This window comes from Bradyrhizobium uaiense (assembly GCF_010811875.1).
Taxonomy (GTDB): domain Bacteria; phylum Pseudomonadota; class Alphaproteobacteria; order Rhizobiales; family Xanthobacteraceae; genus Bradyrhizobium; species Bradyrhizobium uaiense.
Map to the genome: position 1 here is coordinate 1 of NZ_VKHP01000030.1, position 51,531 is coordinate 51,531.

At 64.5% G+C, this 51,531-nt stretch carries 46 protein-coding genes; 20 read left to right on the forward strand and 26 right to left on the reverse strand.

Translation table 11 applies throughout. The features are described from left to right. The 3 genes from FNJ47_RS10265 to FNJ47_RS10275 all read right to left on the reverse strand — a co-directional run. Positions 1 to 556 (reverse strand): fumarylacetoacetate hydrolase family protein (locus FNJ47_RS10265; protein ID WP_163152963.1); only part of this gene is annotated, 556 nt, incomplete at its 3' end. A 12-nt stretch (positions 557 to 568) separates the two neighbouring features. After that, entirely contained in the window at positions 569 to 1,933 is a 1,365-nt protein-coding gene (locus FNJ47_RS10270) for an LLM class flavin-dependent oxidoreductase (RefSeq protein ID WP_163152964.1), read from the reverse strand. A gap of 27 nt (positions 1,934 to 1,960) precedes the next feature. Next, positions 1,961 to 3,013, reverse strand: a complete 1,053-nt coding sequence (locus FNJ47_RS10275; protein ID WP_163152965.1) for an Ldh family oxidoreductase — start codon at positions 3,011 to 3,013, stop codon at positions 1,961 to 1,963. A gap of 402 nt (positions 3,014 to 3,415) precedes the next feature. Here FNJ47_RS10275 and FNJ47_RS10280 point away from each other — a divergent pair, with 402 nt between their 5' ends. Then, positions 3,416 to 7,531, forward strand: coding sequence for a GAF domain-containing protein (locus FNJ47_RS10280; RefSeq protein WP_163152966.1), 4,116 nt, complete (start codon positions 3,416 to 3,418; stop codon positions 7,529 to 7,531). On the opposite strand, the gene FNJ47_RS10285 is transcribed toward FNJ47_RS10280, so the two are convergent. Together FNJ47_RS10285 and FNJ47_RS10290 are read right to left on the reverse strand one after the other, a co-directional pair. Further along, positions 7,505 to 7,846 carry a hypothetical protein gene (locus tag FNJ47_RS10285; protein WP_163152967.1) on the reverse strand — a complete coding sequence of 114 codons (342 nt, stop codon included), beginning with the start codon at positions 7,844 to 7,846 and terminating at the stop codon, positions 7,505 to 7,507. The genes FNJ47_RS10280 and FNJ47_RS10285 overlap by 27 nt on opposite strands. 56 nt (positions 7,847 to 7,902) lie before the next feature. Continuing rightward, positions 7,903 to 8,373 (reverse strand): cupin domain-containing protein, encoded by a 471-nt coding sequence (locus FNJ47_RS10290; RefSeq protein ID WP_235999785.1) that lies wholly within the window; start codon positions 8,371 to 8,373, stop codon positions 7,903 to 7,905. A gap of 218 nt (positions 8,374 to 8,591) precedes the next feature. Here FNJ47_RS10290 and FNJ47_RS10295 point away from each other — a divergent pair, with 218 nt between their 5' ends. Further along, positions 8,592 to 9,191 (forward strand): 3-keto-disaccharide hydrolase, encoded by a 600-nt coding sequence (locus tag FNJ47_RS10295; protein WP_163152968.1) that lies wholly within the window; start codon positions 8,592 to 8,594, stop codon positions 9,189 to 9,191. Positions 9,192 to 9,252: 61 nt separating this feature from the next. On the opposite strand, the gene FNJ47_RS10300 is transcribed toward FNJ47_RS10295, so the two are convergent. From FNJ47_RS10300 to FNJ47_RS10330, 7 genes are all read right to left on the reverse strand, one after another. After that, entirely contained in the window at positions 9,253 to 10,755 is a 1,503-nt protein-coding gene (locus FNJ47_RS10300; RefSeq protein ID WP_347341650.1) for a hypothetical protein, read from the reverse strand. A 94-nt stretch (positions 10,756 to 10,849) separates the two neighbouring features. Then, positions 10,850 to 11,956 carry a glycoside hydrolase family 5 protein gene (locus FNJ47_RS10305; protein ID WP_163152969.1) on the reverse strand — a complete coding sequence of 369 codons (1,107 nt, stop codon included), beginning with the start codon at positions 11,954 to 11,956 and terminating at the stop codon, positions 10,850 to 10,852. 62 nt (positions 11,957 to 12,018) lie between these two features. Next, positions 12,019 to 14,337, reverse strand: a complete 2,319-nt coding sequence (locus FNJ47_RS10310) for an exopolysaccharide transport family protein (RefSeq protein ID WP_163152970.1) — start codon at positions 14,335 to 14,337, stop codon at positions 12,019 to 12,021. A 153-nt stretch (positions 14,338 to 14,490) separates the two neighbouring features. Next, entirely contained in the window at positions 14,491 to 15,243 is a 753-nt protein-coding gene (locus tag FNJ47_RS10315) for a polysaccharide deacetylase family protein (RefSeq protein WP_163152971.1), read from the reverse strand. Beyond that, the gene (locus FNJ47_RS10320) at positions 15,240 to 16,058 is read right to left on the reverse strand and encodes a class I SAM-dependent methyltransferase (RefSeq protein ID WP_163152972.1); all 819 of its coding nucleotides are present in this window, start codon (positions 16,056 to 16,058) and stop codon (positions 15,240 to 15,242) included. Before FNJ47_RS10320 ends, FNJ47_RS10315 begins: the two co-directional genes overlap by 4 nt. Positions 16,059 to 16,062: 4 nt before the next feature. Continuing rightward, complete coding sequence (locus tag FNJ47_RS10325) at positions 16,063 to 17,511, reverse strand: lipopolysaccharide biosynthesis protein (RefSeq protein ID WP_163152973.1); 1,449 nt, start codon at positions 17,509 to 17,511, stop codon at positions 16,063 to 16,065. Further along, the gene (locus FNJ47_RS10330; RefSeq protein ID WP_163152974.1) at positions 17,505 to 18,431 is read right to left on the reverse strand and encodes a DUF6492 family protein; all 927 of its coding nucleotides are present in this window, start codon (positions 18,429 to 18,431) and stop codon (positions 17,505 to 17,507) included. Before FNJ47_RS10330 ends, FNJ47_RS10325 begins: the two co-directional genes overlap by 7 nt. 419 nt (positions 18,432 to 18,850) lie before the next feature. Here FNJ47_RS10330 and FNJ47_RS10335 point away from each other — a divergent pair, with 419 nt between their 5' ends. Then, complete coding sequence (locus FNJ47_RS10335; protein ID WP_163152975.1) at positions 18,851 to 19,819, forward strand: glycoside hydrolase family 26 protein; 969 nt, start codon at positions 18,851 to 18,853, stop codon at positions 19,817 to 19,819. Positions 19,820 to 19,897: 78 nt separating this feature from the next. On the opposite strand, the gene FNJ47_RS10340 is transcribed toward FNJ47_RS10335, so the two are convergent. Continuing rightward, complete coding sequence (locus FNJ47_RS10340) at positions 19,898 to 20,986, reverse strand: radical SAM protein (RefSeq protein ID WP_163152976.1); 1,089 nt, start codon at positions 20,984 to 20,986, stop codon at positions 19,898 to 19,900. Positions 20,987 to 21,387: 401 nt separating this feature from the next. Here FNJ47_RS10340 and FNJ47_RS10345 point away from each other — a divergent pair, with 401 nt between their 5' ends. Continuing rightward, positions 21,388 to 22,383 (forward strand): glycosyltransferase family 2 protein, encoded by a 996-nt coding sequence (locus FNJ47_RS10345; protein ID WP_235999791.1) that lies wholly within the window; start codon positions 21,388 to 21,390, stop codon positions 22,381 to 22,383. Continuing rightward, positions 22,380 to 23,693, forward strand: a complete 1,314-nt coding sequence (locus FNJ47_RS10350) for an O-antigen ligase family protein (RefSeq protein ID WP_163152977.1) — start codon at positions 22,380 to 22,382, stop codon at positions 23,691 to 23,693. The genes FNJ47_RS10345 and FNJ47_RS10350 overlap by 4 nt, the downstream gene beginning before the upstream one ends. Here FNJ47_RS10350 and FNJ47_RS10355 read toward each other — a convergent pair. Further along, positions 23,690 to 24,781, reverse strand: a complete 1,092-nt coding sequence (locus FNJ47_RS10355) for a glycosyltransferase (protein WP_163152978.1) — start codon at positions 24,779 to 24,781, stop codon at positions 23,690 to 23,692. The genes FNJ47_RS10350 and FNJ47_RS10355 overlap by 4 nt on opposite strands. Before the next feature lie 206 nt (positions 24,782 to 24,987). Between FNJ47_RS10355 and FNJ47_RS10360 the strand changes: the two genes are divergently transcribed. Both FNJ47_RS10360 and FNJ47_RS10365 read left to right on the forward strand, forming a co-directional pair. Then, the gene (locus FNJ47_RS10360; RefSeq protein WP_163152979.1) at positions 24,988 to 25,935 is read left to right on the forward strand and encodes a cupin-like domain-containing protein; all 948 of its coding nucleotides are present in this window, start codon (positions 24,988 to 24,990) and stop codon (positions 25,933 to 25,935) included. Positions 25,936 to 25,962: 27 nt separating this feature from the next. Further along, positions 25,963 to 27,153: a GNAT family N-acetyltransferase gene (locus tag FNJ47_RS10365; RefSeq protein ID WP_163152980.1), complete on the forward strand. Its 1,191-nt coding sequence runs from the start codon at positions 25,963 to 25,965 to the stop codon at positions 27,151 to 27,153. A gap of 23 nt (positions 27,154 to 27,176) precedes the next feature. On the opposite strand, the gene FNJ47_RS10370 is transcribed toward FNJ47_RS10365, so the two are convergent. The 4 genes from FNJ47_RS10370 to FNJ47_RS10385 all read right to left on the reverse strand — a co-directional run bounded on the left by FNJ47_RS10370 (position 27,177) and on the right by FNJ47_RS10385 (position 31,438). Further along, positions 27,177 to 28,124 (reverse strand): DUF5996 family protein, encoded by a 948-nt coding sequence (locus tag FNJ47_RS10370; RefSeq protein ID WP_163152981.1) that lies wholly within the window; start codon positions 28,122 to 28,124, stop codon positions 27,177 to 27,179. Between the two features lie 61 nt (positions 28,125 to 28,185). Next, entirely contained in the window at positions 28,186 to 29,802 is a 1,617-nt protein-coding gene (locus FNJ47_RS10375) for a B12-binding domain-containing radical SAM protein (RefSeq protein WP_163152982.1), read from the reverse strand. A gap of 246 nt (positions 29,803 to 30,048) precedes the next feature. After that, positions 30,049 to 30,648 (reverse strand): NAD(P)H:quinone oxidoreductase, encoded by a 600-nt coding sequence (wrbA, locus tag FNJ47_RS10380; protein WP_163152983.1) that lies wholly within the window; start codon positions 30,646 to 30,648, stop codon positions 30,049 to 30,051. Between the two features lie 91 nt (positions 30,649 to 30,739). Then, positions 30,740 to 31,438, reverse strand: a complete 699-nt coding sequence (locus FNJ47_RS10385; RefSeq protein ID WP_163152984.1) for a pirin family protein — start codon at positions 31,436 to 31,438, stop codon at positions 30,740 to 30,742. 127 nt (positions 31,439 to 31,565) lie between these two features. Between FNJ47_RS10385 and FNJ47_RS10390 the strand changes: the two genes are divergently transcribed. Together FNJ47_RS10390 and FNJ47_RS10395 are read left to right on the forward strand one after the other, a co-directional pair. Continuing rightward, complete coding sequence (locus tag FNJ47_RS10390) at positions 31,566 to 32,480, forward strand: LysR family transcriptional regulator (protein WP_163152985.1); 915 nt, start codon at positions 31,566 to 31,568, stop codon at positions 32,478 to 32,480. Positions 32,481 to 32,759: 279 nt separating this feature from the next. Further along, a complete protein-coding gene (locus FNJ47_RS10395) occupies positions 32,760 to 33,119 on the forward strand; it encodes a hypothetical protein (protein ID WP_163152986.1) in 360 nt (119 codons plus the stop codon). On the opposite strand, the gene FNJ47_RS10400 is transcribed toward FNJ47_RS10395, so the two are convergent. The 4 genes from FNJ47_RS10400 to FNJ47_RS10415 are packed head-to-tail and all read right to left on the reverse strand — an operon-like array spanning position 33,120 to position 36,114. Next, positions 33,120 to 33,593, reverse strand: a complete 474-nt coding sequence (locus tag FNJ47_RS10400) for a YbaK/EbsC family protein (protein ID WP_163152987.1) — start codon at positions 33,591 to 33,593, stop codon at positions 33,120 to 33,122. A 17-nt stretch (positions 33,594 to 33,610) separates the two neighbouring features. Then, entirely contained in the window at positions 33,611 to 34,354 is a 744-nt protein-coding gene (locus FNJ47_RS10405) for a haloacid dehalogenase type II (protein WP_163152988.1), read from the reverse strand. Next, entirely contained in the window at positions 34,351 to 35,193 is an 843-nt protein-coding gene (locus FNJ47_RS10410) for a dienelactone hydrolase family protein (RefSeq protein ID WP_163152989.1), read from the reverse strand. The genes FNJ47_RS10405 and FNJ47_RS10410 overlap by 4 nt, the downstream gene beginning before the upstream one ends. Positions 35,194 to 35,229: 36 nt before the next feature. After that, positions 35,230 to 36,114: an amidohydrolase family protein gene (locus FNJ47_RS10415; RefSeq protein WP_163152990.1), complete on the reverse strand. Its 885-nt coding sequence runs from the start codon at positions 36,112 to 36,114 to the stop codon at positions 35,230 to 35,232. A gap of 469 nt (positions 36,115 to 36,583) precedes the next feature. Between FNJ47_RS10415 and ykgO the strand changes: the two genes are divergently transcribed. Both ykgO and FNJ47_RS10425 read left to right on the forward strand, forming a co-directional pair. After that, positions 36,584 to 36,709, forward strand: a complete 126-nt coding sequence (gene ykgO, locus FNJ47_RS10420) for a type B 50S ribosomal protein L36 (protein WP_002718645.1) — start codon at positions 36,584 to 36,586, stop codon at positions 36,707 to 36,709. A gap of 96 nt (positions 36,710 to 36,805) precedes the next feature. Beyond that, on the forward strand, positions 36,806 to 37,477 hold the full coding sequence (locus FNJ47_RS10425) for a tetratricopeptide repeat protein (protein WP_163152991.1): 672 nt from the start codon (positions 36,806 to 36,808) through the stop codon (positions 37,475 to 37,477). A gap of 93 nt (positions 37,478 to 37,570) precedes the next feature. Here the strand turns inward: FNJ47_RS10425 and FNJ47_RS49825 are convergent, their stop codons facing one another. Next, entirely contained in the window at positions 37,571 to 37,747 is a 177-nt protein-coding gene (locus FNJ47_RS49825; protein ID WP_165445635.1) for a hypothetical protein, read from the reverse strand. 366 nt (positions 37,748 to 38,113) lie between these two features. Between FNJ47_RS49825 and FNJ47_RS10430 the strand changes: the two genes are divergently transcribed. Further along, positions 38,114 to 39,097, forward strand: coding sequence for an alpha/beta fold hydrolase (locus tag FNJ47_RS10430; protein WP_163152992.1), 984 nt, complete (start codon positions 38,114 to 38,116; stop codon positions 39,095 to 39,097). Between the two features lie 82 nt (positions 39,098 to 39,179). Beyond that, positions 39,180 to 40,916, forward strand: coding sequence for a ubiquinone-dependent pyruvate dehydrogenase (gene poxB, locus FNJ47_RS10435; RefSeq protein WP_163152993.1), 1,737 nt, complete (start codon positions 39,180 to 39,182; stop codon positions 40,914 to 40,916). A 77-nt stretch (positions 40,917 to 40,993) separates the two neighbouring features. On the opposite strand, the gene cycA is transcribed toward poxB, so the two are convergent. After that, on the reverse strand, positions 40,994 to 41,386 hold the full coding sequence (gene cycA / locus FNJ47_RS10440; protein WP_163152994.1) for a cytochrome c-550 CycA: 393 nt from the start codon (positions 41,384 to 41,386) through the stop codon (positions 40,994 to 40,996). Between the two features lie 235 nt (positions 41,387 to 41,621). Between cycA and FNJ47_RS10445 the strand changes: the two genes are divergently transcribed. Together FNJ47_RS10445 and FNJ47_RS10450 are read left to right on the forward strand one after the other, a co-directional pair. Further along, entirely contained in the window at positions 41,622 to 43,115 is a 1,494-nt protein-coding gene (locus FNJ47_RS10445; protein ID WP_163152995.1) for an FAD-linked oxidase C-terminal domain-containing protein, read from the forward strand. 51 nt (positions 43,116 to 43,166) lie between these two features. Then, complete coding sequence (locus FNJ47_RS10450) at positions 43,167 to 43,961, forward strand: dienelactone hydrolase family protein (protein ID WP_235999794.1); 795 nt, start codon at positions 43,167 to 43,169, stop codon at positions 43,959 to 43,961. A 104-nt stretch (positions 43,962 to 44,065) separates the two neighbouring features. Here the strand turns inward: FNJ47_RS10450 and FNJ47_RS10455 are convergent, their stop codons facing one another. Continuing rightward, positions 44,066 to 44,479: a hypothetical protein gene (locus FNJ47_RS10455; protein ID WP_163152996.1), complete on the reverse strand. Its 414-nt coding sequence runs from the start codon at positions 44,477 to 44,479 to the stop codon at positions 44,066 to 44,068. A gap of 211 nt (positions 44,480 to 44,690) precedes the next feature. Between FNJ47_RS10455 and FNJ47_RS10460 the strand changes: the two genes are divergently transcribed. After that, the gene (locus tag FNJ47_RS10460; RefSeq protein ID WP_235999798.1) at positions 44,691 to 45,860 is read left to right on the forward strand and encodes an acyltransferase family protein; all 1,170 of its coding nucleotides are present in this window, start codon (positions 44,691 to 44,693) and stop codon (positions 45,858 to 45,860) included. Between the two features lie 130 nt (positions 45,861 to 45,990). Next, positions 45,991 to 47,145: an acyltransferase family protein gene (locus tag FNJ47_RS10465; RefSeq protein WP_163152998.1), complete on the forward strand. Its 1,155-nt coding sequence runs from the start codon at positions 45,991 to 45,993 to the stop codon at positions 47,143 to 47,145. A gap of 54 nt (positions 47,146 to 47,199) precedes the next feature. Here the strand turns inward: FNJ47_RS10465 and FNJ47_RS10470 are convergent, their stop codons facing one another. Then, positions 47,200 to 47,685: a putative quinol monooxygenase gene (locus tag FNJ47_RS10470; protein ID WP_235999799.1), complete on the reverse strand. Its 486-nt coding sequence runs from the start codon at positions 47,683 to 47,685 to the stop codon at positions 47,200 to 47,202. Positions 47,686 to 47,883: 198 nt separating this feature from the next. Here FNJ47_RS10470 and FNJ47_RS10475 point away from each other — a divergent pair, with 198 nt between their 5' ends. The 3 genes from FNJ47_RS10475 to glcF are packed head-to-tail and all read left to right on the forward strand — an operon-like array spanning position 47,884 to position 51,157. Continuing rightward, positions 47,884 to 48,573: an ArsR/SmtB family transcription factor gene (locus FNJ47_RS10475; RefSeq protein ID WP_163152999.1), complete on the forward strand. Its 690-nt coding sequence runs from the start codon at positions 47,884 to 47,886 to the stop codon at positions 48,571 to 48,573. Positions 48,574 to 48,605: 32 nt separating this feature from the next. Further along, positions 48,606 to 49,844, forward strand: coding sequence for an FAD-binding protein (locus FNJ47_RS10480; RefSeq protein WP_163153000.1), 1,239 nt, complete (start codon positions 48,606 to 48,608; stop codon positions 49,842 to 49,844). Further along, a complete protein-coding gene (gene glcF, locus FNJ47_RS10485) occupies positions 49,841 to 51,157 on the forward strand; it encodes a glycolate oxidase subunit GlcF (protein ID WP_163153001.1) in 1,317 nt (438 codons plus the stop codon). The genes FNJ47_RS10480 and glcF overlap by 4 nt, the downstream gene beginning before the upstream one ends. Positions 51,158 to 51,531 lie beyond the last annotated feature (374 nt).

The following is a 51,531-nucleotide window of genomic DNA, read 5'->3' on the forward strand; positions in this document are numbered from 1 at the left end:
GGTCGAGATCGACATCGGTCTCGATCCACGGGCCCATCGGCTTGAACGTGTCGGCGTTCTTGGATCGCCACAGCCCGCGGTCGGCCTTCTGCCAGCTGCGCTCGGAGACGTCGTTGCCGATGGTGTATCCGAACACGCAGTCCATCGCATTGGCTTCGGTGAGGTGCTTGGCGGTCTTGCCGATCACGACGACGAGCTCGCCCTCGTAATGGATCTTCTCGGTCGCGCTCGCGGGGATCACCACGTTTTCGTCATGGGCGATCAGCGCGTTCTGCGCGCGGTAGCCGATCTCGGGTCGATCGGGGACGTTCGGCACCGTACCGGCCTTGTCGGCGGCTTCCTTGAGGTGCTTCAGATAATTCAGTCCAACGCAGTAGAAGGTGCGCGGGATCAGCGGCAGCTCGATCTTGACGTCCTTCAACGCATGGGTCTTCGCGGTTTTGCTCCATTCCGAAAACGGATCGCCGTTGACGGTGATGACGGTGTCGCCCTCGACGAGGCCCCAAGAAGGAGTGCTCGCAGTATTGCCCGCGGCGGTGAACTTCAGCCAGCGCATGATATTGTCCCTCTATTCCGCAGCCTGCGCCCGGGTCTTCCAGGCGCCGGCAGCCGGGCGCTTGAGCCCGAGATTCTCGCGCAGCGTCGTGCCGGCATAGTCCTTGTGGAACAGGCCGCGCTTCTGCAGCTCGGGTACCACGTGATCGACGAAGTCGGCGTAGGAGCCCGGCACGTAGCTCGCTGCGATGACGAAGCCGTCGCAGCCGCGATTGACAAACATTTCCTCCAGCCGATCGGCGATCTCCTTCGGGCCGCCGACCATCGCGTCCTGCACCTGGCCGCGGCCGGAGAAGGTGATGAAGTCGCGGGTCGAGGGATTGGTCTTGCCGGAGGTGCGCAGCACGCCGTCGCGGATGCCGAGCATGCCTTGCATGCCCTGCAATTCCTCTGTCGTCAGCGGCTCGTCGATCCCCTTGGCACCGAAGTCGAAGTTGAGGCCTTCGGCGAGCAGCGACAGCGCGTCGATCTCGAGCGGCAGCTTCTGGATCACGGCCATCCTGTCTTCGGCCTCCGCCTTGGTTGCACCGGTCACCGGCGTGATCAGATTACAGAGGAACATCTGGTCGGGATCGCGCCCGGCCTTGACGGCCTCGCCCCGGATCGCGTCATAGCCCTGCTTGGCGTTGGCGAGGTTGCGCGCTGCGGTGAAGATCACCTCGCCCCAGCGCCCGGCAAAGCGCTGGCCGCGGCCGGAGGCGCCGGCCTGGATCACGACGGGATGGCCCTGCGCCGAGCGCGGCACCGTGAACGGGCCGCGCGAGGTGAAGAACGCGCCCTTGTGGTCGAGCCGCTTCACCTTGGTCGGATCGGCGAAGCGGCCACTTGTCTTGTCGATCACCAGCGAGCCGTCTTCCCAGGCGTCCCAGTGGCCGAGCACCACCTCCATGAACTCGTCGGCGCGGTCATAGCGGTGATCGTGCTCGAGATGCTGCTCGCGGCCCATATTGAGGGCTTCCCCGTCATTGACCGACGTCACCACGTTCCACGCCGCACGGCCGTTCGTCATCAGGTCGAGCGTGGCGAAGCGGCGGGCGACGTCGAACGGCTCGAAATAGGTGGTGGACGCGGTCGAGGCGAGGCCGAGCTTGGTGGTGACCATGCCCATCGTGGTCAGCACCACGATCGGGTCCATCTTCACGCAGCGGATGCCGTATTCGACGGTGTGGGCGTGATCGTTGCCGTAGCGATCGGGCATTGCGAGGCGATCGTCGAAGAACGCCATGTGGAACTTGCCGCGCTCCAGGATGCGCGCGATTTCCTGGTAGTAGTCCGCCGACATCGAATCGTCGCGCGACTCCGGGTGGCGCCAGGAGCTCGGCAGATTGGTGCAGTTCTGCGCCTGCAGGAAGCCAACCAGCGCCATTTGCCGTGTCATGTCGTTCTCCTGTATCCGGGCGATGTATCAGCGAAGGCCGAAGTCGTCGGTCAGCTTGTAGTCGGCGGCGAGCGCCTTGAGCTTGTCCCAGGTCGCATCCTCGATCTCGATGCCGTCCTTGCGCCGCTGCTGCTCGCGCAGATATTCGATCTCGCCCGGATAGAACACGCCGCGGCTGCCTTCGGAGGGCGGTGTCGATTTCAGATAGCGGGCGAAGTCGGCGACTTCCTTCTTGAAGTCCTGCAATGGACGGAACGCGGCGACGTTGAACACCGCCATGAAGCAGCCGTCGTTGTGGCGGCCGGTCGGCTCGACGCCGAAACCGAGGCCGGTCAGGAGGCCGCACAGCACCTCGACCATCGCGGCAAGGCCCGAGCCCTTGTAGCCCTCGCTGCCGCCGAGCGGCAGCAGCGCGCCGCCCTTGCGGTAATCCTTCGGATCAGTGGTGTCGCGGCCCTCGGCATCGATGATCCAGCCCTTCGGGATGCTCTCGCCGCGCGCCACCGCGAGCTGGATCTTGCCGGCCGCGACCGCCGAGGTCGCCATGTCGAGATAGAATGGCGCCTCGAGATCGGAGGGCACCGCGATCGAGAGCGGGTTGGTGCCGAGCCGAGCCTCGCGGCCCCCGAACGGCGCGACATGTTTCGGCGAGCGGCCGGAATCGGCGGCGGCAATTCCCATCATGCCTTCGCGCATCGCCATCAGCGGGTAATGCGCGAGACGCCCGACATGGCTCTGCCGGAACACGGTGCAGGCCGCGACATTGGCGGTCTTCGCCTTGTTGATGGTCATCTCCATCGCCTTGGCGTTGACGTGGAAGCCGAAGCCCCAATGACCGTCGATCACGGTCGTGGTCGGCGTCTCCTGCACGACGGTCCATTTCGCGCCGGGCACGATATGGCCGGCCTTGATGCGGTCGACATAGGTCGGGATCGCGATCACACCGTGGGAGTCGTGGCCGGCGAGGTTGGCGTTGACGCAGCCGGAGGCGACCGCGCTGGCCTCCTCCTCCGACGCGCCGGCGCCCTTCAGCAGCGCCGCGCCGATGCGCGTGAGACGGTCGGCCTGGACGATCGGCATGGGATTTTCCTCGCGGTCCGCCCGCATGATGCGCGGGTCTTGCTTGCTGTTGTCTGCGGCATGGTCTCAAAGCGCCGAGGTGCGAGCAAGCGCAGAAAATCCGGTCCGCCATACCGCCAGCAGGGTGCTGGCGCCGATGTTTTCACCGAGTGGAACGGGCGAGGTCGCGATGCGGAATTTGGCCGCTCCGCCGACGCAGGCAGGGCCGCAATCCGGGCTTTATGGCCTTACGGCTCAGGCTGGCACACCGGCGTCCGTAATATCCCGGAAAAGGGCCTTCCGCGTTCGTCAGCCGTTTACTTTGTCGTGCAACTTGCCGGATACGCTAACCACCACTTAGGCCTATCGCGGGCAATGTTCCGCTCCAGTTTGAAGGGGGTGGCCCCGGGGCCTTCAGGAATCGTGCAGTCGAGCATCGGGCGTACATTCGCGGCGTTGAATGCCACCAACGAAGCGATCCTGTACGCAAAATCACCAGAAGAACTTTACGGAAAGGTCTGCGAAGCCGCGTTCTCGGGCGGGAGCTTCCTGGCCGCGACCGTGTTCTTGCTGGAGCCGGATACCGGTCTGCTGACCTTCGCAGCCGGCTGCGGCGACGATGTCGCGCGTCTGCGCAGCATTACCATTTCCGCGATCGCCCACGCTCCGGAAGGCGAAGGCGTTGCCGGGCAGGCGTTCCGCGACCAGCGGGTCTGCGTCAGCAACGACTATGTCAACGACTCCCGTTCGGCGGCCTGGCGCAGCGGCGCCGCGGCGGCCGGTGTCGGCGCGGCGGCGGCGGTGCCATTGGTCTGCGCCGGGCGAAGCGTCGGCGTCTTCATGGTGACGCGGCGCGAGAGCCACTCGCTCAGCGAGGAGATCGTTTCCCTGCTGGAGCGCATGGCCGCGAACGTCTCCTTCGCGCTCGATAATTTCGACCATGAGGCGTCGCGCAAGAGCGGCGAGCGGGCGATGCGCCGGCTCAACCGCATGTTCGGCGCCATCAGCGCAACCAATGAGGCCATCCTTCGCGCCAAGACCGAGCACGATCTCTATCAGCGGGTCTGCGACGCCGCGGTGTTCAGCGGAAAGTCCTTCGCCACCGTGGTGCTGCTGGCCGAGCCTGACACGCACTGGCTCGAGCCCGTCGCCGGCACCGGCGAGGCGATCGACCTGATCACCCAGACGCGCTTCTCGACCGATCCGGACAACGTCTATGGCAAGGGTATTTGCGGCGAGGCGTTCCGGACCCAGCGGCCGTGCGTCGAGCACGACATCCCGATATCGATAAGGGAAGCGAATACGCCAATCCGCGGCAGCGGCCTGATGGCCTGCGTGGCGCTGCCGCTCACCCGGTTCGGCAAGAGCATCGGCGTGCTGATCTTCTTCACGAGCAATTCCTGGGCGCGCGATGAAGAGATCATCGCGCTGCTGGCGGGGATCGCCGAAAACGTCTCGGTTGCGCTCGACAATTTCGGCCGTGCCACCGAGAAGGCCAGGGCGGACGCCGAGCGCGAGCGGTTGTCGCGGATGTTCGCGGCGCTGAGCGCGACCAACGAGGCGATCATGCGCGCCAGGTCGCGGCTCGAAATGTTCGAGCTGGTCTGCGCCGCGGCGGCGCATGGCGGCGGGTTCAATTCCACCAGCATTCTGATCGCCAAGCCCGGCGACGATTTCCTGGAGATGATGGCGGTCGCGGGTCCGACCGCCGAGAATGCGCGCCGCCTCAACGTCTCGCGCAGCGACGCGCGGCCCGAAGGGCGCGGCGTCTGCGGCAGGGCGTTCCGCTCCCGGCGCGCCTGCATCAACAATGATTTTCTGGGCGACGCCGCCAACAACCCGTTCCGCGAAATCATCGACCGCGAGGATGCGCGATCGGGCGCAGCCTTTCCCTTGACCGTCGACGACGAGCCGGTCGGCGTGATGCTGTTCATCTCCGCCAAACGCAACACCTTCACGGCCGAATTCGCCGAGCTCCTCCAGCGGCTCGCCGACAACGTCGCCTATGCGCTCGGCAGCTTCGATCGCGCCGATGAGAAGGCGCGGACCGAGGAGCAGAAGGAACGGCTGCGGCGAATGTTCGCGGCGCTGAGCGCGACCAACGAGGCGATCATGCGGGCGAAATCCCGCAGCGAGCTGTTCAATCTGGTCTGCGACGCCGCAGCGGTCGGCGGACAGTTCATCTCGGCCACGATCAGGCTGGTCCGCCCGGGCGAAGCCTTCCTCGACAATGTGGCGGCCTCGGGTCCCGACCGGGTGCGGGCCCGCGAAGTCCAGCTGTCGGCCGACGCGACGCGCCCGGAAGGCCAGACCCTGACCGGCGTTGCGATCCGCACCCGCAGGCCCTGCATCAGCAACGACTATCTCAGCGACTTCGGCCCCGAATCGCATGTCTACCCGGTCGTTCGCGACAGCGGCAGCAAGTCCGGCGCGGCGCTGCCGCTGCTCAAGAACGGCGAGGCGATCGGCGCGCTGGTGTTTCTATCCAGCGAATTCGGCACATTCAGCCCGGAGATGATGGCGCTGTTGCAGCGGCTCGCCGAGAACGTCTCGTTCGCGCTCGCCAATTTCGACCGCGCCGACGAGAAGGCGCGCGCCGATGAGCAGAAGGAGCGGCTGTCGCGGATGTTCGCGGCGTTGAGCGCGACCAACGAGGCGATCATGCGGGCGAAGTCCCGCTCCGAGCTCTATCAACTGGTCTGCGAAGCGGCGGCAACCGGGGGAAAATTCACCTCGGCCACCATCGCGCTGGCGCAGCCGGGAAGCGACTATCTCCGGATTGTCGCAATCGCGGGCCCGGCGGCAGAAGGCGCGAGCCAGGTGACGCTCTCGATCAGCGAGGCGCACCCCGAGGGGCGCGGCGCCTGCGGCAGGGCGTTCCGGTCGGGCAAGGCCTGCATCATCAACGACTATTTTGCCGATACCGAGACCGCAGCTTTTCATGAACGGGCGCGGCTCGATGGGACGCAGTCCGGTGCCTCGTTCCCGCTGACCGTCAACGGCTGGGTGGTCGGCGTCATGATCTTCGTCGCGATCGAGAAGGACACGTTCACACCGGAATTCGCCGAACTGTTGCAGCGGCTCGCCGACAATCTGGCGTTCGCGCTCGAGAGTTTCGATCGCGCCGACGAGAAGCACAAGGCCGACGAGCGCATCGAATACCTTGCCTCGCATGACAGCCTGACCAATCTGCCGAACCGCGAGACGTTCAACGAGATGCTGCGTCACGCGATCTCGGCGGCGGATCGCCATCGCCGGCAGCTTGCGGTGCTGTTCATCGACCTTGATCGTTTCAAGATCATCAACGACTCGCTCGGTCACGACGCCGGCGACATGCTGCTGGTGGCGATCGCCAAGCGGCTGCGTGAATCCTTGCGCGCGAGCGACGTGGTGGCGCGGCTCGGCGGCGATGAGTTCGTGGTCATCCTCGAGGAGACCTGCGAACGGGACGACGTCGAGCGGATTGCCGGCGATCTCCTGGTCTCGCTCAGCCATCCGCTGCAGATCAGTGGGCACGAGTGCCACACCACGGCCTCGATCGGGATCGCGATGTATCCGGCCGACGGCTCCGACGTGCAGACGCTCACCAAGAACGCCGACATGGCAATGTATCTCGCCAAGGAGGACGGCAAGAACGGCTTCCGCTTCTTCTCCAACGAGGTCAGGGCGCAGTCGATCGAGCGCCTGACGATGGAGAGCGCGCTGCGCCGCGCGCTGGAGCGCGACCAGTTCACGCTCGAGTATCAGCCCAAGGTCGACATGGCGAGCGGGCAGATCAGCGGCGTCGAGGCGCTGTTGCGCTGGACCCATCCCGAGCTTGGCAAGGTATCGCCGGGGCAGTTCATTCCGCTCGCCGAGGAAGTCGGCCTGATCGTGCCGATCGGCCGCTGGGTGCTGAAGGAAGCCTGCGCGCAGAACATGGCGTGGCAGCACCGCGGCCTCAAGGCGGTGACCATGGCGGTCAACCTCTCGCCGCGGCAGTTCGGCGATCCGAATTTGCTCAACGATATCGATGAGGCGCTGGCGGCGAGCGGCATGCCGCCGGCACTGTTGCAGCTCGAGGTCACCGAGAGCATGGTGATGCGCAACGTGACGCGCGCGGTCCGCGTGCTCGATGCGATCCAGAACCGGGGCATTCGGCTGGCGATCGACGATTTCGGCACCGGCTATTCGTCGATGTCGCTGATGAAGCAGTTTCCGATCGACACGATCAAGATCGATCGCTCCTTTGTGCGCGACCTGCCCGGTGATTCCGAGGACGTTGCGATCGCGCAGGCGATCATCAGCATGGGCAAGGCGCTCGGCATGACCATCGTCGCCGAAGGCGTCGAGACCTCCGAGCAGCAGGAGTTCCTGCGCGCGCATGCCTGCGACGAGATGCAGGGATTCCTGTTCAGCCGGCCGCTGCCGCCGCGCGATCTCGCCGAGTTGTTGAAGACGTCGCCGGCGCTGACCTCGCCTCCGTTGCAGCCGTCGCTGGACGACGAGGTGATCGGCGAGGCCGTGCCGGATCTAGGGCGGAAACGCGCTGTCGTCTGACGGCTGCACGGGCAAGTCGCGGACGTCGGAATCGGTCGACGCGACCTTGCGCGAGAAATCATACGGCCATGGCACGATGTCCTGGCCGGCGAGCGTCCGGCGCAACACGCTGGCTCCCTCGGCGAAGCTGGCGCCGTCGGGCAGCCTGAGCTGGTAGCTCAACCCGGATGGCAGCGACTCCGCGGCATCGCGCATCTCGAATGCCGGTCCCCACCACCACGCCGGCGCCGGCGGCCGTTCCGGCTCGGGAATGGCGCGCCAGCGCGCGAACTCGTCGGCGATGCGGGCAAACTGCAATCTGGCGGCGGGATGCATCGAAGGCCCTTCCTTGGGCCGTGATGATAGCATCGCCCCGACTGTGCGCAACGCGGCTACTTCTGTTCCGCCTCCGTTGCGGTGGCCGGGCCTTCGCCCATGATCAGCAATACGGCGTCCTCGTCCTTGGCGCCGTCCCAATGCACCTGCTTGCCGAAATGGGTGACGAAGCTGCCCGCCGGCATCGCCACCGTGCCGTGATCGGGATCGAATTTCGGACCGGAACCGACCCACCAGGTGCCCTTGAGCACGACGATGTAGCGGTCGTTGGGATGGAAGTGCGGACGGCTGAAGTGATTGCCCTTGGTCCATTTGGTGTAGACCATATAGAACCCGGGCTTCGAGGGATCGCCGACCACGACGGCGTTCTGCGCGCCGCGCGCGTCGACCGGGCTCCAGGGAATCTGATCCGGCAGCTTGTAGGTGACGGCAGCGGGATTGAGCTCGGCCGCCGAGCTGACGCTCAGCGTGCCGGCAAGGGCCAGCGGCATCAGCAGGTATTGCCAGGATCGGTTCGACGCCGTCATCGGATTCTCCCAGATCAGATTCCTCGGGCAACTGCCGCGCCCGTATGCCGCGTGATGGTAGTCGCTGTCGTTCGAGCGGAGCAAGACGCGTCCGCGCATGTCTGACCTCAAGATTGCGACAACAGTCCGTGACACAACGCAGCTGCAACATGAAAAACGATTTACGCCGCTGCGGACGATGATAGGTTGCGCGCCAACCAAAAGACGGGAGGACAACCTTGAAGAAGCAACTGTCGATACTGGCGGCGGGACTCGTGATCGGTGCGGCCGCGCTGCAATTCTCCACTGGCGCATCGGGTGACGACGGCTGGGTCACGCTGCTCGACAGCTCCAGGAAGGGCGACTGGGACGAGGTCGGCAAGGCCAATTGGGCCATGAAGGACGGCGCGCTGGTCGCCGACAAGCTCGACGGCAAGGATCTCTCCTATCTCGTCAGCAAGACCCAGTACAAGGACTTCCAGATCCGCGCCGAGTTCTGGACCGACGAGGACGCCAACAGCGGCGTCTTCATCCGCTGCGAAGGCAACAAGGTGATCGACTCCAAGGTCTGCTACGAGGTCAACATCTTCGACAAGCGGCCCGATCCGACCTACGGCACCGGCGCGATCGTCGACGTCGCCAAGGTCGATCCGATGCCGAAGGCAGCCGGCAAATGGAACGTCTACGAGATCACGGCGCAGGGGCCGCATTTCGTCGTGACGCTGAACGGCCAGAAAACTGTCGACGCCCAGGACTCCAAGCGCGCCAGCGGCTACATCGCGCTTCAATATGGCTCGGGTGTGGTCAAGTTCCGCAAGGTGCAGATCAAAGCGCTCTGACGGCGCAGGTCGAGGATAGCCTGGTCGCGGCGCGGCCGGGCTTCTTCTTGCCTGTCCTGCGCTATCGATCGGTGACCTTCAGATCGTCGCCTTGCGTACGCAAATGATGGCCGATCACGAGCCCGGTCAGGCCCAGCAAGAGCCCGAGTGCCGGCGGCGCGAACAGCGCCTCTTCCTGGAAGATGCCGTTCACCAGCACGACCATCGTGCCGAATGCGGCGAGCCCCTGCGTGAGAATTCCCGAGGCGGCATAGAGGCGCCAGGCCTTCAGTGCCATCGCAAAGAAGAAGCCGAGCGGCACCACCGCGCCGATCCCCATCTGGTAGAGCAGGACGCCGACGGCGCTCTCCACCGCGCCGTCCATCGTGCCGGCCGCTTGCGCGGCGTTCCAGTCGATCGTGAAGTAACCCTCGGAGAGATTGCCGCCGACGCCGAGACCGCGGCCGATCGGGTTCTGTCGGAATCCGTCCCAGCCGCCCATGAAGCCGATCACGTGGAAATCGCCGATCTGGAGTCCGATATGGATGGCTGCGATGGCATACACCACGAGCCCGACCAACGCGACGGCAAGGGTGATGGTGGCGCCGAACAGCCAGGTTGCTGTCCAGGCCAGGGCGACGAAGATCACCAGGACGAGCGCGCCCTTGACGCTGCAGAAGACCAGCAACGGGATCGCGGCCAGCGCCAGCCAGCGATAACCGACCGCGAACAGGAACAGGACGGAGAAGGCGATCCCGTAGCCGAAGCTGATCGGGCTCATATTCGGCCCGAAGATGCGCAGAATTGACGACAGTCCGAGATCCTCGAACAAGGGGCTGTTGAGAAAGCTGAAGCGGAAGCGGTCGATCAGATCGACGGGCACGTTGCCGGTTTGGCGCATCTCGGCTTCCCAGGACCCGGAGCGAGTCGCCTTCAGTTCGTCGAAGTGCCAGAACGTGTAGCCATTGGTAATGGTGAGCCAGAAATCGCGGAACAGCAGTTCGACATATCCGCAGACGATTAGCAGGATGGCGACCGCCACCAGGAACGGGGTGATACGGATCTCGAAGGTTGCCGCGGTCAGCAGTGAGAGCTGGAACAGAAACAGCGGAAACGCAATGTTGCGCAGATAGACGAGCGATGCATGCGCGTCCTGCGTCGCGCCGAGCAGGAAGTACACCCCAACGACCGCGAGGGTCATCAGCCCCCATCTCATGATCCGGTCGATCTCGGCGGAGTGCCTGCGCTCGCGCAGCAGATACAGCGCCAGCGTGACCAGCCACATCACCGCGCAGATGAGGAAGTTGTAGCCCTTGACGAAATCCATCTCCTGCTCGGTCGCTATGTAGGACGACAGGATCGAGACGAAGAGATTCTGGAAGAAGATGATGAAGACGGCGATCGACGGCGCATAGGCCGGCGCCGCAAGCACGATCGCGCACCCGATCAGGCTTTCGACGACGATCGTGAGCCCGGCATTGGCAGCCTGCATGATCGGCGCAAACGCGATCGATGCCACGGCGATGCCGAGGGCAGGAACCAGGTCGCCGGCCAACAGCGGCCGTGGGGCTATCTCTGCTCGCACTGGCTCTGACCTAAATGACCGGACGTGTGGATATGCCACACCCGCATCGTCGATCTAGCCGCGCATTGTGTAAGAACGGGTTAACCAGCAGCCGCTAGCGCGTCCCGAGCAGCGCCTTCAGCACCTCGCGGTCGGCCTTGCCGGTGGCGGCATCAGCCAGACCGAAGCCCTGCGACATTTCCCAATGTGTCCAGCCCCAGCACTGTTGCCGGGCGTAGGTGGTGACGCCGGCGAGCCAGCGCAGCCGGCTGTCGCGCGGAGCCCCGGCCTTGAGCACCCCGAATTCATTGATAATGATCGGCCGCGAATGCTGCCGCTGCCAGGCGGTGGCCGGCTCGAGCCATTTGTCGATGCCGCGGTCGGGCGTGGCCCGGTCGACCATCGCAAGCGCCTTGCGCTGGTTCATCGCGGAGAGCCGTTCCCGCAACTGCTGGACTTGCGGATCGTCAGCGCGGACCGGATAGGGCAATCCGATGACGTCGTGGAGCGGCTCATTCGGGTCCCAGTGAGCCTGATGGGTGAATACCATCGGATCGTAGAAGTGAATGGCATAGACGACGTTCGGATCGTCGAGCGGCGTGAAGCCGGGCAGTGAATCCGCGCGCTGCCAGTTGACGGGACCCGTGATCAGCGTGGTTTGCGGAAGCAGTTTGCGAATGAAGCCGGCGAGCTCGCGGACTTCGCCTTGCCATTGCGCGGCATCGACCTCCGGCTCGTTCAGGAGTTCCGCAAAGACGCGATCGGACGGATAGCGCTGCATGACCCGCGCGAGCGCGGTCCATGCGCTGTTCATTTCGGCCATCGCGCCGGACGGATCGTCCTTGTGCAGCGCGTTGAAGTGCTGGCCCGAATGCAGGTCGATCGACACGGCATAGCCGAGCGCGAGCAGGGTCGTCAGCGCGCCATCGACGGTTTGCAGGCGGCGGTCGATTTCCGCTTTCGCGGCGAAGCGCGGCATGACGAAGTCGGCCGCCACCGGCAACCGGATGTGGGTCAAGCCGGCCTTGCGTAGCTCGAGCAGCAGGCTGCGCGGTGGTGCAGACCGTGGATCGGCGATCCAGCCGTCGGCATTGACGCCACGCGACAGCGCCGTGAGCCGATCCGCCGCGACGCCTTCGATCAGGGCGGGACAGGCCCGTGCGGCCACGGACAGCAGGATGGAAGCGGCGGCGATGATGGCGGGGATCGATAGCCGGGCCATTGGACGATCAACTCGCGATCGCGGCAGGAGCAGGACACAAGCCGGCGCGACCCGCGCATCGCTCAGGCATATTGCTTGTCGTGTTGCCGGCTTGCGGCGGTCGATAGGAGTTCGTTGAGCACCACACCGGCGAGCTTGCGTTCGGCGCCACCGAGCGCGGTGATGATGTCTTCCATTGACGCGTTGATGTCGTGATCCACCGGCAGCGCCGCGATCAGCCCGTCCGCCATGTCGAACAGCTGCCGTTCGTCCGCACCCCACGGCATCGGCGGCCCGTCGAGGATGATGAGATCATGGCCGCCGGCGGAGCGGGCCTGCGCGATCGCCTTCCGGATCGCCTCGCTGGCCCTGGCGGGATTGCCGGGGATCGCCGGCAGGATCGCGATGCCGTTCGCGGTGTTGATGGCGCGTGACGCCTTGCTGCCGATGGTCAGCCAGTCGAGGCGGCTCGGCCTGCTCTGGACGGGATGCGCGACCCTGTCGGTCAGGGAGTGCACGCTCGCGTCCGCATCGATCAGCAGGACGCGTGCACCGTCGCGCGCAGCGACAAGCGCGATATTGAGCGCGACGACGCTGCGATCGGGATCGTTGGCTGTGCCGACCACGGCCAGCACGGGGACGCCGCCGGGCGCCGTCCGCGTTGCCAGCGCCGCATGGATCTGGCGCATGGTGATGGAGAACAGCCCCAGCGCCGAACTGGTGCGCAGCGTCGGCCAGCCGAACCGCGTGACATCGGCCGGATTGTCGCCGGTCAGGATGCCGCCGAGCGTGCGCACGACGTCGGATTCCTGCAACTCGGCGATCAGCGGTTTCTCAATCACGGGCTTGTCGACGATGCCGGCGGCCGGCTGCACCGCGGGCGACGCCTGCACGGGTGGCTTCGGCTTCGCGATCACGGGCTGCCGTTCCGGTGCGGCATCCTGTTTCGGCTGGATCCTTGGGCGGATCGGATCGGCGCCGGGCGCGAGCCGGCTGGCGGCCACGATCCAGGCCGCGGCGGCGAGGCCGCCGAACATGAAGCCGATCATTGCGAGCAGGGTCATCGCCGGCGGGAAGGTGCGCTGCTGCGGGATCGTGGCATCGCCGATCACGCGCGCGCTCGAGGTGTTGAGGCTCTCCTGCTCCTCGGTCTCGCGCGAGCGCTTGAGGAACGACTGGTAGACGTCGCGGCTGGCATCGACTTCGCGCTCGAGCTCGCGCAGCCGTACGGACGCCTGGCTCATCTGCACGCTCTGGCGCTTCTGGGCGTCCAGTGCCTTGTTGAGCGAGGCTTCGTAGTCGCGTGCCCGGGTCAGATTGTTCTTGGCCGCCTGCGCAACGCGGTCGACCTCTTCCTTGATGGTGCGGCGCAGGTCCTCGACCTGCTGCTCGACCTTGCGCAGATCCGGATGACGCGGCCCCAGCTCACCCTGCATTTCCGCCTGACGCTTCTTCGCTTCAGCATACTGCGAGCGCAGATTGGCGATGGTCGGCGACTGCACCGCTTCGGGGATCGCGCCCGGGTCGGTCGCGCCGCGGCGGGTGGCCTCGATCTGGTCGTAGCTGGCCTGCGCGTCGAGCGACTGGGCACGCGCTGCGGCCAGCCGCTGGTTGCCGCCCGAAAGTTGCTGGTCGGTCAGCAGATTGTCCTGCGAGCCGACGAAATTGTTCTGCGCCTTGTACGATGCGAGCGCCTCTTCGGCATTGCGCAGGCGTTGCTGCAGCTCCTTCAACCGGCCGGACAGGTCGCGGGTGGCGCGCCGTGCGGCCTCCGCCTGCGACTGCTTGGACTCGGTGAGGTAGGCCTTGGCGATCGCGTTGGCGAGCATCGCCGCCTTGACCGGATCGTGCGACCACACGTCGATGTCGACGATGAAGGTGCGATCGGTCTTCTTGACGTTGATATGGCGGTTCAGCGTGTCGAGCGTGTTCATCTCGATCTGCTGTTGCTGCTCCGCGCTGGTTCTCGGTTCGATGCCGAACAGGCCGAGCAGCGAGGCGAGCAGGCCCTTGCTCGCGGCGCCGCCGCCGAACTCGGGATCCCTGACGAGGTTGGTGTCGCGGATCACCTGCAGCAATACGTTGTTGGACGTGATCAGGCGCGACTGGCTTTCGACCACCATCGCGAGGCCGGAGACGTCCTGGGCGCGCGGGGTCAGCTCGCGCTCGACGAGCTGCAGCTCGCGGGGATCGACATAGAGCTGGGCGCCCGCGGTGTATTTCGGCGTGAGGCTCTTGCCGATTGCGACCGCGATGCAGGCGCAGAGCAGCGCAGCCGACAGGATCGCAACCTTGCGCGCCCACAACAGCCGGATCAGCTCGAGCACGTTGAAGCCGGCCGGGATTGCGGCCCGGCGCGGCTCCGACTTGGCCCGGTCTATCGGCTGGTCATAGCTAAGCATCGACCCCAGCTTCCGTCTGAATGGCCGCACGCATCGGCTGAGGAGCACTCTTTCGGGCCACGCAACGCGCACGAGACGACGCGGAAAAAACGCAACACGAAAAATTAACCATACTCATTCGCCGACTATTCACCAGAAAGGCAAACAAAGGGTTTAAGCGCGGGCGCATCGGAACGCCTCCGCCATCGTCAGCACAGGGACATTCCGCCGCGCCGCGGCCTCCAGCGCGTAGGTCATGAGGTCGGGCGTGCAGCCATAGAGGCTCGGCGCGTCGGCGACGTCGTGGCTGTAGAAAATTAACCAGCCGTTCATGTTTGCCGCCTCGGCGAAGGCCGCATCGATCCGCTCGTGGGACATCTGGCGGTCGATCAGCGGCATGGCGCGGAGGAATTGCAGGTCGACCTCGCCGCTGTTCACACCCGGCACGATGCTGCGGCAGGTGCGGAATTCAGACCTCAACTGGTGTTTCCGCGCATAGGAGCCGTAGCCGAACGGGTAGGCGAAGGTCTCGACCGGCATGGTCGGATCGAGCGAGTGGAGATACGTGCGGTTACGCGCGATCTCCGTCGCCAGCGAGGTCTCGTCGAGATCGCAGGCGCGGCGGTGCGAGAAGGTGTGGCAACCGACCTCATGACCGCGGCGGTGCAACGAGACGACGTCATCGGCGCTGCCGGTGGTCCAGTCGGGCGCGTCGAGCCCGACCAGCCCGCCCGACACGTAGAACGTGCCGCGGGCACCGTAGGATTCGAGAATGTCGGCGCCGAACGTCGCCGCACTCTTCGGCAGATCGTCAAAGGTGAAGGTCACCATCGGCGTCGCATTGTTCAGGCGGAAGCGCTCGACCTGAACATGCATCGCCAGCCGGTGGCTGACCTTGACCCTCGCCTCTGACCACAATGCGTTCATTGTCCAAGCTTCCGCAGGATCACATGATAGTCGCCGTGCCGGACGTCGATCTTGCCCGGCAGCAACGCGTTCATTGCCTTCGCCGCCACGTCGATCACCGCGGCCAGAACCGGCTTGCGCCGGCGCATCTCGGGATAGCGCGGGCTCTCGTATTTCTTCCGGTAGATGACCTGCAGTCCGCGGCCGGCCACGAACGCTTCGAGATTGTTGAGAGTGACCAGCGGATGGAAATGGGTCGGGAACGGCGCCTCGCCCGGCAGCCCGGCGTGCTTCTCGCCGCGGATGTGGCGGTAGAACCAGACGTGGAACCAGTGCGGGGAATATTTCGTGACGATACCCGACAGCGATTTCGGGTTCGGCGCGCCGATCAGCAGCAGTCCGTTCGGCTTCAGCGCCTCGCAGAACCCGCTCAGCGCGGCTTCCACGTCGGGGATGTGCTCGATGACGTTGTAGCAGATGATCAGGTCGAAACGCTGCTGCGGCGGGAAGCGATAGGTCTGGATGTCGCCGAGGACGGCTTCCTGCGCATAGCTGTTGTTGCGGATCTGATCAGGGTCAATGTCGACGACGGTCACATGCGAACGACGCAGCACGCCGAGCGGCAGATAGCTGGTCGAGCCGCCGCCGGCTTCGTAGATCGAAAGCGGTCCGGCCGGCAGCCGGGCCTCGAGGATGCTGTGAACCGTGAGCAGGCTCTGCTTGGCCTCGCCGGGCGGCAAGGCGAGCAGCGATTCCGGATGGATTTCGGCAGGGATAGTCATCGAGAGCTCGGCGAGCGGGGCAGGACGCGTAGCAAGCGCGAGGGATTTCGTCATTGGTTCATCCAATGTTGCTGTTTGCGAATTTGGTACGGAACATGGCGATGCCCTGCTTCAGCCGACCGCGCAGGCGCGCGATGTCGAACAGCCAGCAGAACGCGGCGTAGACGGCGAACCCCGCTCCGACCAGCACGATGCTGGCGGGGAGATCGGCAAGGTAGAGGACGCGATCCAGCGCGCCGACCGTGACTGCCATCGCGAGCGCGGCGATGACGATCAAGGCGAGGCGGCCGATCGGGATCGGAATCCGGAAGGCGAAGCGGCTCAGGATCAGGGCGCAGGCAAAGCCGGTGAGGTCGGCGCCGAGGCGCGCCCAGGCTGCGCCGATGGTGCCGTAGAGGCTGACCAGCAGATAGGACAGGATCACATTGGCCGCGATGATCGATGCGGTGTTGATCAGATAGAAGGAGTTGCGTCCCGACAGCAGGAAGCTCGCATGCAGATATTGCTGCGTCAGCACCTGGAACAGCACGGCGGCCGCGATGACCGGCATGATCTCGGATGCGAGCGCGCGGAAGTCGACACCGAGGATGATGTTGGCGATATGCGGGGCGATCAGGGCGAAGCCGAGACAGGCCGGCAGCGTGACGCCGGCGAGCAGTTCGAGGCAATCGGCGAGATGAGTCCTGATGGCGCCCGCCGCGTCGCCTTGCCGGGCCCGTATCTGCACGGCCATCGGAAAGAAGGCCGCGGCCATGCTCATCGCGGGCATCATCAGGGTCTGGCGAACCAGGTCCAGTGCCGCGACATATTTGCCGGCTTCGGCTGCGCCGATCAGGTTCGCGATCATGAAGCGGTCGGTCACGCTCGAGATCGCCAGCAGCGTCAGCGACAGGGTCAGCGGCAGGCCGGCGCGGGCGAGCGACCGCAGGTCGGCGCGGCTGAAATGGATGATGGTGCCGCGCCATGCGCTACGCGTCTGCACCAGAACGGCGACAAGATAGGCCAAGCTGGCCGCAAGCAACAACAGGACGCCGGTCGGGCTGATCGTTGCGACGACGACGCCGAAGCCGAGCAGGGCGCCGGCGCGGACCAGGGTCGCCCTCATCACCGAGAGTGCCTTCAACCGTGCCCGCAGCAGGTCCTGCGTCAGCTCGAACAGGCCGATCGCAATGGCGAGGGCGACGGCGGCCAGCGCCGCAGTCGCATCGAGGCCGACGAGACGCGCCAGCAGCCAGGCGATCGGCGCGGTGAGGCAGGAGATCAGATAGCCCGACGCCACCAGGCCGCGGACGTCGGTGCCGTCATCGCGGGCATGGCCGCTCAGGATCAGATTGCGGAACCAGCCGACCAGGAAGACTGAGATGACGGAGGCGAAGCCGACACCCAACAGGTAGACGCCATAGTCATGCGGCGCGAACAGCCGCGTGAAGACGAACACGCTCAGCAGCCCGAGCAGCGCCGAAAGCACGTTGGCCGTCAGGTTGATGCTGGCCTGTCCGATCAGCATGATGCGGCAAGCTCCGCTGGTCTTGCCGCCGCCGACGACGCCAGGATGGCGTCGCTCTCGGCCACGACCTCGCGAATCGTCGCGACCGGCGTTCCCGAGAACGATGCGATCGAGAACGCGACGTCGTCCCTGTTGGCCCGCAGCAGCAGCCGGGTGAGCTCGTCCTTGCTCAGGGTCGGGTCATCCCAGTAGCTGACGCATTGCGTCTTCGGCACCACCGAGTGACGCAGCGCCGACGCCTCGTCGTTTTCGACGAAAAAGCCGTACAGCAGATATTCGGAGAACTCGCGGGTCCGGCACAGCGCCTCGATCCAGTCCATGCCGGTGGCGGCCTCGATGCGCTCGGCGAGCGCGCGAGTGGTCTGCTTGTCCCAGAAGATGATGTGTCCGATGAAATCCGGCGCCGGGAATGGCGGTGTCGGTAGGCCGATCAGCTGATGGCTGGTCTCGAGCCAGCGCGAATGGCGCGGCTGGTCGGCGGTGACCGCATTGGCCATCTTCAGCAGCGGGATCGTGTTCGGATACTGGAAGCGCGCCAGATCGAAATCGCGGAAGAACACGATGTCGGAATCCAGGATGCAGAACCGCTCATAGGGCAGCGCGATCGTCGCCGCGATCTTCAGGATCTGTTGCACGTGCCAGCCGTTCACCGGCTTGGCGCGCAACGACCACCAGAACTGGCGGCGCTTGCGCTGGATCATGCGCGGCAGCGGCCGCAACCAGTCGGGCAGGAAGGAGGAGGCCGGAATGATGATGCGGCGCTCGCTTGCGAGCGGCGCGAACAGCGACAGGTCGCAATCCGGCACCAGCAGATAGTGCCTGGAGAAGGACGTGACGTGGTGATCCACGCTTTCGCAAAGCAGCGTGCAGATTTCCAGATCGCGCCCATAGGTCGGGGTCAGCAACGCGACAGGGTTCATCTCGTAACACTCTCCGGCGACACCGTTTCACGGCGGAACAATGCGGCCGCCGGACTTCGTCCTGAACCTCAGTTCAGCAAGATCGGTGCCGGAGTGTTTTGCGCGTCCTGCCCGCGGCCTTGATGGTTAAGCAATGGTAAATGCCGGCGCAGCGCGGCCGTTAACGGATCGGAAGTCATCGTTCGGTTGCGTGATTTTGACGCTGGATCGGGATGTTGCCCGGATATTGCAGTGTTCACGCCTCGAATGCCGACGCGGTCGGCGCAGGTGAGTGCGTATGCGGATTCGGTGGCATTTCCGATCGGTAAGCGGCACGGCCGAACGGCGGGCCGTATCGTCAGTCCATTTCGAGACAGCCTTGCCGTCAGCGCTGTGCGTTGTTGGCACGCGCGGCGCGGGCGAACCAGCCGGAGCGCGCGATGTCGCTTGATCGCGGAATCACGCGACGCCGCGCCCTCGCATTCGCGGCGCTCGCGGTCGGCGCATTGCCGTCCGTGCGGGCCGCACCGTCAGCCCGGTCGCGGCTCGGTGCGAATTCCGCGCGATTCGCCGGCGCCTTCGTCAACTGGGGTGAGACCGGCCGCGAGCACGTGCTGCAAGGCTGGGAGAAGTGGCTCAACCGGCCGCGCTCGTCCGTGCTCGGCGTCGACTTCTACGGCCAGAAAAGCTGGGACGACTTTCACAAGCTGGACTGGGTGCCCGGGCTCTGGAAGAAGCTCAATCCGGCGCGCAACGTGGTCTGGTCGGTGCCGCTCACCATCACCGGAACGCCGCTCGCGGATGTCGCGGGCGGGCTGCATGACGCCGAGTTCGAGGCGGCCGCGCGCGCGATCGGAGACGCGCATCCAAAGGCGATCATCCGCCTCGGCTGGGAGATGAACATCTCCAATATGGGCTGGTTCGCCAAAGGACATGAGGACGACTACATCAAGGCGTTCCGCCATGTGGTCGCGATCTTTCGCGGTCGCTCGGAAAGCTTCAAGTTCGACTGGTGTCCGGGCTGGGGACTTCAGGATATGCCGGCCGACGCCGCCTATCCCGGCGATGATGTCGTCGACACCGTCGGCCTCGATGTCTACGATTTCACGTCGGATGCCAGCGCGGCGGAGCGCTGGACCAATTCCTATCTCAAGGCGCCGTTCGGCCTGGAGTGGCAGCGAGCGTTCGCGGCGAGCCATGGCAAGCTGATGAGCTATCCGGAATGGGGCGTCGGCCCGTCCGGCGACAATGCGTTCTTCGTGCAGCAGATGCACGACTGGTTCGCAGCAAATCAGGCAGCGATCGCCTATGCCGCCTATTTCGATGTCGATGGCCTGTGGCCGACGCAGATCGATAACGGCAAGTTTCCGCAAGCCGCGAGCCTGTTCCGCAAACTGTTTGCGGGCTGACCGGGCGCGTCTGTCCGCGCAAGCAAAAGCCCGGCCTGTCCTCCGACTGACCGGGCTTAGTCACTGCTCGTTGCCGCGTCAGGCGGCCTTGGTGTTGGTCAGCAGCGTCAGGCCCATCTTCAGCTTGTCCTGCAGCGTGCGCTGCGCGAGGCAGGTGAACAGGCACAGCTTGTCGCAAGCAATGGTCTCCTTGCGGCGGGCCTGCGCTTCCTCGCTGTACCAGATCTCGCGTGCGGTCTGGGTGCGCACGTTGCCGATCGGCTTGAAGAACCAGCACACTTCGAGGCGGCCGTCGGAGCGGATGAAGTAGTTCCGCATGCCGACGCGGCAGGGCATCACTTCCTTCGGCGCCTTCTCGCGGCGGAAATGGTTCGGCCAGGCGCGCAGCACGGCCTCCCCGTTGAGGATCGGCGCGCCCTGGCGCTTCAAGCGCAACAGCTCGTCGCGCACCTTGATCAGATCGTCCATCTCGCGCTCACCGATCCATAGCTCGTCCTCGACCTCCTGGATGCCCTGCTCGACGGGCTGGAAGCTCAGCGCGGTGGCGCCGATCTCCTGGATCCAGTCGACCATTTCGGGCAGGCGGCGGAAGTTCAGCCTGTGCACGACCGGCTTGATGATGATCGGAAAGTCCAGGCCTTCGGCACGGCGCTGCTCGGCGACATTGCGGATGCCCTGCACGATGTCGGTCAGCGAGTTCTCGACGCCGCGCGAGTAGTTGTGGATCGTGCGGTCGGTAGAGTCGATCGAGATATTGATGTTGAACGGATGCGCTTCGACGGTCTGCGCCACGACCTTCTTGTTGAGATAGGCGCCGCCATTGGTGGTGACGCCCCAGTGGATGTCGTTGTCGCGGCAGAACCGCAGCAGGTCGAGAAAGCCCTTCTTGATGTAGGGCTCGCCGCCGGCAAATTCGACATGATAGGCGCCGATGAATTCCTTCAAGCTCGCGAGGGCGCGCTGCCATTCCGGGATCGTCATCTCGTCGCGATAGTTCGGACGGCGCCAGTAGTCGCAGTAGCGGCATTTGTAATTGCAGCGTTCGACCACCTCCGCGAAGATCGCCGCGGGGCGGGTGACGTCGCGTCCGGTACGCAAGTAGAGCTCTTCCGAGAGGGCGTTGCGGACATGCTTGGTGCCGAGCGAGACGAGATCGAGCGCTTTCAAGGTGAACCTCAGTCTTTTTGTGTTGCTGCGATCGGATCGACGGATGATTTATGGGTCGATCAGCAAATTGGATGCCAGCCCGGACGCGGAGCTTGTGTCACGCGTGCGCGAGGGCTCTTAACCCTAAGGGTTCGCTAACGGCGCGGCCGCGATCACGGGGCGGCGCTCCCGCGCGCCGGTCATTCCAGCAAAATCACTTCGCTAGACTTCAAATTAACCTTGCGACGAAGTTGCGCTAACGCGCCTCTCGCCTGGAGCGGATTTTGCCATGAGGTCGCCGTAACGTTCGTTCCGCGACCGTATTGCCGCCTGTGTCGGTCACTTTGGGACGGCCATGTCCCATTCCGATCCGTGCCGGGATGATGCGTCTTGCGGATCGCGATTGCCAGGAGGGCATGGAGATGTCGACCGAGCTTGCTGTAGCCGACCGCGCCTGGGTCACGACGTCCCCCGCGCTCGATTGCTCCATTGAGACCGTCATCTGCATTCCGAGCTTCCGCCGGCCGAAGCACCTGCGGCTGACGATGGAGTCCATCGCGGCGCAGCGCACCGAACGCAGCTTCGCGATCGTCGTGGTCGAAAACGATGCCGCGCATTGCGAGAGCGCGCCGGTCGCGGCCGAATTTCTCAATTCCGGCAAGCTGCGTGGCGTCTGCATCGTCGAGCCCCGGCAAGGCAATTGCCAGGCGATCAACGCGGCGTTCGAGACGGCGCTTGAGACATTCCCGAACGCCCAAAATTTCCTGATGATCGACGACGACGAGGTCGCCTCGCAGGATTGGCTGGAGCGGATGGTGCAGGCGACCGAGACCACCGGTGCCGAGATCATCGGCGGACCGGTGTGGCCCGACTTCGATGACAAGCACAAGGGCGGCCTCAAGCGCCATCCGGCGTTCGCACCGGCCTATCATGCCAGCGGTCCGGTGCCGGTGATCTATGGCTGCGGCAACTGTCTGATCCGCCGCGCGGTGTTCGAGCGGCTCGGACATCCCGCCTTCGACCTGCGCTTCAACTTCCTCGGCGGCGGCGACCACGACTTCTTCGCACGGGCGCGCCGGGTAGGCTTCCGTTTCTTCTGGGTGACGGACGCCGTGATCCGCGAGACCGTCCCCTCGAGCCGGACCAATCTCGGCTGGATCGTGCGACGGGGATTGCGGATTGGAGCGATCAACTATCACATCGAGCGCAAGGCGGCGCAGACGATGTGGTCGCGTGCGGCCGTGATGGCCAAGATGTTCGGCCTGGTGCCGTTTTCGCTGTATCGCTTTACGCGGATCGCGCTGCGCGAGCATCAGGCTGTGATCGCGATGCATCCGATGGTGGTCGCCGTCGGCAGTGCGCTGGCGGTGCTCGGCATCGAGCCGCAGCCTTATGCGGCGTCCAAGATCGCGTCGTGAGCGATTTGTGCGTCACTACTGATAGCCGGGCGCTGCTTGCCGACATCGCGCGCCGGCCGGTGATGGACATCGTCCGCTGCGCGCTCTTCATCGGCATCCTGCTTCTGGTCTGGATTTCGCTGCGTCCGTTCGAAGATCTGAGCGGCTTCTATGTCGGCGAAGTTGTCTCCGGCAAGGACGCGGTTCTCTACGGCCTGTTCGGCGTGCTGATGGTCGCGATGCTGGCGCTGACCCTGCGGGACAATCTGCCGGCGCTGCAATCGCTGCTGACGCCGGCCTTCTTGCTGTTTGCGGGCTGGATCTGCGTCACCGTCGTGCTGTCGTCCGATCCGGCGACCTCGCTGCGGCGCCTGGCGCTGTCCGTGTTCGTCATCGCGGTGACGGCAACGCTGCTGCTGCTGCCGAAATCGCAGGGCGAATTGATGCGCTGGTTCGGCATAGCCGCGCTGGTCCTGCTCGTCACCTGCTATCTCGGCGTTTTCCTGGCGCCGCATCTGTCGATCCATCAGGCGACCGATCCGCAGGAGCCGGCGCTTGCCGGCAATTGGCGCGGTGTGTTCGGCCACAAGAACGTCGCTGCGGCGATGATGGCGATGCTGATCTTCCTCGGCATCTATTTGATGCGGGCCGGCGGCTGGCTCTCCGGCATCGCCGTGACCGGGCTCGCCGCGGTCTTCCTGTTCTTCACGGCCGGCAAGAGCGCAATCGTGCTGTGCGTCGCCGTGCTGATGCTGACGTCGCTGATGCCGGTGATCCGCTCGCGCTTGGGCCGTGCGCTGCTGTTGCTGACGCCGCTGCTGCTGCTCAATCTGTTCAGCGTCGGCGCAGTGATGAGCGACACGCTGGCTGCGATCGCCGATAAAATGCCGATCGACACCTCCTTTACCGGCCGCGCCGACATCTGGGCCTTCGCGCTCGAGTCGCTGCACCAACGCTTGTGGACCGGCTACGGCTTCGAAGCGTTCTGGGGCACCAGCGCGATCCAGAATCTGCAGGAAGGCAAGGAGTGGGCGGGCTACGCCTCGCACAGCCACAACGGCTATCTCGATACCGCGCTCGGGACCGGCTTGCCGGGTCTCGTGCTGCTGATCGCGGCAATCGTCGTCAAGCCGTTGCGCGATTTCCAGGCCGCGGATCTCGGCGGCAACGACACGCCGCTGACGCTGCTGTTCCTGCGCATCTGGCTGTTCGGCCTCTATCTGTCGTCGATGGAGAGCTTCTTCCTCGATCGCGCAGACACCATCTGGGTGACGTTCCTGATCGGGGTGTTCGGGCTGCATTATCTCGCCCGGTTCCGGTTGCGGAGCTAGAGCTGCGCGCGGACCGCGTTGGCGACGTCGGTCCACCAGCCATCGAAATCGAACGGGATGGGCACGGTCCGACGCTTCAGCGCCTTGACGATCCGGTCGGCATATCCAGCACTGTCGGCGTCGCGCGGCACCAGCAGGATGGCGCCGCGGTCGATCAATTCCTTGAAGCGCGGGTGATGGTCGAACTCGTCCGGCAGTGTCGGGCCGGTGACGATCAGCGGCCGGCCGGACTGCACGCAGGCCAGGATGCTGGAGCGCCGCGCGGTCAGGCCTTCGGCCAGCGAGTAGCAGAACACGTCGATCTCGCCGAGCAGGCCGAACACCTCGTGATCGGAGGCGACATAGCCGGAGACGATGACGTCGCCCTTCAACCCCAGCTCGGCGACGCGGGCATAGAACTTCTGCTCGATATTGTCGGTGCCGCGGATGAAGGAGCCGACATAGACGATCAACGGCTGCAGGCCCCGCTGCTTCAGGATCGCGCCGATCTCGAGCAATCCACTCGGCTGCTTGCCCGGATAGATCGAGCCGAAATGCCCGACGATGAGCTGGCCATTGCCGCGTGCCGCGACGAGCCGATGCAGCAGCATCGAATCCGCGAAGCCGGCGGGCGCCGCGATGTTCGGCGGCAGCGGCGCGAGCACGCATTTGCGGACCATGCCGCGCATGATCGAATCGTCGGCGAGCTCGCGACGCACCAGCGGCGAGAACATCACGATGGTATTGGCGAGCCACAGCGCCGGCATATAGGTCAGCCGGCGGATGCCGTTGAGGCCGGCCCATTCGTGCTGGATCAGGACGACCTTCCGACGGCGGAGCCGGGCGAAGAGAAGGGCGAGCAAGGGCCGCGCGATCACGCGCTTCCAGGCCACGATGGGGAAGTTGCAGACCACGCTGTCGGCGCCGCCGACGGCGCGCCAGATCTCGGCGATCGTGCCGTCGGTCTGTGTCAGGGTTAACGCCGTGCCGGCACCGGGGGCGAGCTTCTCGATCGTCTCCTGCAGCAGGCGCGTGAATTGCCCGACGCCGCAGTGCATCTTTGGCCCGGCGCCAAGGAACAGCGCACGATATCGGGGTTTTTCGCTCATCGTGCTCAGATGGTCTTGGCTGCTTGTTCTGGCGACCGGTTCCGGAGACGTCGCGGTTAGCCATATCGGCGAGACATTAGCTTTGGGTAACCCGGCGCGCATACGCGACGGCATCGTTCTTGCCAATTCCCGGTCAAGAGCAGCCCGCTCGTCCCGGAACGGGACATCGGATGAAGCGAAACGGCGCAGCTGCCAGGAGCGCGACCATGACGACAGGCAGGATCTTCACGAATTGGGATGACAACCATTCCAGGCTCTGGAGCCGTCAGCCGATCCGGCTCGAGCACACCATGCACAAGCAGCCGGCGTTTTCGATGGACGATCTCGCCAGGCTGATCGAGCACTATCCGCGCGAGCATTGCAGCCTGGTCAAGACCGGCGCCAAGGGATCGAGCCGCGTCTGGCGCGAGGGCGAGATCGGCAGGCTGAGCGGCCATCAGGTGATCGAGGCAATTTCGCGCGGCGGCCTGTGGCTGAACCTGCGTAACGTCACCGCGGTCGATCGCCGCTACCGCGACTTGATCGAGCAGATGTTCGGCGAGATCGGGGCCAAGGTCCCGGGCTTTGACGCGCCGACCCATCAGGCCGGCATCCTGATTTCATCGCCCGACGCGCAAGTCTACTACCACGCCGATCTGCCGGGGCAGGGCCTGGTCCAGATCGCCGGTCGCAAGCGGGTGTACATCTATCCCAACACGCAGCCGTTCATCCGGCCGGAGCATCTGGAGAACATCGCGCTGTTCGACGTCGTGGTCGATATCCCCTACGAGCCCTGGTACGACTGGCACGCGCAGGTGATCGATCTCGAGCCCGGCCAGATGCTGAACTGGCCGCTCAATGCGCCGCACCGTGTCGAGAACCTCGACACCGTCAACATCTCGATGACGATCTCCTATGTGAACGACGACATCCGTCGTGCGCAGATCCTGCATCTCGCCAACGGCATGCTGCGTCATCGTTTCGGCTACGCGCCGCGCAGCCGCAGCATCCGCGGTCCGACCTTCTTCGCCAAGCAGGTGATGCAAAAGCTGCTGCGCGACGGCAAGTGGGTGAAGCGTGAACGCGCGGTGCGCCGCCCGATCGACTTCCGCCTCGACGAGAGCGATCTCGGCAAGATCGTCGATCTGCCCAAGGCGGCGCTGGAAGCGGCGTAAGCGAACTTGCCGGGTGCAGGTACTGACATGACGGTCTTGACGACAGCGGTTGAGAAATTCGGGGCACGGGCCGCGTCCTATGCGGTCGGCTATCGCGTCGAGCTGGTTTCCGATTGGGCGCAGGCCGTCGCCCGCTGGGGCGCATTCGAGCCGCTCACCGGGTTCCAGCATCCGCAATGGTATGCGTCATGGTATCGGGCCTTCGCGTCGACCGACGGCGTTTCGCCGCTGATCGCCATCGTCAGCGATGCCGCGACCGGCGAGCGGGCTGCGTTGCTGCCGCTGATCTGTCACCGACAGGGCGGCCTCCGCATCGTCGAATTCGCCGACCTCAATCTCACCGACTTCAACGCGCCGTTGCTCGGCCCCGCCGCACCGCGCGACGACGTCACTGCATGGCAGTTCTGGCGCGATCTGCAGGCGGCGCTGCGCAAGGTGTACGGCGGAGCCGATCTGGTTCGCTTTCGCAAGATGCCGGTCAGGCTCGCGGGGCGACCCAATCCGGTGGCGCTGCTCGATGGCGTCGGGCCGTCGGTCGTCAACGGCAATTTGCTGACCGTCGGCGATGACTACAATGCGTGGCGCTACGAGCTGGACCGCAAGGTTCGCAAGGAGCTGGGACGGAGCTGGCGCGTGTTCACGCGTGAGCGGACCGCGGCCTTCAAGATTGCTGCCGATACCGACCAGGCGCTGGATCTTCTGTCCATTACGGAGGTGCAGCAGGGAGCCCGGCTGAACGGCCTTGGGCTCAACTACGTGCTCGACGACCCGGACTGCGCCGCCTTCTATCGCGACCTCGTGCGCGAAGGCGCCGATTGCGGTTATGCCGTCATGACCGCGCTGACCACACGCGACGAGGTGGTGGCGACGTTGCTCGGCGTTCGTGCCGGCTCACGCTACGTCATGCTCCGCATCAGCAATGCCGGCGAAAAATGGTCGGCGTGCTCGCCCGGCCGACTGATCATCGATCGCACCATCGAGGCGCTGCACGAGGACGGTGTGCGCGAGTTCGATTTCTCGATCGGCAATTACAGCTACAAGCGGCGGTTCAGACCGCAGCGTACGCCGCTGGTCGATCTCAGCGCGCCCTTGAGCTGGCGCGGGCAGCCTCATGCGCTGCGGGATCGCGCCGTGCTGGCGCTGCGTCACTATCCAAAGCTCAGCGCGCGACTGAAGCGGGCGCTGGGCAAGGCGTCGCCATCGCGCGAAGAGGACTGAGCCACGCGCTCGGTGCGCCGGCGCTACGTCGCCCTGACCACGCCCGGCCGGCCCGGCGCGCATTCAAGGGCGTCACGGTTCCAGTTCGCGTTGATGGCTGCGGCCTCATAACTCGATTGCAGGAAATCGAGCAGCGCCTTGTCGGGGTCGGCAGCCGTGCGCACAGCATCATAGGGCAGGATGAATTCGCCGAGCGCCTCGCTGAAGAACGCCGCGCCAGGGCGGACCGGCGTGCTGCGATAGCCCGGTGGTTCCGGATAGGCGTAGGAATAGAATGCCGGATAATCGATCGCGCCGCCGCCCGGCCAGAAGCCCGCGCTGCTCACCTCGTGCGAATAGGCTTCGTGCGCCACCGCGTCGGGCAGATGCGGCACGCCGCCGGGATGCTGCGGTGCTGCGCGGCCGGAGAAACGCGTCACCGCAAGATCGAAGCTGCCCCAGAAAAAATGCACCGGGCTGGCCTTGCCGAGAAAGCCGGTCCGGAATTGCTTGAACACGCGGTCGCAGTTCACAAGGATCCGGTGAAAACGGCGCACGGCGTCCGCATCGTAGGCGGCATGCTGCGTATCCTGTGAAAACCGGATCGGGTCGGCGACTTCGTTCGGCATCTCGTCGATGACGATTTCGACGCCGAGTTCGTTCAGGTCGGCCATGATCGCTGAGTAGAAGCTCGCGACCGATTGCTCGGCCAGCGCGAATTGCCGCTCGGTGCCGTCGCTGGTCGAGATGCGGAGCAAATGATCGATGAAGTCGAAGTCCATCTGGAATGTGCGGTCGCCATCGGGGATCGGCGAGGTCGTCAGTCCGCGCGCCGCGACATAGAGCGTGACGTGCCAGGAGTGATTGACCCAGGGCGATTTCGCCAGCCGGATCTTGCCGACAATCTGGGTGAACAGCTGGAGCGTGGCGCAGCTGTCGCGCCACGCTTCGGTCGGCAGTTCCGGCCATCGGGTCTTCGCAGGGGTATTCATGGCAAACCTCTGGGCTGCGGGATGTTATCTTGACGGCCAAGCGCACTAACGCGCTTTGCCGTCAAACCGCATGTAGGTCAGTTCGCGGCACAAGCTCCGTGGCCCTCACCGACGGCATATCGTCGAGCGCGGCAATCCGGCGGTCAATCTCACGGATTACGTGTTTCGAGAATGGCCCGAAATGCAAGTATAGCGCCATCAACATCACGATGTAACGCAGCGCGCCTGGATTGGACTTGGCGACCTCGACGAAGGTCTTCCAGAACGGCTCGCGAACCTCCGGCAGGGCACGCATGATCGTGTGCACGCCCTCGATGCCGCCAAGCCTCTTACGGATGTCGCCATCCGGCAGGTCGCGGCGCCGGTCGGACCGGTCGAGCATGTCGGCGAGCCGCGACAGCCGTCCTGCATAGGCCGTCGGGCTGTACACGTGCCCGAGCACGGCCTTGTAGTCCTCGAGGATATCGCGAAGCGGACGTATCGTGTCGAAATTGCAGCCGAGCGTGCACTGGTCGCCCGCCTGCTCGACCTTCATGAGATCGTGGCCTTCGTGCAGGCGGCCTTCCTTCGCCAGCCGCCGCGTCAGCTGCGTGCCGGGCAGCGCATAGAGCAGTCCAACCATCGAGACTGGAATGCTCGCCTTCTCCATGAAGTCGATCATCGCTTGGCCCATCGAGGCCTTCTCGGTATCGAACCCGACGATGAAGCCCGCGGTGACGAACATGCCGTAGCTATAGATCTTGTGAATGCATTCGGCGATGTTGCGCCGGGTGTTCTGCTTCTTCTTCATCTGCACAAGGGTCTCGGGATCCGGGCTCTCAATGCCGACGAAAATCCCGAAGAAGTTCGCGTCCTTCATCGCCTGCAACAGCTCGCTGTCGTCAGCGATATTGATCGAGGCTTCTGTGGAGAACTCGAACGGATAATCTCGCTCCTCCAGCCAGGCTTTGAGCTGCGGCAGCAGGATGCGGAGGTTTTTCTTGTTGCCGATGAAGTTGTCGTCGACGAAATCGACATGTCCGCGATAACCGTGATCGTAGAGCGCTTGCAACTCAGCGAGAATCTGATCGGGGGTCTTGGTGCGCGGCACGCGACCGTACAGCTCGATGATATCGCAGAACTCGCAGGTGAACGGGCAGCCGCGCGAATATTGCACGCCGATGAAGAGATAGTGGTCGAACTTGATCAGGTCATAGCGGGGCATTGGGCTTAGCGTGACGTCGATCTTGAATTTCTCGGCGACGAACACGCCCTTGCGCTCACCGCTTTCCCAGGCGGCCACAAATTGCTGGATGATTTGCTCGGCTTCGCCGATCACCTGGAAGTCCGCGTCGGCGTAGAGATGCGGGCTGGAGGAGACGTCAGGTCCGCCGACGCATACCGGCTTGCCGTGCTGGTGAACGAGATCGATCAGGTGGAGAAAATCGGGCTGCTGGTTGAGCATGCCGCCGATCATGACGAGATCGGCCGAGTCGAGATCGGCGTCCGTCAAAGACTCGGTGTTACGATTGACGAGGCGAATGTCCCAATGCTTCGGTAGCATGGCGGCGACTGTAATCAGTCCAAGTGGCGCCGCCGGATACTTCGCACCGACGAGTTCACAAGCTTCCGTATAGTTCCAGAAGGAGTCCTGAACGAACTTCGGGTAGATCATTAGGACGCGACAGGGAACCGTCATGTTGCTCCGGCCTGGATATTGACGGTCACGATGACACGCAGCTTGCCACGGCTCAAGGGCCCGATTCGCGGCCAATTGTCAGGCGGTCTTGGTTATAGAGCCCATTACGTCGCTTATCGGGTTTCTTGGCCTCTCTCTTGGCCTCTCTTGGCGTCTGAGCAGCGACAGCTCTCGCGCCGCTGTTCGAGAACAACATTGCGACTAAGGTAGGGGCGGCAATCGCGAACGAGGGCCGCCCCCATCGCATCAGCCGTGCAGCTTCTTCGCCGTCTCCGCAATCGCGCGGCCCTGGTAGCGGGCGCCGGCGAGTTCGTTTTCGCTGGGCTGGCGGCTGCCGTCGCCGCCGGTGATGGTGGTGGCGCCGTAGGGCGCGCCGCCGGTGACTTCGTCGAGCTTCATCTGGCCGGCGAAGCCGTAGTTCAGTCCGACCACCGTCATGCCGAAATGCAGCAGGTTGGTGATGATCGAGAACAGCGTGGTCTCCTGGCCGCCATGCTGGGTCGCGCTCGAGGTGAAGGCGCCGCCGACCTTGCCGTTCAGCGCGCCCCTGGCCCAGAGGCCGCCGGCCTGGTCGAGGAAGTTGGCCATCTGCGAGGACATGCGGCCGAAGCGGGTGCCGGTGCCGACGATAACAGCGTCGTAATTGGCGAGATCGTCAATCTTGGCAATCGGGGCCGCCTGGTCGAGCTTGTAATACGACGCCTTGGCGACTTCGGCCGGCACCAGCTCGGGCACGCGCTTGATGTCGACGGTGGCGCCGGCTTCGCGCGCGCCTTCCGCAACGGCATTCGCCATCGCTTCGATGTGACCGTAGGCGGAGTAATAGAGAACGAGAACCTTGGCCATGATGGCCTCCATTTGGGTTGGGGTAGGTAGGGACGTTTCGGGGGAGGGCATGCGCGGACAGCCGTCCGCGCATGCAGGGGTTGAGAGGTGATCAGGCCGCGTCGACCAGCACGAGTTCGGCATCCTCGAGCGCGGTGATCTTCAGCTTGGCCTCATCGCGGATCGCGGCGCCGTCGCGTGCATTGACGCGCACGCCGTTGACCTCGATGCTGCCGGCCGCCGGCACCAGATAGAGGTGACGGGCCTTGTCGACGGAATATTCCGCGCTCTCGCCGGCTTTCAGCGTGGTGGCGAGCACCCGCGCATTGGCACGGATCGGCAGCGCGTCATTGTCGCCGTCGATGCCGGAGGCGATGGTGACGAGCTTGCCGGAACGGTCCGCTTTCGGGAACGGCTTCGAGCCCCAGGTCGGATGACCGCCCTTCGTCGTCGGCTCGATCCAGATCTGGAAGATCTTGGTCTTCGACGGCTCCAGATTGTACTCGGAGTGACGGATGCCGCTGCCGGCGCTCATCACCTGCACGTCGCCGGCTTCAGTGCGTCCCTTGTTGCCGAGCGAGTCCTGGTGCGTGATCGCACCTTCGCGAACATAAGTGATGATCTCCATGTTGGCATGCGGATGCGCCGGGAACCCGGAGTTGGGCGCGATCTCGTCGTCGTTCCACACGCGCAGCGCGCCGTGGCTGACATTGGCGGGATCGTAGTAGCTCGCGAACGAGAAGTGATGCTTGGCTTTCAGCCAGCCGTGGTCGGCGCCGCCGAGCTTTGCGAATGGTTTCAGTTCGATCATGGGTAACTCCGTTCGATGCGTTGGTTTCGATCTCGTTGACCCCTTGGATATGCCTCCGGCTGTGGTATAGAAATAGAAACTATTGAAACTCATTGTTTCCAAAATGAACTATCGAGGATAGCCGCCCATGTCGAAATTGCCGGACTTCGAGGCGCTCGCGATTTTCGCAAAAGTCGTGGAATTACGGTCGTTTGCGGCGGCCGCGACCGAGCTCTCGCTGTCCAAGGCGACGGTGTCGAAAGCGGTCAGCCGGCTCGAGGAGCGGCTCGGCGCGCGGCTGTTCAACCGCACCTCCCGCCGTCTGGCGCTGACCGATGCCGGCCAGAAATTGTCGGAGCGCGCCGCGCGGCTATTGGCCGACGGCGAGGCCGCCGAGAACGAGGCGCTGGCGCAATCGACCACGCCGCGCGGCCTGGTGCGGCTCGCGGTGCCGATGAGCTTCGGCATCAAGTCAGTGGCGCCGTTGCTGCCGGAATTCATGGAGGCCTATCCGGAAGTCGCGATCGATCTGCATCTGAGCGATGCGACGGTCGATTTGATCGGTGAGGGCTTTGACGCCGGCCTGCGCATCGCGCGGCTGCCGGATTCCTCGCTGATCGCGCGGCGGCTGTGCGGCATGCCGCGCTACACCGTGGCGGCGCCGTCCTACCTGAAGCGCTACGGCCGGCCGACCCATCCGATGCATCTCGCAGAGCACAAATGCTTCGGCTACGCCTATCTCTCGACCCAGGGCGTCTGGCACTACTCCAACGCGTCGGGCGAGCAGGCGAGCGTGCGTCCCGCCGGCCAGTTGCGGGTCAACAATGGCGAGGCCGTGATGCCGGCGCTGCTTGCCGGGCTCGGCATCGCCGATCTGCCCGACTTCATCGTCGGCGACGCGATCGCGCGCGGCGAGGTCGAGGTGATCCTGAAGGGCTGGAAGCAGCCGGAGGGCGCCGTGCATCTCGTCACCCCGCCCGGCGGCCCGCGGCCCGCCCGCGTCGAGGTGCTGGCGGATTTCCTCGCCAGCCATTTCGCCAAGGGGAAGAAGCGATCCGTGTAGGGTGGGCAAAGCGAAGCGTGCCCTTCATCCTCGGGGATACTCAACGTCATGCCGCAATATCGACGCGCAGAGATCGAAGGCAGCGTTTACTTCTTTACCGTCGTTCTCGCGGATTGATCGAGGACCGATGCCGGGAACTTGGTTCCAGCACGATCGGTCTTCACATTTAGTTGTCCGTGCGAACGATCCTTGGCCGCATTCATTTGAGAGGTTGAAGCAAATCGCGGCGCGGAACTTGCGCGTGCGCGGATCAATTCGAATCGAACAAGGGCACTGGGCATGCAGACGCAGCGAATTGTGCTGAGCTTAGCGATCGCGATCGGCGGCCTTGGCGCTGCGGCGCCTGCGTCGTCGCAGGAATATCGCGGAACATGGGAACAGCAGATGGCGTGCACGCCTGATGTGATGCGCCTGTGCAGCGATCAGATTCCCGACACCAACCGGATCGTCGCCTGCCTGCGGCAGAACACGGCGCTGCTTGGCAGCTCCTGCCGTGCGGTATTCGAGTCGAATGCGCAACAACAGGCGCAGACACAGGGGCGCGCACCCCAACCGCAGACGATGCAGCGGCCGCGCGCGCCGCAGCACGTGCAGCCGGCCCCGGTTGCGCCGCGACCGCCCGCTGACGATGAGGACTAGCTAGCGCCTAGGGCCGACTTCGCAGACATCGACCCATTCGGCGGCGGTCAGCTCCGCCATCCTGTCGGGCGTGATGCGCACCGCGCTGTGGGTCGAGCCGGCTGCCGGTACAACGATGTCGAATGCCTTCAGCGACACGTCGCAATAGATCGGCAGCGGCGTCTTCAGCCCGAACGGGCAGACGCCGCCGACTTCGTGGCCGGTGATGTCGGCAACCTCGTCGAGGCCGAGCATCTTCGGCTTGCCGCCGAACGCCGCCTTCACCTTCTTGTTGTCCATTCGCGACGTGCCGGCCGCGACGATCAGCACTACGCGGTCGCCGACCCGCAGGCTCAGCGTCTTGGCGATACGCGCCGGTTCGACGCCATAGGCCTCGGCCGCCAGCACGACGGTCGCGGAGCTCACAACGGATTCGATCACGGAGATTTCGGGCGCCTTCTCGGCGAAGAAGGCGCGGACGGAGGCGAGACTCATATATTCAGGACCCTTGTTTAGGATCTGGCAGACACCAGGGCAGGAAGTTCGGAGAGGCCGTGGATCCGGTGATCGGGCACGACGCCGAGCTCGTCCATCTGGGTACGCAACGCCCAAAACATCGTCAATGGGGCGATCGTTTCGCTTTCGACGCAGGCCAGCGCCATCGCCTCCGGCGTCACCCGTTCGATCCAGGCGACATTGAGTCCAAACGCCTTGGCGCCACAGGCGTCCCACGGATTGGAGGAGATGAACAGCACCTCCGCGGGCTGCACTTTCAGCACCTGCTCGATCAGCGTGTAGGCCTCGGGCGCCGGCTTGAACACCTTGTGAGCATCGACGCTGATGGTCGCGTCGAGCAGGCGGTCGAGCCCCGAATTGCGCACCAGCGCGTTCAGCATGTCAGGGCTGCCGTTGGAGAGGATCGCGAGCTTCTTGTCTTTCATCGCCTCGAGCGCGGCGACCGCATCGGGATACAGTGCGAGGTGCCGGTACTTGTCGATGATGCGGGCAAAGGTCGCCTCGTCATATTGCAGGCCGAGGCAGCGCAGCGTGTAGGCGAGGGAGTCGCGGGTGACGGCAGCGAAATCCCGGTAGCGCCGCATCAGCGAGCGCAGCCAGGAATATTCGAGCTGCTTGATGCGCCAGACCTGCGTGATGATGTCGCCATAGCCGGGGAACGCATCCTCGGTGATTTCGGCCACTGACTGGACGTCATAGAGCGTACCGTAGGCGTCGAAGACGATTGCTTTGATTGTCATCGTGGTCTCTCTTGCCCGCCGATCGTCGAATACAGGAATTTCCTGAGTGCGTCGACGGATTGATCCCGTGCTGCCTCGTTGAATTCGACGTGATGACCGAGCAGCATCTGCGGCGTGTGGAAAGACGGTACGTCGAAATCGTGGTAGGCGCCGGGATAGACGGTGATCGCGATCGGAATCCCCTTGTCCTTGTCGCGCGCCATGCCCCAGTCGTCGCGGCCCTCGGCAAGGTTGCGGCACGCGTTCGCGGGCGCCCAGTCGTCGAGCTCGCCGATCAGGATCAGCGTCGGCACCGTCATGCTGCCCTTGACCCCGCCGCACGGCGGATAGAAGCCGATCGCAGCGCGGAATTTGTCCTTCGAGGAACGTTCGATCTGACCGCGCTCGACCGCGAGCAGCGCCAGCGTCGCGCCCTGGGAAAATCCCAGCACCGCCACCCGGCTCGGATCGACAGTCGGCTGTCCAACGAGGTAGTTCAGTGCGCTGTACGCATCGTACAACGTCGACAGCGGCAGTCCGCCGGTGCAGGCACCGGTGATGCCGCGTGTTCCGAAGCGGTCGATCGTCAGCGCGACATAGCCCCACTCGGCGAGCCGCTTGCCCCAGCGCTCGTCGATCCCCCGCCAGCCGCCGCCGCAGCCGTGCAGCAGCACAACCGCGGGCGAGGGACCGGGACCGTCCGGCAATCGCAGGTAACCCTGCAACGCTTGCGGTCCCGCCAGCGGGCTTTCGAATTCGACGAGGCGTGGCGCAATTTCGGCCGCCGGCGCGGGGGGCGAGCCCGTAGCGCAGAGGATGAGCGCGGCGAGAGGGGCGGCAAGTCCGGTGAAGTTCGTCATGAACCACCTCCGAAGCTTGCCGCCGATGATACTCTCTTAGATCCCCAAAATCTTCCGCGCGTTGGCCTTCAGCACCTTGGGGCGGATCTCCTCGCGGATGTCGAGCTTGGCGAAGTCGGCGAGCCAGCGGTCAGGTGTGATGACAGGCCAGTCGGAGCCGAACAGCATCTTGTCCTGCAGGATCGAGTTGATGTAGCGCACCAGGATCGGCGGGAAGTATTTTGGCGACCAGCCGGACAGGTCGATATAGACGTTCGGCTTGTGGGTCGCGACCGACAGCGCCTCTTCCTGCCAGGGGAAGGAGGGATGCGCGAGAATGATCTTGAGGTCGGGAAAGTCTGCCGCGACGTCGTCCATGTACATCGGATTGGAGTATTTCAGCCGCATCCCCATGCCGCCGGGCATGCCCGAGCCGACGCCGGTCTGGCCGGTGTGGAACAGCGCGATCGCGCCGCCCTCGTTGATCGCTTCATAGAGCGGATAGGCCATGCGGTCGTTGGCGTAGAAGCCCTGCATGGTCGGATGGAATTTGAAGCCGCGGACGCCGTACTCCTCGATCAGCTTGCGCGCCTCGCGGACGCCGAGCTTGCCCTTGTGCGGATCGATCGAGACGAACGGGATCAGCACGTCGAGATGATCGGAGGCGACCTCAAGCATCTCGAGATTGTTGTAGCGGCGGAAGCCGGTCTCGCGTTCGGCATCGACCGGGAAAATCACCGCGGCGATGTTCTTGGACCGGTAGTAGGCCGCGGTCTCCGGCACGGTCGGCGGATGCTTGTGCGGCGACTTGAAATAGTCGGCCATCTGCGCCTGGAAATCGTCATAGCCGTCGTCGCCATGCATGCCGCAGGGCTCCTCGGCGTGGGTGTGGATGTCGATCGCGACGACCTTTTCGATGTCGGGCAGTTTGAGCTTGGGCATTCGGGTTCCCCGGCGGAGCGTTTGTTGGTGATGGAAAATAATTATACTATATAACGATCTTCGCAAGCGGTCTGGCGCTGAAGGCGCCTGAAAGCCGCGCGGCGCCATTCGGCGGCGAAGCTCCATTTGGTCACGGACGGGGTTCACAGCGGGGACCCGGGGGACGATTCGCCGGCGATGAAACCATCATCCGGGCGCGACAGCGCGGCGGGGCCTTGCTCAGATCAGCGCCACGATCGCCGTTTCCGGAGCGATCTCAATATCCTGGCGGGTCGATCGGTGCAGGTTCCTGGCCGCGATATGCCCGAAAATCGGCCCGTCTCGGTTGACATTTAACGGTCCGATGGCTTAGAACCCCGGCCGTCCCGGGCGGCAGGCCGCTTGTCGGGATAAATCCCATTTTGCCACCTTTCGGCATTGATCAGGTACGGCCTCCAACACGGGCCTTTCGAAGTAACAGGATTGTCCCATGAAGGTCCGTAACTCGCTGAAGTCGCTGCGCGGCCGCCATCGCAACAACCGTCTGGTCCGCCGCAAGGGCCGCGTCTACGTGATCAACAAGGTCCAGCGCCGCTTCAAGGCGCGCCAGGGTTGATTGAGCACGGATCGGCGGCTGATTCCGATCCATCCTTCACAGGTCTTTGACGCCGCGCTGCTTTGCAGTGCGGCTTTGTGCGTCTAGACTTCGGCCATGGGATTGAATTTCCTTCGGCCTACCCACCGCCGGCTGGCGATCCTGATCGCTGCGCTTCTGGCCGGACCTATTGTGACTTTGCCTGTCGCGGCCGCCGCGCAGGACGATCCGCGGGTGGTCCCACCGCCCAAGGCCCAGAAGAAGCTGCCGGAAGCTCCGACCAAGCTGCCGAAGGTTCCGGCCGACCGCACCCGCGGGCTGGATTTTCTGTTCGGCGCGCTGAAGGCCGCGCCCGATGAGGACAGCGCCCGTCACGTCGAGGCGCGGATCTGGGCGCTCTGGCTGCAAACCCCGAGCGACACCGCGGCACTCCTGATGGTCCGCGCCAAGGCCGCGCTCGATGCCCAGAATGTCGATGTCGCGCTGAAGCTTCTGGATGCGGTGATCAAGCTGCGGCCCGACTATGTCGAGGCCTGGAACCGGCGCGCAACGATCTACTACCTCAAAAACGATTACGTCCGTTCGCTGGGAGATCTACAGCAGGTGCTGACTCGCGAGCCCCGCCATTTTGGCGCGCTGGCGGGTGTCGGTATGATCATGCAGGACATGGGCGACGAAAAGCGTGCGCTGGACGCCTTCCGCAAGGCGATTGCGGTCGATCCCTACCTCGAGAAGGTGCCGCAGATCGTCAAGCAGCTGACCGAGAAGGTCGAGGGCCGCGACATCTGATTGCATGCGATTGATCGCGATCGCGGTCCGATGGACGCGAGGGGCGCGTGGCTCGCGAGCCAAGTCTTGCTCGCGATACGGTCCGGTCGAGGACTAGTGCAGGAACTTGCCGCGGGTGGCGCTGTCCTGGGCGATGGCAGCATAGAATTGCTGAAGCTCCGCCTCCAGATGCTCATTCACGAGCAACAGTGCCTTCAGGGCGCCGCGCAGGTCGCCGTTGCAACTCGCCACGATCTGGTCGATGGCCGCATCGCTAGGGTCGGAAATCATGGTACTCCTCCGATTACTTCCCGTTGAACTCGTCGTGCGGACGCGGGTTCCCGTGAATCTCGTGCACAACCCAGAAATCCGGTAGCGTCCCGGTTTCGATGAAGCCTCGCGCCTGATGGCGAAATTGCCACGGGCAATCTATGAAATTACTAATGACGCAGGTATGAACCCGCTATCCACAGGCTGGGGGCACTGTGGACAACTCCGCGCCTGGGCGCGAGCCGGAAAATCGACATTGGCTTTCCGAACAAGAGCATGCCCGGGCAGGGGCCAAATCCGGTATCGGGCGAAACCTGACTTCGGCTACCTCGTAATTTCCGGGTGGCCAAGATCGTTCGGATACCCAAGACCTTTCGGACCCCCTCGATGCTGACCGCGATCATCGCGCTGGTGGCCGCAGGCCTGGCGCTGGCGCTGGCGACACAGCTCGGCGTCCAGCTGATCCAGCGCGCTTGTCCGCCTGAGGGCCGCATGATCGAGGTGTCGGGCGCGCGGCTGCACGTGGCCGAGCTCGGCCCGCGCGATGCGGCAGGGCCGCCGATCGTGATGCTGCATGGCGCAAGCTCCAACCTCCGGGCGATGCAGCCGCTCGGCGTCGAGCTTGCCAAGACGCGCCGGGTGATCCTGATCGCCCGGCCGGGCCATGGCTGGAGCACGCGCAGGCGCGTCGCGGATTCGACCCCCGCGGTCCAGGGCGAGATGATCGTGGAGGCGCTGACCAAAATCGGCGCCGACCGGGCGATCGTGGTGGCACATTCGTGGGCCGGCGCGCTCGCTCTGCGCATTGCGCTCGATCATCCCGATCGCGTCGCGGGCCTCATGCTGCTCGCCCCGGTCGCCTATCCGTGGCGCGGCGGCGCCGGCCGCTACAATGATTTGATCTCGACGCCGCTGATCGGACCGTTGCTCGCGCACACAATCACGCTGCCGCTCGGTCTCCTCGTGGCCAATTCGGGTGCGCGCGGCGTGTTCGCGCCGCAGCCAATGCCGGCCGATTTTGTCCGCGACAGCGAGACGTTGCTGTTGCTGCGCCCGCGCGAGTTCATCGCCAATGCACGCGACCTTGTGACGCTGAAAGCCGCCGTCGTCGAACAGGCTCTGCGCTACGAGGAGATCAAGGCGCCGGTCACGATCATTTCGGGTGAGGTCGACAAGACGGTCTCGACCGGCATCCATTCTCGGCCGCTTCCGGCCACGGCGCCGAATGCCAAGCTCATCGTGCTGCCTGACGTCGGCCACATGGTGCAGTACGTCGCGTCCGAACTCGTGGCGTCCGAGATCGAGGCGATGGCCGACAGGTTGGTCCAACCGACGGCAACAATGGACAAGACCGCGCCCGCGAATCTGTGATCCGGTAAGACTTGCGCGGCTCCATCGCGCTGAACATCATGCGGCCCGCGCGGTTCTCCGATTTCATCAAAGGACACCTCCCATGCGGATCGACAACATCGCCGACCTCATCGCTGAAACCCTTGCCCAGGCCGGTGTGAAGCGCATCTACGGTGTCGTCGGCGACAGTCTCAACGGCCTGACCGAGGCCTTGCGCAAACGCGGCACGATCGACTGGCTGCATGTGCGCCACGAGGAGGTGGCGGCCTTCGCCGCCGCCGCCGAATCCCAGATCACGGGCGATCTTGCGGTGTGCGCGGGCTCCTGCGGCCCGGGCAATCTGCATCTCATCAACGGCCTGTTCGACGCGCATCGCAGCCATACGCCGGTGCTGGCGATCGCGGCACAGATTCCGTCAGCCGAGATCGGCGGCGGCTATTTCCAGGAGACCCATCCGCAGGACCTGTTCCGCGAATGCAGCCATTATTGCGAGCTGGTGTCTGATCCGGCGCAGCTGCCCTACATGCTGGAGAATGCGATCCGGGCCGCGGTCGGCAAGCGCGGCGTGGCCGTCTTGGTGCTGCCGGGCGACGTCGCGATGCGGCCGGCGCCGAAGCGCGACATCGCGCCGAATGCCGGCCTGCTGCCGCCGGTGCCGGTGGTGCGTCCGGCCGAGACCGAATTGAACGCACTGGCCGCGCTGCTCAATGGTGCCAAGCGCGTCACACTGTTCTGCGGCCGCGGCTGCGCCGGCGCGCATGACGGCTTGATCAGGCTCGCCGAGACGCTGAAGAGCCCGATCGTGCATGCGCTCGGCGGCAAAGAATATGTCGAATACGACAATCCCTATGATGTCGGCATGACCGGCTTCATCGGCTTCTCCTCCGGCTATGCCGCCATGCATGGTTGCGACGTGCTGCTGATGCTGGGCACCGACTTTCCCTACAAGCAGTTCTTCCCGACCGGTATCAGCATCGCCCAGGTCGATCTCCGCCCCGAAAATCTCGGCCGCCGCTGCAAGCTCGATCTCGGCATCGTCGGCGACGTCGGCGAGACCATCGCGGCGCTGTTGCCGAAGCTGACGACCAAGACCGAGCGCAAGTTTCTCGATGCCAGCCTCGCGCATTACAAGGACGCCCGCGCCGGGCTCGACGATCTCGCCCGCGGCAAGCCCGGCCAAAAGCCGATCCATCCGCAATATCTGGCGCGCCTGCTCAGCGAGCAGGCCACCGAGGACGCGGTATTCACCGCCGACGTCGGCACGCCGACGATCTGGGCCGCACGTTATCTGAAAATGAACGGCCGCCGTCGGCTGGTCGGCTCCTGGGTGCACGGCTCGATGGCCAACGCGATGGCGCATGCGATCGGCGCGCAGGCGGCGCAGCCCGGCCGGCAGGTGGTGTCGATGTCCGGCGACGGCGGCTTTGCCATGCTGATGGGCGACCTGATCACGCTGACGCAGGCGAAGCTGCCGGTGAAGGTCGTGATCTTCAACAACAGCGTGCTCGGCTTCGTCGCGCTGGAGATGAAGGCGGCCGGCTTCATCGAGACCGGGGTCGATCTGAAGAATCCCGATTTCGCGGCGATGGCCCGCGCCATGGGCATTCACGGTGTCCGGGTGGAGGATCCCGGCGAACTCGAGGGCGCGATCCGCAACGTGCTCGCACATGACGGCCCGGCCGTGCTCGACGTCGTGACTGCGACGCAGGAATTGTCGATGCCGCCGACCATTACGCTGGAGCAGGTGAAGGGTTTCAGCCTGTGGGTGCTGCGCGCCGTGATGAGCGGCCGCGGCGACGAGGTGGTCGATCTCGCCAAGACCAATCTGTTGCCGCGCTGATCGCGCTCAAATCAAACAACCGGAAGGGGATGGCGATGCGAAGAACGCCATCCCCTTCCAACGTCCGATACCGCCGATTACTTCTGCTTGCCGTCCTTGTCGAACGACGACACATAGGCCCACAGGTTGTTGGCCTCGGTCTCGTTCTTGATGCCGGCGAAGGCCATCTTGGTGCCGGGGATCTTGGCCTTCGGATCCTTGATGTATTCGAGGAAGGTTTCCTTGTTCCAGGTGATGCCGGAATTCTTGTTGGCATCGGAATAGCTGTAGTCCGGCGCGGAGCCGGAGTGGCGGCCGTCGAGGCCGTTGAGCTCGGGTCCGACCTTGTTCTTGGCGCCTTCGCCGATCGCGTGGCAGGCGAGGCATTTGTTGAACGAGGTCTTGCCGGCTGCGGCATCCTGCGCCAGCGCGGAGGATGCGGTGGCCAGCGATGTGACGACCGCCAGCGCGCTCAAGGTCTTTAGGTTCATGGGGTTCTCTTCGTTTCGTCCCGGGAGGCAGTGTCTGGTTTGTGGCATGTCCGGCTTGGACAGGACAAGCCACGAAACTTTGACAGGCTTTATGACCGTCCGCTTGTCCCAGAGAGAACTCGGCATTGCGGGACGGGGCAATCCGACCTTCGGCCGGTTGACTGAAACAGGTGCAGACGTGTTTGATTTGTCGTAACAAATCGGCAAAGAGCAGAGCCCACCCAAGGGAACACCGATGTCCATCATGATGCCGGAGGCCGACCAGGCCGTCCTTGCTCGCCGCACAGAGATCGCGGCTGCCTTGCGCGCAATCGTTCCGGGCGAGGGCGTGATCGACAGTGCCGCCGAGATGCTGGCCTATGAATCCGACGGCCTGACCGCCTACCGGCAACCGCCGATGGTCGTGGTGCTACCCGATACCACCGAACAGGTGGCGAAGGTCCTGAAATATTGCCAGCAGCAGGGCATCAAGGTGGTGCCGCGCGGCTCCGGCACCTCGCTGTCCGGTGGCGCGCTGCCGCTCGCCGACGGCGTGCTGCTCGGTCTCGGCAAGTTCAAGCGGATTCGCGAAATTGACTTCGACAACCGCGTCGTCGTCACTGAACCCGGCGTGACGAACCTGGCGATCAGCCAGGCGGTCGCGCATGCCGGCTTCTATTACGCGCCCGATCCGTCGTCGCAGATCGCCTGCTCGATCGGCGGCAATGTCGCGGAAAATTCCGGCGGCGTGCATTGCCTGAAATACGGCATGACCACCAACAACGTGCTCGGCTGCGAGATCGTGCTGATGTCGGGCGAGATCTTGCGCATCGGCGGCAAGTCGGCCGAGAATGCCGGCTACGATTTGATGGGGATCATCACCGGCTCCGAGGGGCTGCTCGGCGTCATCACCGAGATCACGGTGCGCATCCTGCAAAAGCCGGAGACGGCGCGCGCGCTGATGGTCGGTTTCGCCGAGGTGGAAGCGGCCGGCGAATGCGTGGCTGCCATCATCGGCGCCGGCATCATCCCGGGCGGCATGGAGATGATGGACAAGCCTGCGATCCACGCCGCGGAAGCCTTTGTCCATGCCGGCTATCCGCTCGACGTCGAGGCGCTTCTGATCATCGAGCTCGACGGTCCCCAGGTCGAGGTCGACGAGCTGATCAAGCGGGTCGAGGCGATCGCGCAGGGCTGCGGCTCGACCTCATGCCAAATCTCGACCTCGGAGGCCGAGCGCAATCTGTTCTGGGCCGGCCGCAAGGCGGCCTTCCCTGCGGTCGGGCGGATCTCGCCGGATTATCTCTGCATGGACGGCACCATCCCGCGCGGCGCGTTGCCGAAGGCGCTGGCGCGGATCCGCGAGCTCTCGGAGAAATACAGCCTCGGTGTGGCCAACGTGTTCCATGCCGGCGACGGCAATCTGCACCCGCTGATCCTCTATGATGCCAACAAGCCCGGCGAGATCGAGAAGGCGGAGGCGTTCGGCGCCGACATCCTGCGCTGCTGCGTCGAGCTCGGCGGCGTGCTCACCGGCGAGCATGGCGTCGGGATCGAGAAGCGGGATCTGATGCCGGAAATGTTCACCGAGATCGACCTGAACCAGCAGCAGCGGCTGAAATGCGCCTTCGATGCCCAGGGCCTGCTCAACCCCGGCAAGGTGTTTCCCACCCTGCACCGTTGCGCCGAGCTCGGCCGCGTCCATGTCCATGCCGGCAAGCTGGCATTCCCGGATATCCCGCGGTTCTAGGGTGCGCATTCGTCAACGTCGGTTTCCGGGGCAAAAACGCGAGAGGTCAGCATGCGAACGAACATCATGGGAGCTCTTTGCGCCATCGCAATGGTCGCGAGCGCACATGCGGCGGTGAGGGAAGAGCCGGTCACCTACACGGACGGCGAGACCACGATGAAGGGTTTCGTCGTCTACGACGATGCGACCCAGGCCAAGCGGCCCGGTATCGTCATGGTGCACGAATGGTGGGGCGTCACCAAGCATATGCACAACGAGGCGCGGAAGTTCGCGGAGCAGGGCTACACAGCCTTCATTGCGGACATGTACGGCGACGGCAAGACCGCCGACAACCCGAAGGACGCTGGCGCGCTCGCGGGATCGGTGATGAAGGACCCGAAGGTAATGGAGGCGCGCTTCAACGCGGCGCGTGAGCAACTCGCCAAGCAAGCCTCGGTCAATCCGCAACGGATCGGCGCCGTCGGTTACTGCTTCGGCGGCGCCGTGGTGCTGAACATGGCGCGCACCGGCGCCGATCTCCCCGCCGTTGCCGGCTTTCACGCCACGCTCGGCCTCAACACACCCGCACCGCCGCCGGGAACAGTCAAGGCGAAAATCCTGATTCTGAACGGTGCGGACGATCCGTTCGTGAAGCGCGAGCAGTACGATGCGCTCAAGAAGGATTTCGATGCTGCAAAGGCCGATTATCGCATCATCGAGTATCCCGGTGCGGTGCACGCATTCACAAATCCCGAAGCCACCGAGCTCGGCAAGAAGTTCAACCTGCCGCTCAGATACGACGCCAAGGCGGATCAAGAATCGAAGGCCGAAGCAGCCAAGCTCTTCGCCGCAACCCTTCAGAAGTAAGCAAAAGGGGCCGCCGACATGGTGGCCCTTCTTCCATCCGGGCGGTCGTCGCCGCGCGACAGGCGATTGCCGGCAAGCCGGCATTCCCGGATATCCCCGCGGTTCTAATACCGTCGGAGCAGGCCGAGCGCGGCGCTGCTGTCGCCATATTCGGCGCAGGCCCTGTCGGGGTCTGAGATCAGCTCCGCCCGGACTCGCTTGAACGTCTTGCCGGCGGCTTCGGACACTTCGGGGCGGAATTTTTGCGGATCGTAGTCACTGCCGTCGTGGGCCTTGATGGCGGCGTCGAACGCGCCGACCATGGCCATCGCGGCGTTGGGGCTGCCGAGAAGTCTCGCGCCGAGTTGAACGCCCCCGGCGCCATCGGCTTCATAGCCGGCGCATCGTTGTTCGAGCACCGCGGCCGCAGTCGCGAGCTGGTCGAGGAAGGTCGCCTCGGCGTCGGTGAGCATGGCGGCGTGCGCCTGTCCTGCCGCGATCGTCGCGAGCAGCGCGATGACTGTCAGCTTGATCTTCACGGTGGTGGTCCTCCCTGCTGCCGTCGAGGCCGAATCGATACATTTCGACTGATCGCGCTAGCCAGCCGATAACCTTAACCGATGCTTGCTGCGACGGCCGTCGGCCAGCGGCCGCCGTCGCGGTCGCCGCAATTGCAGCGCGGACCCGTTTACACGGCCTTCAGCTGTTCCTCGGTATTTTCAGGACATGCATGTCTTCGGCAACATTTCGATGCCCAGCCTGGCCGATCAGCTGGCTCGCTCGCGCAATCGGCCCGCGGGCTTCGACTACATGCGGATTGCGCTCGCGTCGTCGATCATCTGCCTGCACAGCCTGAACGTGACGCTCGGGCTCGGCCCGACGCTGCAGATACTGGGCTCGCTTCGCATCGCGATAGCGATGATCCTCGCGCTGTTCTTCGCGTTGAGCGGCTTTCTGGTGACGGCAAGCCTGCTGAGATGCAAGAGCCTGATTTCCTTCCTCGGCCTGCGCCTGCTTCGGATCGGGCCCGCGCTGGTGGTCGAGACGACGTTGTCGGCCATCATCATCGGTTCGGTCTTCACCGAACTGCCGCTCACGCAGTATTTCGCCGATCCCAAATTCCACGCCTATTTTCTCAACATCGTCGGCGACATCCACTACGTGCTGCCCGGCGTCTTCCTGCACAATCCGATGCCCGAGCTGGTGAATGCCCAGCTCTGGACGGTGCCCTATGAGTTGTGGTGCTACGTCATCCTGGCGCTGCTCGCCGTGACGGCGATTGCCTTCAACCGGGTGGCGTATCTCGTGTTCCTGGTGATCGCCGAGATCGGCCTAGTCGGCTACGACATCTACCGCTGGGACGAGGTGCCGATCCAGCTTCGCCCGCACCTTCTGGTGTTCTGCTTCCTCGCCGGTGTCGGCTTCTATCTCTGGCGCGACAAGGTGCCGTTCAACCGGACCGCCTGCCTGCTGGCGCTGGTGCTGTGCGCCGCCGGCATGGCGACCGGACGCGGTGACGCGCTTGCTCCCGTGCCGGCCGCCTATGTCGCCTGCTATCTCGGCCTGATGAATCCGCGGCGGAGCTGGATCGTATCGTCAGGCGATTACTCCTACGGGCTCTATCTCTATGGCTTCGTCATCCAGCAATGCGTTGCGACGTTCGGCCCGTCGGTGCAGCACTGGTATCTGAACATCCTGATCAGCCTGCCGCTCGCCTTCGGCGTCGCCGTCGCATCCTGGCATCTCGTCGAGAAACATGCGCTTCGGCTCAAAGCTGCTGTCGAACGGCTGGAAGCTGCGATGCTCTCCAGGATTCCGATCCTCGGATTCGGCCGTCGGGCCGAGCAGGCCGAACGAGAGCCTGTTGTTCAGCCGGGGCCGATCAATCCAGTTCGACCGATCATCCTTTCCGGCCGATAGCCTTAACCGTTACTTACTGCGAACGGCACGTCGTGCAGGTTGTTCTTGCGACGATGTGCGCGTTATGCGTTTATATTTTGTTAGTTTGTTGCTGGATAGTTTCCGATGACATAGTTGTCTCGGTAATGACATGCAACCTAAGTTCAGCCTGGCCGATCAACTGGCTGTTTCACGCTATCGGCCCACAGGCTTCGACTATCTGCGGCTTGCGTTGGCGGCCAGCATCATCTGCCTGCACAGCGCGAACGTCGTCTTTGGGATCGATCGGGCGATGGAGATCCTGGGCCATATCCGCATCGGGGCCGCAATGGTTCTTGCGCTCTTTTTCGCCTTGAGCGGGTTTCTGGTGGCGGGCAGTTTGCTGAGGTGCAGGAGCCTGATTTCATTTCTCGGCCTGCGCGTGCTTCGCATTGCGCCCGCGCTTGCGGTCGAGACGACGCTCTCGGCCCTCATCATCGGCCCGATCTTCACTGCGCTTCCCCTCGCGCAGTATTTCGCGGACCCGAAATTCTACGCCTATTTCCGCAATATCGTCGGCCACATCCACTATCAGCTTCCGGGCGTGTTTCTGCACAATCCGGTACCTTTTGCGGTGAATGCGCAGCTTTGGACGGTCCCTTATGAGCTGTGGTGCTACGTGATCCTGGCGCTGCTCGCCGTGACCACGATCTGCTTCAACAGGGTGCTGTATCTCGTGTTCCTGGTGTTCGCCCAGATCGGTTTCGCCTGCCACGATATCTACCATTCGGACCTGCAATATCTTCACCTTCGTCCGCAGCTGCTCGTGTTCTGCTTCCTTGCGGGTGTCGGCTTCTATCTCTGGCGCGACAAGGTCCCGTTCAACCGTACCGCGTTCCTGCTCGCGCTGACGCTTTGTGCGGCGGGGATGGCCACTGGATACACTGATGCATTCATTGTCGGACCCGTCGCGTATGTCGCGTGCTATCTGGGGCTGATGAATCCGCGGCGAAGCTGGGTCGTGTCATCCGGCGACTACTCGTACGGGATGTATCTCTATGGAGTCGTGGTCCAGCAGTCAGTTGCGACGTTGGGCCCCTCGGTTCAGCACTGGTATCTGAACATCCTGATCAGCCTGCCGATTGCCTTCGCTGTCGCGTTCGTGTCCTGGCATCTCGTCGAGAAGCATGCGCTTCGGCTCAGGGCGCAGGTCGAGCAGGTCGAGACGACGGTGCTCTCCCGGATTCCGATCGCAGCCTTCTGGCGCAAATCGCCCGAGCGGATCGAGTTGGGTGCGACGCTCGGCGGCAGGCGCGTGCCGGCCTGATATTGCAGCGCAGGGGGAGGACCTGCATCACAAGCCCTCCCGCGGCGCCGTCACCTACAGCAGCGTGTATTGCGTCCGCTCGCGCTTGGCGAGTAGCGGCAATGCCTGCTCGGCGATGTAGGTCTTGAAGTAGGCGCTCTCCGCATGGGCCTTGAACGCGGCCTCGTCCTGGAACAATTCGTAGAACAGGAATTGCGCCGGATTGTCCTTGCCGCGGCCGATCAGGAACAGCTTGGTGCCGGGGTCCTTCTGCGCCTCGGGCAGGAAGCCGTCGAGAATTGCCGCGACCTTGTCGGCCTGCCCTTCCTTGGCTTCCCATTGCGCCACGACCAGAAGGCCTGACGTGTTGATCGCATCGCTGATGGTTCTCGTGCTCATCGCATAGTGCTTCATTGGCATTCCTCCGTTGCTTTGCTCCGATCGAGCCTGCGATCCGGCCCAGGGCGAGACGCCGGCGATCGTCATGATCGCGGCGAACGTGCCGATGGCCGATCGTCGGGTCTGCATCATCGTCGTGGTCGTGACTTCCGAACGTCTCATGTTCGCCTCCAGATGATTTGCGCCAACCGTCTTGCCGGCCGAACCGCAAGGCGAGAGATAGTGGATCGTCCTGTGAGCTCGGTTAGGTGACGATCGAAGTGTCGATGTCGTGAACATTTCGATCATGATCGAAGCGTTACGGATGGGCGGCGTGCGACAAACGCAAGGGCAATCCTTCGACCGACGCTGGAGCCTGCCATGCAGAGCATCGCACCAGAGCTTGCCGAACTGGCCGGGCTGATCGCCGATCCCGGCCGCGCCAGCATCCTGTCGCGCCTGATGGACGGGCGCGCGCAGACCGCGAGCGAGCTGGCGCTGGTCGCGGGCGTGACGCCGCAGACGGCGAGCTGGCATCTGGCGAGGCTGGCCGAGCGCGCGCTGCTCAAGGTCGAACGGCGCGGTCCGCGGCGCTTCTACCGGCTGGCCACGCCATTGGTCGCGCAGATGCTCGAGGGCATGATGACGGTTGCGGCGATCGATCCGCGTCCGTCCCGCCCGCCGCCGCGGATCGATGCGGAGATGCGCCGGGCCCGGACCTGCTATGACCACCTTGCCGGCGAGCTCGGCGTCGCCGTCACCGACGCGATGCGCCGACACGACCACCTCAACCTGGACCAGGAGGGCGGCGAGCTGACCGCTTCGGGCCGCGCATTTCTAGGCGATCTCGGCATCGACCTGCATGCGCCGGCGCGAAGCCGGCGGGTTCTGTGCCGGCCCTGCCTCGACTGGAGCGAGCAGCGTCTGCATCTGGCCGGGCGGGCAGGGGCCGCGATTGCCGACCTCGCGTTGCAGCGGGACTGGATCCGGCGCCGGCCGCAGGGCCGTTCCGTCGAAATCACCGCGGCCGGGCTTGTCGCATTCAGGGATTTGTTCGGTGCGCGCATTTGATTTCGGAGCCAAATTTCGATACCGCCTAGCGTGTGGAAACGCTCAAAGTCAGAGACAGCAAAGACGTCGAAGAGGTGGTGCGCGCGGCGGTCGCCAGCGAACAGCCGCTCGAGATCATCGGTCATGGATCGAAGCGCGCCATCGGCCATCCGATGGCGACCAATGCGGTGCTCGACGTCTCGGTGCTGAATGCGGTCACCTCCTATGAGCCGAACGAGCTGATCATCACCGTGCAGGCCGGCGCGCCGCTCGCCGACGTGCAATCCCTGATCGACGCCAAGAACCAGCAATTCGCCTTCGAGCCGATGGATACGTCGGTGCTGCTGGGCAGCGCAGGAGCCGGCACGATCGGCGGCATGATCGGCGCCGGCCTTGCCGGTCCGCGCCGCATCAAGGCCGGCGGCGCGCGGGATCACCTGCTCGGCGCCCACGCGGTGTCCGGGTTCGGTGACAGTTTCAAGACCGGCGGACGGGTGGTGAAGAACGTCACCGGCTACGATCTCTGCAAGCTGCTCACCGGTTCCTGGGGCACGCTCGCGGTCATGACCGAGGTGACGCTCAAGGTCATGCCGAAGCCGGAAGCCGAGCGGACATTGGTGCTGCGCGGGCTCGACGACGTCACCGCCAACAAGGCGATGACGGCGGCGCTGGGCTCGCCCTTCGACGTCTCGGGGGCGGCCCATCTGCCCGGCTCAATGCTGCGGTCCGCAACCGGCGCGCTCGCCGGCCTTGCAGCCGCCGGCCAGCCGGTGACGCTGCTGCGGCTCGAGGGCATTTCAGCGTCGGCGGTGCACCGCGCGGCCTCGCTGAGCCAGACACTCTCGACCTATGGATCGGTCGACAGCCTCGCTGACGACGCTTCCGTTACGATCTGGAGCGCGTTGCGCGACGTGGTGCCGTTTGCTGCAAACGGCGCGCTCGGGGCCTTACCGGTGTGGCGCATCGTTTGCCCGCCGGCCATGGGCGGTGCGCTGGGCCAGGTGCTGGCGCGCTCGACCGGCGGTGATGTGATCTACGACTGGGGCGGTGGGCTGATCTGGGCCGCGGTGCCGCAAGGCGCCGATGCGCAGGCCACGCTGGTCCGCGGCCAGGTCGAGGCGATCGGCGGACATGCCACTCTGATCCGCGCCGGCGAGGATGTGCGCCGTGCCGTCGACGTGTTCCAGCCGCAGGCGGCCGGGCTTGCCGCGCTCGGCGAACGGGTCCGGGCGAGTTTCGATCCGAGGTCGATCCTCAACCGCGGCCGGATGATGCGAGGCGGGGCTGCATGAAGACCGAGTTTACCCTGGCGCAGCTTGCCGATCCCGACATCAAGGAAGCCGACAAGATCCTGCGCGCGTGCGTGCATTGCGGCTTCTGCACCGCGACCTGCCCGACCTATGTGCTGCTCGGCGACGAGCTCGATAGCCCGCGCGGCCGCATTTACCTGATCAAGGAGATGCTGGAGAAGGACAAGCCGCCGACGGCAGACGTGGTCAAGCATATCGACCGCTGCCTGTCGTGCCTGGCCTGCATGACCACCTGTCCGTCGGGCGTAAACTACATGCACCTCGTCGACCAGGCCCGGGTCAGGATCGAGCGGGACTACCAGCGCCCGATGGCCGAGCGGCTGCTGCGGTCGGTGCTCGCCTTCGTGCTGCCGCGGCCGGGCCTGTTCCGGATCAGCATGATCATGGCCGGGCTCGCCCGTCCGTTCGCGGCGCTGCTGCCGACGCCGTCGGTCGGCGCGGCGAACCCGGGCCTGCTGCGGCGGATCAAGGCGATGCTGGCGCTGGCGCCGCGCAGCCTTCCGCAGCCCGGTCCGGCTGCGGGAACCGTGTTCGCGCCGATCGGCCGGCGGCGCGGCCGGGTCGCATTGCTGCAGGGCTGCGCCCAGCAGGTGCTGGCGCCGCGCATCAATCAGGCCGCGATCAACGTCCTGACCCGGCACGGCGTCGAGGTGGTGCTGGTCAAGGACGAGCAATGCTGCGGCGCGTTGACCCATCACATGGGGCAGGATGACGACGCGCTGGCGCGCGCGCGGGCCAACATCGCGGTGTGGCAAAGGGAAGCGGACCAGAACGGGCTGGACGCCATTCTGGTGACGACGTCGGGCTGTGGGACAGTTGTCAAAGACTACGGCTACCTGCTGCGCGAGGACAAAAGATTCGCTGGGCCGGCCAAGCAAATCTCGGCGCTGGCGAAGGATATCACCGAGTATCTCAGCACTCTCAAGCTCGCACCTTCAACGCAGAAGGGCGACGTCACCGTTGCCTATCACTCGGCTTGTTCGTTGCAGCATGGACAGAAAATCACTCAACTTCCGAAAGAATTGCTTTCCAAGAATGGATTCGTGGTGAAAGATGTACCTGAGAGCCATTTGTGTTGCGGTTCGGCGGGGACCTACAACATTCTCCAGCCCGACATTGCGAGCAGATTGCGCGATCGCAAGGTCGCCAATATTGCGCTTGTCAAACCGGACATGATCGCTGCGGGCAATATTGGCTGCATGGTTCAGATTGCCGGCGGTACGTCAGTTCCTGTGGTGCACACGATTGAGCTTCTCGATTGGGCGACAGGAGGTCCCCGGCCAGGATTGAATTGATCGACTGCCACTCGAGCATGATCCGGACCCCAGCCTTGCCCTGACGCAGCGTGTCTGACGCAATGTGAAGGACCGGCGCTTCCTCAGCCACAGACGCGAAGCGATCGCGCGGCCATCATGCCCGACAAGCGAAGTGGAGGGTGCCTCTCCCCGAGGTGCAGTCAACGACCGGCAAGCGATCACTTCAATACGCGGTGGACTCAAATCAGCGGCAACAGGAGGACCACGATGGCGAAGGCGAAGAAGGCGAAGAAAAGCAAGAAGGCCAAAAAGGCCAAGAAGGCGGTAGCGGCGAAGAAGAAGTCCGCGAAGAAGTCGGCCAAGAAGGCCGCGAAGAAATCAGCCAAGAAGTCTGCAAAGAAATCGGCGAAGAA

Coding starts and splice junctions, on each gene's coding strand:
- FNJ47_RS10270 (WP_163152964.1), bottom strand. CDS start 1,933: ATGACACGGCAAATGGCGCTGGTTGGCTTCCTGCAGGCGCAGAACTGC.
- FNJ47_RS10275 (WP_163152965.1), bottom strand. CDS start 3,013: ATGCCGATCGTCCAGGCCGACCGTCTCACGCGCATCGGCGCGGCGCTG.
- FNJ47_RS10285 (WP_163152967.1), bottom strand. CDS start 7,846: ATGCATCCCGCCGCCAGATTGCAGTTTGCCCGCATCGCCGACGAGTTC.
- FNJ47_RS10290 (WP_235999785.1), bottom strand. CDS start 8,373: ATGACGGCGTCGAACCGATCCTGGCAATACCTGCTGATGCCGCTGGCC.
- FNJ47_RS10305 (WP_163152969.1), bottom strand. CDS start 11,956: ATGGCCCGGCTATCGATCCCCGCCATCATCGCCGCCGCTTCCATCCTG.
- FNJ47_RS10310 (WP_163152970.1), bottom strand. CDS start 14,337: ATGCTTAGCTATGACCAGCCGATAGACCGGGCCAAGTCGGAGCCGCGC.
- FNJ47_RS10315 (WP_163152971.1), bottom strand. CDS start 15,243: ATGAACGCATTGTGGTCAGAGGCGAGGGTCAAGGTCAGCCACCGGCTG.
- FNJ47_RS10320 (WP_163152972.1), bottom strand. CDS start 16,058: ATGACGAAATCCCTCGCGCTTGCTACGCGTCCTGCCCCGCTCGCCGAG.
- FNJ47_RS10325 (WP_163152973.1), bottom strand. CDS start 17,511: ATGCTGATCGGACAGGCCAGCATCAACCTGACGGCCAACGTGCTTTCG.
- FNJ47_RS10330 (WP_163152974.1), bottom strand. CDS start 18,431: ATGAACCCTGTCGCGTTGCTGACCCCGACCTATGGGCGCGATCTGGAA.
- FNJ47_RS10335 (WP_163152975.1), top strand. CDS start 18,851: ATGTCGCTTGATCGCGGAATCACGCGACGCCGCGCCCTCGCATTCGCG.
- FNJ47_RS10345 (WP_235999791.1), top strand. CDS start 21,388: ATGTCGACCGAGCTTGCTGTAGCCGACCGCGCCTGGGTCACGACGTCC.
- FNJ47_RS10355 (WP_163152978.1), bottom strand. CDS start 24,781: ATGAGCGAAAAACCCCGATATCGTGCGCTGTTCCTTGGCGCCGGGCCA.
- FNJ47_RS10360 (WP_163152979.1), top strand. CDS start 24,988: ATGACGACAGGCAGGATCTTCACGAATTGGGATGACAACCATTCCAGG.
- FNJ47_RS10365 (WP_163152980.1), top strand. CDS start 25,963: ATGACGGTCTTGACGACAGCGGTTGAGAAATTCGGGGCACGGGCCGCG.
- FNJ47_RS10370 (WP_163152981.1), bottom strand. CDS start 28,124: ATGAATACCCCTGCGAAGACCCGATGGCCGGAACTGCCGACCGAAGCG.
- FNJ47_RS10375 (WP_163152982.1), bottom strand. CDS start 29,802: ATGACGGTTCCCTGTCGCGTCCTAATGATCTACCCGAAGTTCGTTCAG.
- wrbA (WP_163152983.1), bottom strand. CDS start 30,648: ATGGCCAAGGTTCTCGTTCTCTATTACTCCGCCTACGGTCACATCGAA.
- FNJ47_RS10385 (WP_163152984.1), bottom strand. CDS start 31,438: ATGATCGAACTGAAACCATTCGCAAAGCTCGGCGGCGCCGACCACGGC.
- FNJ47_RS10390 (WP_163152985.1), top strand. CDS start 31,566: ATGTCGAAATTGCCGGACTTCGAGGCGCTCGCGATTTTCGCAAAAGTC.
- FNJ47_RS10395 (WP_163152986.1), top strand. CDS start 32,760: ATGCAGACGCAGCGAATTGTGCTGAGCTTAGCGATCGCGATCGGCGGC.
- FNJ47_RS10400 (WP_163152987.1), bottom strand. CDS start 33,593: ATGAGTCTCGCCTCCGTCCGCGCCTTCTTCGCCGAGAAGGCGCCCGAA.
- FNJ47_RS10405 (WP_163152988.1), bottom strand. CDS start 34,354: ATGACAATCAAAGCAATCGTCTTCGACGCCTACGGTACGCTCTATGAC.
- FNJ47_RS10410 (WP_163152989.1), bottom strand. CDS start 35,193: ATGACGAACTTCACCGGACTTGCCGCCCCTCTCGCCGCGCTCATCCTC.
- FNJ47_RS10415 (WP_163152990.1), bottom strand. CDS start 36,114: ATGCCCAAGCTCAAACTGCCCGACATCGAAAAGGTCGTCGCGATCGAC.
- ykgO (WP_002718645.1), top strand. CDS start 36,584: ATGAAGGTCCGTAACTCGCTGAAGTCGCTGCGCGGCCGCCATCGCAAC.
- FNJ47_RS10425 (WP_163152991.1), top strand. CDS start 36,806: ATGGGATTGAATTTCCTTCGGCCTACCCACCGCCGGCTGGCGATCCTG.
- FNJ47_RS49825 (WP_165445635.1), bottom strand. CDS start 37,747: ATGATTTCCGACCCTAGCGATGCGGCCATCGACCAGATCGTGGCGAGT.
- FNJ47_RS10430 (WP_163152992.1), top strand. CDS start 38,114: ATGCTGACCGCGATCATCGCGCTGGTGGCCGCAGGCCTGGCGCTGGCG.
- poxB (WP_163152993.1), top strand. CDS start 39,180: ATGCGGATCGACAACATCGCCGACCTCATCGCTGAAACCCTTGCCCAG.
- cycA (WP_163152994.1), bottom strand. CDS start 41,386: ATGAACCTAAAGACCTTGAGCGCGCTGGCGGTCGTCACATCGCTGGCC.
- FNJ47_RS10445 (WP_163152995.1), top strand. CDS start 41,622: ATGTCCATCATGATGCCGGAGGCCGACCAGGCCGTCCTTGCTCGCCGC.
- FNJ47_RS10450 (WP_235999794.1), top strand. CDS start 43,167: ATGCGAACGAACATCATGGGAGCTCTTTGCGCCATCGCAATGGTCGCG.
- FNJ47_RS10460 (WP_235999798.1), top strand. CDS start 44,691: ATGCCCAGCCTGGCCGATCAGCTGGCTCGCTCGCGCAATCGGCCCGCG.
- FNJ47_RS10465 (WP_163152998.1), top strand. CDS start 45,991: ATGCAACCTAAGTTCAGCCTGGCCGATCAACTGGCTGTTTCACGCTAT.
- FNJ47_RS10470 (WP_235999799.1), bottom strand. CDS start 47,685: ATGAGACGTTCGGAAGTCACGACCACGACGATGATGCAGACCCGACGA.
- FNJ47_RS10475 (WP_163152999.1), top strand. CDS start 47,884: ATGCAGAGCATCGCACCAGAGCTTGCCGAACTGGCCGGGCTGATCGCC.
- glcF (WP_163153001.1), top strand. CDS start 49,841: ATGAAGACCGAGTTTACCCTGGCGCAGCTTGCCGATCCCGACATCAAG.